The sequence below is a fragment of the Micromonospora sp. ALFpr18c genome, from assembly GCF_008868155.1.
Lineage (GTDB): Bacteria > Actinomycetota > Actinomycetes > Mycobacteriales > Micromonosporaceae > Micromonospora.
In genome coordinates this window covers 1-57,671 of the sequence record NZ_WBKR01000001.1, presented here as the reverse complement: position 1 = coordinate 57,671, position 57,671 = coordinate 1, and the positions used below count along the sequence as shown (strand labels likewise).

Below are 57,671 nucleotides of genomic sequence, written 5' to 3'. Positions count from 1 at the left end.
CTCCCTCTACCACCAGGCCGGCAACCTGGACCGGGCGCGGGTGGCCGAGCTGACCGGTCAGCCCGTACCCGCCGGGCCGCCGGCGCCGCGTCGGCCGGTCGAGCAGTGGCTGGCGAGCTGGGTCGACCGGGAGGCGGACCCGCGCACCGACTTGGACTCGCTGCCCGGGGTGCTGTGGCATCTGAGCGACGCCTGGGCCCGCCGGCACGAGTCGAACGTCGCGCTGGTGCACTACGACGACCTGCTGGCCGATCTGGAGGGCGAGATGCGCCGGCTCGCCGGCCGGTGGGGCCTGGAAGTCCCCGCCGAGCGCTGGCCGGAGCTGGTCGAGGCGGCCACGTTCGGCCGGATGCGGGAGCGCGCCGACCAACTGGCCCCGGACGGCCACGGGGTGCTGCGCGACCGCCGGGCGTTCTTCCGGCGGGGCGGCTCGGGGCAGGGCCGCGACCTGCTCGACGCGTCTGGCCTGGCCCGCTACCAGCGGCGGACGACGGCCCTGGCCGCACCCGACCTGCTCGCCTGGCTGCACCGCTGAGACTGCGCCGCCCGCTGAGGTGGTGCGTGGACGAGCGCACGGCGCCGCTTCGACCGTGGTCGGAACGTCGCCGCGCTCTGGCCGTCTCCCACCACCGCAGCCGTTCGGCGGTACGCCGGCGGGGACCTGGCTCGACCGGCCGCTCGCGCCGGTCAACGTCACGATCCCCGGTCGGTGGGGATCCAAACCTGCCGGGCGTGGCGAATTCCACCATTCGCGAGTCCCGGCGTGGTGGGCCGTCGAACGGGGTATGAGCGCGGCATGGAGCATTTCACGATCGCGACCGTCGCCGAGAAGAGTCCCGACTTCCGGCGGGTGCTGTGGACCGGTGAGCACACCCAGCTGGTCATCATGACCATCCCGCCGGGCGGGGAGATCGGCGAGGAGGTGCACGAGGGGATCGACCAGATCCTGACGTTCGTCAGCGGCACGGGTGAGGCTCGCGTCGCCGGTGAGAAGCGGGATGTCGTCTCGGGCGACCTGGTCGTGGTGCCTTCCGGCACGAAGCACAACTTCGTCAACACCGGCCCCAACCCCCTGGTGCTGTACACCGTGTACGGCCCGCCGGAGCACGCCGACCAGGCCGTCCACCACACCAAGGAGGAGGCCGACGCGGCCGAGGCCGCCGGAGAGGACGAGCCGCCGACCGAGTGACGCTGGTGGCGTCGGCCTGATCGGGGCCGATCCGGGTACCCGCGGCGGATGCGGCGGCAACCGGCGATTTCCGACTACGGGTTCCTTTCGGATTCCCGTTCCGGCGCGCTGGTCGGCGTGGACGGCTCGATCGACTGGTGGTGCCCGGATCGCTTCGACGGCGCGTCCGTGTTCGGTCGGCTGCTCGACCCGCACGCCGGGCACTTCCAGGTGGCCCCGGTCGGCGTCGGCGGGCCGGGGTACCGGGTGGAGCGCGCGTACCGGCCGGACACGCTCGTGTTGCGGACGGTGCACCACACGCCGCACGGCAGTGTGGCGGTGACCGACGCCCTGGCCGCCGAGATCGGTGCCCGCGCCCACGAGCTGGGCAGGAATTCGCCCGCCGTGCTGATCCGGGTGGTCGAGGGGCTGTCCGGGCGGGTCCGGATGGTGTTGGATTTCGCGCCCCGCCCGGAGTACGGCCTGCTCACGCCGTACCTGCACGAGCAGCCGGGCGGCGGGGTGCTGGCCGCCGCCGGCCCCGCGCTGCTGGTGCTGCGTGCCGAGGGCCTGGCGCTGCGGGCCGATCGCGACCGGGTGACCCACGAGTTCGAGGTGTCCGCCGGCCAGGTGGTCGGGATCGACGTGGCGTCCAGCAAGACGTACGGCGACCCGCCGGCCCGGATGGATCCGCTGGCCGCGCTCGCCGAGACGACGCGGGCGTGGGAGGCGTACCGGGAGTCGCACACGTACCCGGGGCGGTATCCGGAACTGGTCCGGCACAGCGCCACGATCCTGACCGGCCTCACGTACGCCCGCAGCGGCGCGGTGGTGGCGGCGCTGACGACCTCGTTGCCGGAGCAGATCGGCGGCGACCGCAACTACGACTACCGCTACTCCTGGCTGCGGGACTTCTCGCTCACCATGCGCGCCCTGTGGGTGGCGGCCTGCCCCGACGAGGCGTCACGTCTGTTCGGCTGGGCGGCCCGCTCGATCGGCCGGTTCGGTGACGAGGCGGTGCCGGTGCTGTTCGGGGTGGAGGGCGAGCGTGATCTGACCGAGCACCACTTCCACCACCTGCGCGGATATCGCGACAGCCGGCCGGTCCGGATCGGCAACGACGCCTGGCGGCAACGGCAGCTCGACGTGCCGGGTGAGGTGATATCGGCGGTGTGGCGGCTGCGCGACTACCTCGGCGCGACGTTCGAGGACGAGTTGCGGGAGATGGTGCTCGGACTGACCGAGCAGGTGGCCGCGACGTGGCACCTGCCGGACCGGGGGATGTGGGAGACCCGGGACGAGGAGCGGCACTACCTGTCGTCCAAGGTGTCCTGCTGGCTGACGATGGACCGGGCGGTGGGGCTCGCCAGCCGGCTCGGTGAGCGGGCCGACCCGCGTCGCTGGGCCGGGGTGCGGGACGAGATCCGCGAGGCCGTGCTGCGCGAGGGGTGGAACGAGCGGATCGGGGCGTTCACCGGAGCGTTCGGGTCGCCGGAGTTGGACGCCTCGGCGCTGGTGCTGCCGGTAGCGCGTTTCCTGCCGGCCTCCGACCCGCGGATGCGGTCGACCATCGCGATGGTGGAGCGGGAGCTGGGCACGGACGACGGACTGGTCCGGCGCTGGGCGACCGACCCGGCCGGCTTTTTGCTGTGTTCGTTCTGGCTGGTGGAGTGCCTGGTGATGGCGGGTGAGCAGCGGCGGGCCGAGGAGCTGTTCGAGCGGGTGGCCGGGTATTCCAACGACGTGGGCGTGTTCAGCGAGCAGATCGACCTGACCACCGGGGCGCAGCTCGGCAACACCCCGCAGGCGCTGTCGCACATCGGGCTGATCAACGCGGCCTGGCGGTTGACCGAACCGCAGAGCTACTGATTCGCCGGCCGTAATCCTGCAACAGACCTGCAAACGGCAAGCATTGACGCTGATGGTTGCGCGGTCCTAGCCTCGGAGTGACGGGAAAGCCCTTTCCCCAGGGCCTTGATTCCGCTTCACCCCGCTTCGGACCGACGGCGACACCTCCGGCTGGTCCAAATCCGGTGGTACCTGGGAGGTCGGCTCGGGAGTGCTCAACCAGTCCAACGCCGGCAGCGAGCTGGCCCGGCAGTTCGCCGGCCAGACCAGCTGGACCAACTATTCGGTGCAGGCCCGGGTCCGGCCGGCGAGCTTCGGCTCGTCCGGCGCCCTCGTCGGGCTCGCCGCCCGGTCCACCAGCAGCACCAAGATGTACCGGCTGGCCCTGCTCGGCTCCGGACGGGCCGAGTTGCAGGCCGTCAACGGCAGCAGCATCACCGCGATCGGCTCGGCGTCACTCGGCGTCAGCACCGGCACCTGGTACACGCTGCGCATCGAGAGCAGCGGCAGCACCATCCGCGGCTTCGTCAACGGCACCCAGATCGCCGCCGGCAGCAACAGCCTGTCGGGCGCCGGCCGGATCGGGCTGGTCACCGCGTACGCCAGCGGCGGCTTCGACGACGTGGTGGTCGACTCGTCCGGTGGTGGCGCCCCGACCACCCCACCGACCAGCACCCCGCCACCGGCCGGCTGGCCGACGCCCACCAGCAGCCAGAAGGTGGACGCCACGATCGCGGTGTCCGGCACGTTCGACGGTGGGCTCAAGCGCTACTACGGCATCGGCGACGGCGGGCAGAGCGAGAGCCAGGACCCGATGTTCGAGCTGGCCGCCGGCACCACCCTGCGCAACGTGATCATCGGCGCACCGGCCGGTGACGGCGTGCACTGCGAGGGCAACTGCACCCTGATCAACGTCTGGTGGGAGGACGTGGGCGAGGACGCGGCCACCTTCCGCGGCGGCACCACGTACACCGTCGACGGTGGCGGCGCCCGCTCCGCCAGCGACAAGGTCTTCCAGCACAACGGCGCGGGCACCGTCTACATCAAGAACTTCCGGGTGGAGAACGCCGGAAAGCTCTACCGGGCCTGCGGCAACTGCTCCACGTCGTACCAGCGGCACGTGGTGATCGACAACGTGGTCGTCCGGAACACCGACGCGATCGCCGGCATCAACACCAACTGGGGTGACACCGCCCGGTTCAGCCGGATCACCATCGTCGGCGACCCGGACCGGGAGACCTCGATCTGCGTCAAGTACAAGGGCGTACCGAAGGGCAGCGAGCCCACCGAGATCGGCGAGGGCGCCGACGGCGTGAACTGCCTGTACTCGCCCTCGGACATCACCTACCAGTAGACCCGGCAGGACGGCACCCCGCGGACCGCCCGGTCCGCGGGGTGCCGACTCCTCACACCATCAGGGGTACGCCGGACACGTCGACCGTGTCCGGATACTTCAGCCCGGCGCCGGTGTTGAGCACCACCACCCGTTCACCGGCCCGGATCCAGCCCCCGGCACGCAGCTGCCGTGCCGCGGTCAGGCAGGCCGCACCCTCCGGGCAGAGCAGCAGCCCCTCCCGGGCGGCGAAGTCCCGCAGGTCGGCCAGGATGTCCGCGTCGTCGACGGCGACCGCCGTGCCGGAGGACTCCCGCAGCGCGGCCAGGATCAGCTCGTCGCCCAGCGGCGCCGGCACGGTGATGCCGAACGCCACGGTGTGTGCGTCCACCCACGGCTGTGCCCGGTCCTCCCCGGCGGCGAACGCCCGCACGATCGGCGCGCAGCCGGTCGACTGCACCGCCACCAACCGGGGCAGCTTGTCGCCGACCCAGCCCAGCTCACGCAGCTCGTGCAGCGCCTTGTGGATGCCGATCAGGCCGACGCCGCCGCCGGTCGGGTAGATGATCACGTCGGGCACCTGCCAGCCGAGCTGCTCGACGATCTCGTACCCCATCGTCTTCTTGCCCTCCAGCCGGTAGGGCTCGCGCAGCGTGCCGGCGTCGAAGATCGCCCCGCCGGACTCCGCGATCAGCTCGGCCACCCGCCGGCCGGCGTCGCTGATCAGCCCGTCGACCAGACGCAGGTCGGCCCCGGCGGCCACGCACTCGCGCCGGCAGATGCTCGGCGCCTCCAGCGGCATGACGATGGTCGCGCCCATTCCGGCGCGCGCCGCGTACGTCGCCCAGGCCGACCCGGCGTTGCCGTTGGTGGGCATCGCGATCCGCTCGACGCCCAGCTCACGGGCCCGGCTCACCCCGACCGCCGCGCCGCGTGCCTTGAACGAGCCGGTCGGGATCAACCCCTCGTCCTTGACCATCAGGTCGGCGATGCCGATCTCGGCGCCGTACGCCGGGGCGCGCAGCAGCGGCGTCCAACCCTCGCCCAGCGTGGTCACGTGCCGCGGGTCGGCGACCGGCAGCAGCTCCCGGTAGCGCCACAGGTCGGCCGGACGCAGTCCGAAGCGCTCCGGGGCGACCGCCTTCGCCACCTCCGGCAGGTCGTAGCGGGCCAGCAGCGGCGAGCCGCACCCGCAGAGGTTGTGCAACTCGTCGGCGGCGTACTCCTTGCCGCAGCGCGGGCAGTCCAGATGGGTCAGGTACACGTCGCTCCTCGCCGTCAGACCGCGTCGATGCTCAACCACCGTCGGCTGCGCCGGCCCGGCTCGTAGACCGAGTCCAGTCGCTTGGCGACCACACCGGGCAGCCCCTGCTCCAGCCCGGTGCGCAGAGCCTCGTCGCCGGCACCGGGAAACCACGGCGGAGTCTGCCAGTGCGTACCGGTCAACGCCAGCCCATCGAGCAGCTCACGGCGTTGCGCGTACGGCACGTCGACGCTGCTCACGCCCTCCAGCCAGAGCAGGTCGACGATCAGGAACGCCGCGCCGGCCGGAACCCGGCCGCCTCCGGCCGGACGGGCCGGGCGCACCCGGCCGGCGCCGTCGATGCGGACCAGCACCCGTCCAGCACCGCCTCGGTGGGCGCGAGCGCCGCGGCCATCGCGCGCAGCCACGGGTACCCGCCGGTGACCTCCTCGTCGGTCTCGGAGAGCAGCCGCAGCCGCCCACCGGAGACGTACGCCATCGCCCGCGCCCCGTCCCACCGCAGCTCGTACCCCCAGTTCGCGCGGTCGCGGGGGAGCCCGGCGGCGGGCGTGGCGTGCATCGGGCGGACCAGGTCGGGCATCGACGTCCACCCGGGCGGCGCGGGATCGGTGCGCCGGACCATCCAGTCCCGGCCGCCGGTCGCGAACAGCGCGTACCGGCCTTCGGTGCGGTCACCGGACAGCGTCGCGATCACCTCGTCGTCGCGCCACTTCTCGCACCGGTAGGTGCCCCGGTCGTGGGAGGCGAGCACACCCTCGTGTTCCAGGCGCAGGTCCCAGTGCAGGCTGCGGGCGTGGTGCTGTTGGATGACGAAACGGGCGGTGTCGCCGCCGGCGCCGGCCGCCGTGGGGCGATCCCGGGGCACGGGCTCGGGCGTACGGGCCGCGTCCCGCCGTCGCCGGTACTCCTCCAGCCGGTCGGTCACATCCGCATTCTCCGGCAAACCGGACCGTACCGCTGGAGGCCGGAGTGTCCGGTTCACTCGGCGGCCGGGGGTGCGGCGGGGTACAACGGACGTCATGGACATCTCCGACCAGCCCAGCGTCCTGCTCCCCGGTGAGGTGCGGATGCCCCTGCTCGGCTTCGGCACCTGGCAGGCCACCGGCCAGGCCGGCTACGACGCCGTACTGGCCGCGCTCGACACCGGCTACCGGCACCTCGACACCGCCACCATGTACGGCAACGAGCGAGAGGTCGGCCGGGCGGTGCGGGAGAGCGGGCTGCGCCGCGAGGACGTCTTCATCACCACGAAGCTCCCGCCGGACCGGGTGGGCCGCGAGCGCCAGACGTTGGAGGCCAGCCTGGAGGCGCTCGGCGTCGACCAGGTGGACCTCTGGCTGATCCACTGGCCGCCGTCCGCCACGGACAGCATCCCGATGTGGCGGGAGCTGCTGGCCGCCCGGGACGAGAACCTGACCCGGGCGGTCGGGGTGAGCAACTACAGCACCCCGGAGATCGACGAGCTGATCCAGTCGACCGAGGAGAACCCGGCGGTCAACCAGATCCGGTGGAGCCCGTCGCTGTACGACCGGCAGCGGCACGCCGAACACCGGGATCGGGGCGTGGTGCTGGAGGGGTACAGCCCGTTCAAGACCAGCGACCTGAGCGATCCGGTGCTGACCCGGATCGCCGGCGCGCACGGCGTGTCCCCGGCGCAGGTGGTGCTGCGCTGGCACATCGACCACGAGATCGTGGTGATCCCGAAGTCGGTGACTCCGGAGCGGATCACCGCCAACTTCGACGTCTTCCACTTCTCGCTGACGGCGGAGGAGATGCGCGACATCGACGCGCTCGGCGAGGTCTGACCCGGCGGTTTCCTTCAGCTTGTGTCTCGGCAGTGAAGGGTATCGACATCGACGCTCATGACGGTATAGCCTGCCCGTCATCACGTACGTCGATACGTGAACCCGCCGTAGCTGGAGGATCGCCATGGCCCGGTCACCACACATCCGTCTGCGCCGCCGCGGGGTGCTCGCCATCCCTGCCCTGGTGGCCGCCGCGCTGACCACCGTCGTCCGACCCACCCCGGCGAACGCCGCCCCGAAGGCCGAGTGCCTGGCCGACCTGCTCGGGGAGTCCTGATGGCCACGATTGGATGGCTCGTGGACGTGCTGCGCGCCGCCGGCGTCCAGGTCGTGGTCGAGGGGGACTGGCTCAACCGGATGCGCCCCGGCTCCTTCGACCCGATCGGGGTGCTCTGGCACCACACCGCCTCGACCTCCAGCGCCAGCAACCCGCACCCCTCGCTCGGCATCTGCATCAACGGCCGCTCCGACCTGCCTGGCCCGCTCTGCCAGGCGCTCGTCGACTACAACGGCGTCTTCCACGTCATCTCCGCCGGCCGCTGCAACCATGCCGGAGTCAGCGGCGGCAGCGGACCGATCCCCTCCGGGGACGGCAACACCCTCATGATCGGGTGGGAGATCGACTACAACGGCGTCAACCAGGAGATGACCGCCGCGCAGTACAACGCGTCGATCGCCGCCACCGCCGCCGTGCTCACCCGGCTCGGCCGGGACAGCAGCTACGCCCGGGGCCACCGGGAGACCAGCACCACCGGCAAGATCGACCCGTCCTTCATCGATCTGAACGTGATGCGCGCCGACGTCGCGGCGAAGATGGCCGGCGGCGGCACCGCGTGGTCGTCCACGGTCGACAACACCACCTCCGGACGGTTCACCGCCAGCGCCAACTGGGGCGTGTCGACGTTCTCCAGCCAGCGCTACGGCGCCGACTACCGGTACGCCGACCCGATCGCCGCGAGCGACCCCGCCTGGTATCGGTTCAACGTCCCGGCGACCGGCAACTACCGCGTCGAGGCGTGGTGGCCGACGAACAGCGGCTACAACAGCGCCACCCCGTACATCGTGGCCACCACCACGGGCAACAAGACGGTGTACGTGGACCAGCGGGTGACCGGCGGGCAGTGGCGCGTCCTCGGCACCTTCACCCTGCCGGCCGGGGACGCCAACCGGGTCGCGGTGAGCCGCTGGAGCAACGCGACGGGCCTGGTCATCGCCGACGCCGTACGCCTCACCCGCGTCTGACCCCCGACGGCGCCCGCCCCGGCTTGATCGACTTGGGTTCCCTGAACTCGGGTATCCCCATCGCGAGGATGCCCCGACTTCAAGGAACCCGAGTAAACCTCCTGAGTGGTGGGGGCGCGACCGAATGGTCACGCCCCCCCGACAGCTCAGGTGCGGGAGCAGGTTGCCCCGTTCAGCGTGAAGCTGGTCGGGGACGAGTACGACCCGCTCAGCGTGCCCTGGTAGCCGAAGCTGGCCGTGCCGCCGGGTGCGATGGACCCGTTGTGACCCACGTTTCGGGCGGTCACCCCGGAGCCGCTCTGGCTCACCGTGGCGTTCCACGCGTTGGTGACCGCCTGCCCGCCGGGCAGGTTGTAGGTCATCGTCCACCCGTTGATCGCGCTGGAGCCGGTGTTGGTGATCTGCACGTCGGCGGTGAAGCCGTTGTTCCACGAGTTCGCCGTGTATTTCACCGCGCAGCTGGCGCCACCGCCCGGCGGCGGCGTGGTCGGCGGCGGCGTGGTCGGGTTGCCGCCACCGTTGACGGTGGCCGAGAACGACGTCACCGCGAGGCCGACGCCACCCTGCCAGGGCTCGAAGCCGGCCTGGATGCTGGTCAGGTACCACGAGTTGGTGATCGCGCCCCGGTTGCGGACGTCGTTGATGAAGTCCAGCACGCTGAAGTTCAGGCTGGAGATCGCCGACGGCGCGACGTAGGAGATGACGTTGTTGGAGCCGTTGCTGCCCCGCCAGACCTCCCACGTCCGGCCGGCCAGGTTGGTGGTGCCGACGACCGAGCCGATGGGCTGGATCGGGCCCTGCCGGTTGAGCCAGATCATGATCTCCATCTGGTTCACCCCGTCCCGCTTGGGTGACGGGTCCAGCCAGATGTCGTACGACGCGTTGTAGGTGGCGCCGCTGACGTACCGGTAGCTGATGCTGCTGGTGGCGCTGCTGATCTGGGACACCTGGATCGGCAGGTTCGTGCCGGGGGAGCAGTTGGTGTAGTGACAACCGAAGAACACCGAGGGGTACGCGGTGGGTGCGCCGTTGGTCGGGCTGCTGCCGTTCAGGGTGGTGATCTCGAAGCCGTTGCTGGTGACGTTGATGCACTGCTGGGCCGTGGTGCCCCAGCGGTTGTTCTGCACGACGTACCGGCCCTGGATCACGGCCGAGCCGTACTGTTCGCAGATCTGGGTGTCGGCGGAGGCGTTGCCGCCGAGGGCGACGGCGACCAGCGAGCTGGCGACCAGCAGCCCGGCGGCGGCCAGGGCCCGAATCTTACGTTTCATGACGCTCCTTGACTGCGGCGCGTGCCCGAGCGCCGGACGGGTCGGGGCATGGGTTCGGGGCAGATGCGGGAGCGCTCCCACGCTCAGCGACACATTTACATGCCTGAAACTGTTGCGCAACCGTACGCGTCAAACTGGTGAATTGTGACGATTCCCACGGCCCCTCCGGTCGGCTCTCGCCGTACGGCCAGCTAAGCGACGCGAGCCGCCGACGAGCGTCGCCGGGCGGGCCGATCGGCCCTGGTGTGCACCGATTGCTCCGAGTAGCGTGTTGCCTCCAACGCGTGCCGCTCCCCCTCCGGAGGCGTACACCACCATGGGTGGCTCCCCCCTGCGCATCCTCGTCGTCGGCGCGGGCATCGCCGGCCTGGCCGTCGCCCGGGCCCTGCGCCTGGCGGGCTTCCGGCCGGACGTCACCGACAAGCTGCCACCGGGGGAGTCCACCGAGGCCGGCCTCTACCTGCCGGGCAACGCCGCCCGCGCGCTGCACCGGCTGGACCTGCACGATCCGGTCCGCCCGCTCGGGCAGGTGATCCGCCGGCAACGGTTCTTCGACGCCGCCGGCGCGCCGCTCTGCGAGGTCGACCTCGACGCCCTGTGGGCCGACGTCGGCGAGTGCCGGGCGCTGCCCCGGGCCGACCTGCACCGCGTACTGCTCAGCGGCGCCGGCGGCGCCGTCCGCCACGGCGCCGAGGTCCGCACCCTGGACCTGCTGCCGGGCGCCGTCGGCGTCACCTTCACCGACGGCACCACCGGTGAGTACGACCTGGTCATCGGCGCCGACGGTCCGCGCTCCTCGGTCCGTGCCCTGGCCGTGCTCGGCGGGCCACCCCGGCCGGTCGGGCAGGTGGTCTACCGGGCCGTGCTGCGCGACGGCCCGCCGGTCACCGAGTGGACCGCGCTGCTCGGGCAGCGCTCCGGGTTCCTCATGGTGCCGATCGGCGGCGGCCGGCTGCACTGCTACGCCGACGAGGCCGGCACTGAGGCGCCCACCGACCCCCTCGCCCGGCTGCGTGAACTCTTCGCCAACTACCGGGGCCCGGTGCCCGAGGTGCTGGCGGGGCTCGACGCGGTGCACGTCGGGATCACCGACGAGGTGGAACTGGGCCGCTGGCATCGGGGGAGGGTGCTGCTCATCGGCGACGCCGCGCACGCCACCGCGCCCACGCTGTCCCAGGGCGCGGCGATGGCGCTGGAGGACGCCGTGGTGCTGGCCGAGTCGCTGCGCGCCGCCACCAGCGTGGACGCGGCCCTGGTGGCGTACGAGAGTCGTCGCCGTCCGCGTACCCGATGGGTGGCCGACCGGACCCGCGACCGCAACCGGACCAGGGACGTGCCGCCGGCGCTGCGCGACCCGCTGCTGCGCGGGCGCGGCGGCCGGATCTTCGGGGAGCACTACCGGCTGCTGCTCGGCCCGCTGTAGGCCCGTAGTAGATCGTGTCACGCCACCCCACGCGGCGCTGCGACCTGCCGGGGACTATCATCCTTGCGGATGACGGCCCGCCGATAACCAGCGTGTGCCGAGCGGGACAACCGAGAACCGGAGGCCACTCGTGACCACCGTCGCACCCAAGCCGGTCGTGACCCGGCCCTGGCCGGTCCGGGAGCCGGTCAAGGGGTCGGCCATCGCGCGGCTGCTGCGTACCACGGACGCGAAGCAAATCGGGATCATGTACATGGTCACCGCGTTCGTGTTCTTCATGATCGGTGGCCTGATGGCCCTGGTCATGCGGGCTGAGCTGGCCCGACCCGGGCTGCAGTTCCTGTCGCCCGAGCAGTACAACCAGCTCTTCACGATGCACGGCACGATCATGTTGCTGTTCTTCGCGACGCCGATCGTGTTCGCCTTCGCGAACTACATCGTGCCGATTCAGATCGGCGCGCCCGACGTCTCCTTCCCCCGACTGAACAGCTTCGCCTACTGGCTGTACCTGTTCGGCGGCACGATGGCGACCGCCGGTTTCATCACCCCGGGTGGCGCCGCTGACTTCGGCTGGTTCGCGTACGCGCCGCTGAGCAGCGTCGAGCACTCGCCCGGCGTCGGCGCCAACATGTGGATCATGGGTCTGGCCATCTCCGGTCTGGGCACCATCCTCGGGGCGGTGAACATGATCACCACGGTGCTCACGCTGCGCGCGCCCGGCATGACCATGTTCCGGATGCCGATCTTCACGTGGAACATCCTGGTCACCAGCCTGCTGGTGATCCTGGTCTTCCCGCTGCTGGCCGCCGCGCTGTTCGCGCTCGCCGCGGACCGCATCCTCGGCGCGCACGTGTACGACCCCGCGACCGGTGGGCCGATGCTCTGGCAGCACCTGTTCTGGTTCTTCGGTCACCCCGAGGTGTACATCGTCGCGCTGCCGTTCTTCGGCATCATCAGCGAGGTCATCCCGGTCTTCTCCCGCAAGCCGATCTTCGGCTACAAGGGTCTGGTCGCCGCGACCGTCGCGATCGCCGCGCTCTCCATGAGCGTCTGGGCACACCACATGTTCGCCACCGGCCAGGTGCTGCTGCCGTTCTTCAGCTTCCTGAGCTACCTGATCGCCGTGCCGACCGGTATGAAGTTCTTCAACTGGATCGGCACCATGTGGCGAGGCCAGATCAGCTTCGAGACGCCGATGCTCTGGGCGGTCGGCTTCCTGGTCACCTTCCTCTTCGGTGGTCTCACTGGTGTGCTGCTGGCCAGCCCGCCGATCGACTTCCACGTGTCCGACTCGTACTTCGTGGTGGCGCACTTCCACTACGTGCTCTTCGGCACGATCGTGTTCGCGGTGTTCGCCGGCATCTACTTCTGGTTCCCGAAGATGTTCGGCCGGATGCTCGACGAGCGCCTGGGCAAGGTGCACTTCTGGCTCACCATGATCGGCTTCCACACCACCTTCCTGGTGCAGCACTGGCTCGGCAACGAGGGCATGCCCCGCCGGTACGCCGACTACCTGCCCAGCGACGGCTTCACCACGCTGAACACGATCTCCACGATCGGCGCGTTCATCACCGGTATCTCCACGCTGCCGTTCATCTACAACTGCTGGAAGTCGTACAAGACCGGCCCGGTGGTCGAGGTGAACGACCCCTGGGGTCACGGCAACTCGCTGGAGTGGGCGACCAGTAGCCCGCCGCCGCTGCGCAACTTCGACCGGATGCCCCGCATCCGCTCGGAGCGGCCGGCGTTCGACGCGAAGTTCCCCGAGCTGGCCGCCGGCCAGAGCGTGGCCGGCCCGCCGGAGGGTGGCGCCAAGCCGCTCACCAGCGAGTCGGACGGTGGAGCCAGCTACCGCGAGGACACCGCCAGCGACGTCGACCGGCACTGACGCTCGGCTGAGCCGTACGACGGGCGCCGCCCCCCGGGACCACCGGGAGCGGCGCCCGTCGCCATGTCCGGCCCGCCCGTCTTCGGCCTGCCTGTTCGGCCTGCCTGTCTTCGGCCTGACTTCGGCCTCGCGGCCCGGCCTCGCTGGCGGCCTGGCTTTGGGGGGCGGCCCGGCCTCGCGGCCTGGCTTTGGGGGGCGGCCCGGCCACGCGGCCTCGCTATGGACGGCGGCCCGGCCACGCGGCCTCGCGATATCCCGGGTTATGGGGCACCGACCAGCGATATACCTGATGCCTGTGAGTCATCAATATGACTCACAGGCATCAGGTTCATCGCGTGCGAGCCGCTGCCGCTGCCGCTGCCGCTGCCGCTGCCGCTGCCGCTGCCGCTGCCGCTGCCGCTGCCGCTGCCGCTGCCGCTGCCGCTGCCGCTGCCGCTGCCGCTGCTGCCGCTGCTGCTGCTGCTGCTGCTGCTGCTGCCGCCGCTGCCGCTGCCGCTGCCGCTGCCGCTGCCGCTGCCGCTGCCGCTGCCGCTGCCGTCGCCGTCGCCGTCGCCGCCGCTGCCGCCGCCGTCGACGCCGACGCCGAGGTCGACGACGGTGCCGGTGCCGATCCGCACCTGGGCCGGCACTCCACCGCTGGGGCGGCGCCGCGTCGGTCGGTTCCCTGCGGTCGGGGCGCCAACGGCGTGCCGCATTCCGGTGTGCGGCTTACCGCACCCTCAGCGGGTTGCCGTGGCCAGGTCCGCCTCGACGGGCGCGGGCAGATCGGCGTCGTTGCGGCGGCGACGGAGCTCGATGGGCAGCACCACGAGGGTGACCAGCGCGCCGAGCGCACCCGTCACCACGAAGCCCCACAGCGGCGCGCTGGCGTCGATCACCACGCCGGCGAGTGGCGCGCCGACCGCGATGCCGACGGTGACCGCTGAGCCGTGCAGGCCCATCGCCTCACCGCGTACCGCGGCCGGGACGAGCCGGCTGACGGCGTCGGAGGAGGACGCGATGGTCGGCGCGCAGAGCGCCCCGGCCGGGAGCAGCGCCAGGCAGAGCAGCCACCAGTGTGCGCCGCCCAGCCCGACCGGGATGGTGCACAGGGCGAGCGCGGCGGTCAACGCCAGCGGAGAGAACGAGCGGTGCACGGCCCCGTAGGCGAAGCCGCCGACCAGCGACGCGACCGCCCAGATGGCCAGCACCGCACCGGTCCAGCTGACCTCACCACTGGCCCGCAGTACGGCGACCACCGCGACGTCGGTGCCGCCGAGCACCAGGGTGGCGGCGGTGCTGAGCGCCAGCACGGCGAGCAGTCGGGGGGTCAGCCACTCGCGGCGGGGCACCCGACGGTGCGGCGCGGCGCTCTCGACCGCCTCCCGGATCGGGGGATCGACCAGCCACAACGCGATCCCGGCGGCGACGATGCCGCCGCCCACCAGATACATGGTGGTCTGGGCGGAGATCGCGGTGACCAGGGCAACGGCCAGCGCCGGGCCGATCATGAAGGACAGCTCGACCGACATCGAGTCCAGCGCGTACGCCGGCCGTCGCTGGTCCTCCGGGACCAGCGCGGCGATCGACTGGCGGACCACCGAGAAGATCGGCAGGGCCAACGAGCCGGCCACGAAGGCGGCCGGCAGCAGCAGGGCGTACGGCAGCGACGGTGCCGTGGTCCAGAACACCGCCTCGGCGACCCCGGTGAGCACCAGGACCGGCCGCAGACCACGCCGATCCACCAGGCGACCGAGCAGCGGGCCACCGATCGCCGCGCCCACCGTGATGGCCGCTCCGACCAGGCCCGCCGCGCCGTAGCCCCGGTCGAGGTCGAGCACCACGTGGAAGGTCAGCGTCACCCCGGTCGCGGTGAGCGGGATGCGGGCGAGGACGGCGACCAGCAGCAGCGACCGCAGGCCGGGCAGGGCGAGCGCTGTCCGGTAAGGCTTCATGTTCACGTCGGTCCGTACCTCCGGCGACATCCTCGACCGGCGGCGGCCCGATGACCAACGAATTACCGCCTCATGCGGCCCTGATCACAGGATCCCCGTGCATCGTCACCCCCGCGCCCTCCATCGCCCGCAGGGCCACATCGGTGGTCTCCGGGGCGACGGCGGCGGTCAGCTCGAGCAGCACGGTGGTCGCGAAGCCCTCCCGGGCGGCGTCCAACGCGGTCGCCCGGACGCAGTGGTCGGTGGCGATGCCGACCAGGTCGACCCGGTCCACGTCGTGCCGACGCAGCCAGTCGGCCAGGCACTCTCCGTCCTCGGCATGCCCCTCGAACCCGGAGTACGCCGCGGCGTGCTCGCCCTTGTGAAAGATCGCCTCGACCCGGCCCGTGTCCAGATCGGGGTGGAACTCCGAGCCGGCGGTGCCGACCACGCAGTGCCGGGGCCACGACTCCACGAAGTCCGGCGGATCACCGAAGTGGGCGCCCGGGTCGACGTGGTAGTCCTTGGTGGCGACCACGTGCGCCCACCGGTCCGGCTCGGCGGCGAGCAGACGGGAGATGCCGCCGGCCACCCCGGCGCCGCCCGCGACGGCCAGCGAGCCGCCCTCGCAGAAGTCGTTCTGCACGTCCACGATGATCAGCGCGTTGGCCATCGGGTCTCCCTCTCAGGTCGGCTCGGCGGTCGGCTCAGCTGGCAGGTACGACGGTGACCGGCACGGCCGGATCGCCGGCGGAGAGCTTCAACCCCTCCCACGGGATGGAGATCAGGCATTCGCGCAGGTGCTCCCGGGACTGGTCGAGGGTCGGCAGGGCCATCGGCTCGCCGTCGACCACGTACGAACGCTGGAGCATCCGGTCGTTGGGCTGCCGGTCCGGCACGCCCTGCGGGACGATGACCTCGTCGGTGGCGGTGCCGGTCGGCTTGTGCCGGCGGACGGCCACCTTCCGGCCACCGATGGTCGCCTTGTGCTCGGAACGCTTCACCACGGGCCGGCCATCGACCTCGACGAGCTTGTAGACCAGCCCGGCCGTCGGTGCCCCGGAGCCGGTGACGACGGCCGTACCGGCGCCGTACATGTCGACCGGTTCGGCGGCCAGCGCGGCGATCGAGTACTCGTCGAGATCACCCGAAACGATGATCTTGGTCTCGGTGGCGCCCAGCGAGTCCAGCAACTCCCGCGACTGCTGGGCGATGACCGCCAGGTCACCCGAGTCGATCCGGACCGCCCGCAACTCCGGACCGGCCACCGCGATCGCGTTGCGGATGCCCTGACTGATGTCGTACGTGTCGACCAGCAGCGTGGTGTCCTTGCCCAGCGTGGCGACCTGCGACGCGAAGGCGGCCCGCTCGTCGTCGTGCAGCAGCGTGAACGCGTGCGCCGCCGTACCCGCCGTGGGGATGCCGTAGCGCGCGCCCGCGGCGAGGTTGGAGGTGAACCGGAACCCGGCCAGGTACGCGGCCCGCGCCGCGGCCACCGCGGACTCCTCGTGCGCCCGACGCGACCCCATCTCGATCAGCGCCCGACCACGCGCCGCGGTCACCATCCGGGCTGCCGCGGCCGCCACCGCGCTGTCGTGGTTGAGCACCGACAGCGCCAGCGTCTCCAGCACCACGCACTCGGCGAAGCCGCCGGAGACGGTGAGGATCGGCGAGCCGGGGAAGAACAGCTCACCCTCGGCGTACCCGTCGATGTCGCCGGTGAAGCGGTAGTCGGCGAGCCAGGCCGCCGCCGTCTCGTCGACCACCCCGGTCCGGCGCAGGAAGTCGATCTCCGCCTCGTCGAACCGGAAGTCACGGATCAGCTCGATCAGCCGGGCCGTGCCGGCGACCACGCCGTAGCGGCGGCCGGACGGCAGTCGACGGGTGAAGACCTCGAAGACGCAGCGGCGGTCGGCGGTGCCGTCCTTCAGTGCCGCGCTGACCATGGTCAGCTCGTAGTGGTCGGTCAGCAGCGCGGGGCGGAGGGTGCTCACCGCCCCAGCCTAAGGTTCAGCCCGCCGCGCCGCCCTCGTGGCCCGGGATCGACCGCAGCGCCGCCCACAGCTCGGCCCGGCCGGTCACGCCCAACTTGGTGTAGATCCGCTGGAGGTGGTTTTCCACCGTGCGTGCCGAGAGGTAGAGCCGCTCGGCGATGGCCCGGCTGGGTGCGCCGTGCGCGGCGAGGCGGGCCACCTCCCACTCCCGGTCGGTGAGCACCGGCACCCCGGCGTACAGCGCCGGCGTACGGACCAGGTCGCAGCGGCCGAGCAGACCCGCCAGGCGCTCCCGGGCGTCGTTCGCCGCGGTCGAGTGCTGCCGGCGCAGCCGCTGCACGGCCTGGGCGGTGGCCTCGGCGGCGTACACGGTCAACTCGAGTGCGGCGTAGTCGTCGGCGACCGCCAGCAGATCCGTGGCGGAGTCGGTCGCCGCGGCCCGGGCGTGCCGGGCCAGCAGTGGCGGCAGCACCCCGTCGACCCGTTCGGACAACTCGGCGAGCCGCTGCGCGACCGTACGCCGGCCGCCGTCGGAGCAGGTGGGTCCGACCGGCATGCTCGCCTGGTCGAGCCGCACCAGATCGTGCAGGACGTGCACCTCGTGCCCGGAGAAGTCGTCCGCGCGCAGCCGGTCCACCAGGTCGCCGAGGTGCTTGACCGCACCCGGCAGGTCGCCGGACGCGGCGAGCGTCGCGCCGCGGGCCTGCTCCAGCCACGGGTAGAGCACCGCCATGCCCGGCGCGTGGGTGCGGTCCGCCTCGGCCATCGCGGCGGCGGCCTGCGCCGCGTCGCCGCGCAGCGCCGCCGACTGGGCCCGCTCGGCCTGCGCCAGTCCGGCGTAGACCCGGCTGGTGGCCAGCACCGCGCAGGCGCCCAACGACGTCCGCATCGCCGCGTCGCTCTGCCCGCGCAGGCGGGCCGCGTACGCCTGGAGGATGGCCAGGTAGCCGGTGCCGAGCCGGAAGTCGCCGGCGCCCGCGAGGTCGGCGAACTCGTCGGCCACGATCGCGTCGATCCCGGCCAGGTCGCCGGTGAGCATGAGCCGGGTGCCCCGGGCCAGCTCCAGGGCCAGTTGCAGGTACGGCATGTCGGTGCGCCAACTGGCCGCGGCGGAGTGCACCTGGGCGATGGCGGCGCCGCTGCGGGTCAGTTGGCCCTGCGCGGCCTGGACGTACGCGATGGTGGAGCGGGCCAGCTCGCGGGCGGCCACGCCGGCCGCCGGCCGGTCCAGTACCCGCTGGCTGAGGCGTACGGCGGCAGTCGTGTCGAGCCGGTGCAGACGCATGATCGCTTCGAAGGCGTGCACCCGGGCCCGGTCGGCGGAGTCGTTGAGCTGCTTGGCGCGACTCGCGATGTCTTCCACCGTGGATTCCTGGCTCAGCCCCCAGTAGCTGACCATCCCCCGGACCGTCAGCCAGCGGCAGAGCCGCCGGTCGTCGCCCGGCTCCGGCGTCACCGCGTCGAGGACGTCGATGGCCTCCTCCGGACGGTCGGCGAACATCAGGATGGTGGCCAGCAGTTCGGCCGCGTCGGAGCCGCCGTCGGCGTTCAGCGCGGCGCGGGCCAGCCGGGTCGCCAGCGGCACGTCGTAGCGGGTGAACGCCTGCACCGCGGCGTCCACCAGCAGGGCCGGGTTCTGTGCGGTGCCCGAGTCCAGGCGCCAGACGGCCACCCGCAGGAGGTCGTCGCGGCGGCGCTTGCCGACCTGCTCCAGCAGCTCCGCGAGGCGGGCCTGGAGTCGGCGGGTGCGGCTGACCGGGCAGCGCCGCCGCAGCACCTCGCCGTAGAGCGGGTGGGCCAGCCGGACGTTGGTGCGCCGGTCGTGCTGCACCACGGTGATCAGGCCGCGTTCCTCGGCCATCTCCACGTCCGCCTGCTCGGCGGCCTGGTTGAGCAGGTGCAGGCCGAGCGGCTCGCCGAAGGCGACCAGTTCACCGACGGCGCGGACGCCGTCGGTGAGCTGCCCGACCCGGGTGTCGATCAGGTCGGTCAGGTTGGGTGCCAGCTCCAGCCGCCCGGTCCACTTCCAGATCCCGTACGTGCGCTTGAGCTCCTCGCTGCCGTTGGCGGCGTGCACCAGCTCGCGCAGCAGCAGCGGGTTGCCGGCCGAGAGGCGGCCGAGCCGGTCGGCGGAGCCGGCGTCGACCGGACCGCCCAGGATCTCCGCCAGCAGGCCGGCGGTCTCCGCCGGCGGCATCGGGGTCAGCTCGACGTGCTCGACCAGGTCGTCGGTCCACAGTGCACGGATTGGCAGGGGGATCTGCTCGCCGTCGCGCAGGGTGCCGACCACGGTGGCGTTCTCCGCGCGGGCGACCAGGTGCACCAGTGCCGCGGACGGCGGGTCGAGCAGGTGCGCGTCGTCGATGGCGAGGACGATCCGTCGGCCGGCGGCCTGCTGTTGCAGCACGTCCAGGGCCCACCGCAGGATGCCGGCGGGGGAGAGGCCCTGCGGCTGCTCGGCGGGGAGGACCTGCACCAGCCCGCCGAACGGCAGCGCGGCGGTGGTGGCACTCGCCGCGATGGACCAGATCGCGTACCGGTCGGTGGGCAGCGTGGCCACGCCCTCGCGCAGCAGCCGGCTCTTGCCGATGCCGGCGCTGCCGCTGAAGAAGAGCCCGCGCCCACCCTCGCCGGTCACCGCCGCCAACAGCCGGTTGAGTTCGTCGTTACGGCCAACGAACCGCCAGGGACTCATTCGCGCAGCATATCCATCGAGCCCTGTCCGCGCCCGCACCGTCACGCACAGAAGTTGAGTAATCTCGCAACTACCGGTGAGTATCCGAAGTGTTCCGCCCGGTGACCAGGGCACACGTACTCTTCCGGCATCCGGGTACCGTCACCGGAATTTCCACGCGACCGGGTTCCCCGGTCACCTGCCATGGGAGGCCACCCGATGAAGCAGGGCCCTCTCCCCTCGGTCGACTCGTCCGACGACATGACCGGCCACACCGACCTACCCAGCTGCGGCCCCCTGCCCACCCGCATCGGCGTGACCGGCCCCGCTCCCAGTGAGCCGCTCGGTGTGATCGCCGTCGGCCCGGCCGGCGCCGAGCGGCGTACCGTGCTCGCCTCCCTGCTCGGGCTCGACCCGCTGATGCTCACCGTCCCGGCGGGCAGTTGGTTGGTGGTCCGGCACGCCAAGGTGCCGACCCGGGCCGCGTTCGTGCCCGGCTACCGGCAGCCCTACTCGTACGGAGCGGACCGGGACGCCGCCGGCCCGGCGCTGGCCCGCCCGCCCCGACGGGTCGAGTTGAGCGTGTCGGAGCCCCTGTTGCGGCACTTCACGCTGATCGACACACCCGACACGGGTGCGCTCGGTGTCGCCGGCGCCCGGGTGCTGCTGGACGCGGTCGGCCGGGCCGGCGCGCTGCTCTTCGTGATCGCGGCGGACCAGGCGTTCACCGCCGCCGAGCTGAACCTGCTCGCCGAGGTCGCCCCGGCAGCGGTCGAGGTCACCTTCGCGGTCACTCCGGGCTCGGCGGGTTGGGGTCCCGCGGCCGACGGCGCGGCGACGACGGAGGACGCGGGGGCGTCCGTCCCGCCCGCCGGTGGACGGCCGGGCGAGGTGACCCCGGTCGAGGTGACCGTGGCGGCGCACCGGGCGGCGCTGCTGGCCGCCGTGCCGGCGTTGGCCGGCGCGCGCTGGTTCCCGGTCGAGGACGCCAACTCCGCGGCCGACCTGCGCCGGGCGCTGGTGGGCTGGTCGGCGGACGAAGGGTTGCACCGCGCGAGCGCCGATCCGCCGGTGCTGCCCGGCCAGCACGACCGGGTGGCCGTCGTGGCCGACCCGGGAGACTGGTCCGAGCGGCTCGACCGGCAGACCCGCTCCTGCTCGCAGCGGATCCGTCAGCACCTCGCACTGGAGTTGGCCAACATCCACCTGCGGGCGGTTCAGGAGATCGTCTTCGGGGTCGGCTGCGCCGGCCTGCCCGATCTCCTGGACCGGGAGATGGCCGCGCTGTCGCTGTTGGCCACCGCGCAGTGCGACCACGCGGTGCGGGGCATCGTGGCGGACGCGACGGCCCGGGTGCTCGGCGCGCCACCGGCCGAGGGCGTACGCCGCCGGATCGCCACCGCCATCCAGTACGGCCTCGCCGATCACCGCAACGGCCGCGATCTGGACCGGGTGCTCCTGATCACCAGCACGGCCGGGGTTGCCAACCTGACCGGCACGGACGCGATCGACGCGCTCGCCAGCTATCCGACGGCGTCCCGCGACGAGGTGCTCCCGCCGGTCGCGGTGGCGCTCTCCGGTGGCTGCTGGCAGCAGTGGCGTACGCCCGGCAACGACGACCACAACGCCGCGCGGGCCTGGTCGCAGCGGGCGTTGCGGGAGGTCGAGCTGGGGTTGTCCCGGGAGGTGTCCCGGCGGTTCGAGGTGATCCGCCTCTCGCTGGGCGCGGTGCTCTCCGATGCAGTCGACCACGGCATCCTGCTCGCCTGACGGCGTGGTCGCCTCCCTCTCCGGGCCCGCATCGCCCCTCGCGTCGGACGACGTCCGGGGCGGCTCGGGCGCGGCCGGAGTGGGCGATCCTCGCTCGCCCGGCGTTCCGGTTCCTCGGTTCCGGGAAACCGGTGGCACGATGGGGGGCATGGCGGCTCCACAGGTTGCACCGGTCGAGACGCCGGACACTGACGACGTGCCGGCGGCCGACCGGCAATGGGTGACGATCGTGTGGGACGACCCGGTCAACCTGATGACGTACGTGACCTGGGTCTTCCAGAAGCTCTTCGGCTACAGCCGGGAGAGGGCCGAGCAGCTCATGCTGGACGTGCACCACAAGGGCCGGGCCGTGGTCTCCACGGGTGCCCGGGAGCGGATGGAGCACGACGCGTCGCAGCTGCACGCGTACGGCCTGTGGGCGACGGTGGATCGCTCGTGAGCATGTTCCGTCGCCAGGCCGGCCGTTACGTCGCCACCTTCGCCGTCGACGAGGTGCGGGTGCTGCGCAAGGTGGCCAACGAGGTGGTCGGCCTGTTGACCGATGGCTTCGACCACACCGATCCGGTGGTCGGTCGGCTCTTTCCCGCCGTCTACCCGAAGGACGCGGCCGACTCCGCCGAGTTCCGCCGCTACACCGAGGGTGACCTGAAGACTGCCAAGATCGATCAGGCGGGTGCGATCCTGGCCGCGCTGCCCGACGACGCCGGTGGCGAGGTGCGGCTGGACGCGGAGGCGGCCGAGGCGTGGCTGCGGGCGTTGAACGACGCCCGGCTCGCGATGGGTGTCCGGCTGGAGATCAAGGACGGCACGGACCTCGGCGAGGAGTTGGACGACGCGGTCACCGAGGATCCGGGTTCCAGTCGGGTGTTCCAGCTGTCGGTCTACGCGTACCTCGGTTATCTGCAGGAGTCGCTGCTCAACGCCTTGATCGACTAGGCGTGACCGGCACCACTTCAGGCGCTGTCCGGCAGGCGTTAGGCTGGTGTACGTGCTGAGCATCGACCGGTCGATCATCGACGCGATCGTCGCCCACGCGCGCCGGGACCACCCCGACGAGGCGTGCGGCGTCGTCGCCGGTGCCGTCGGCAGCGACACCCCGACCCGGCACATCCCGATGGACAATGCCGCGCGGTCGATGACCTTCTACGAGTTCGACTCGATGGAGCAGTTGCGCGTCTGGCGGGACATGGACGACCGCGACGAGGAACCCGTGGTCATCTACCACTCGCACACCGCCACTGAGGCGTACCCGTCGCGGACCGACGTCTCCTTCGCCGGCGAGCCGGGCGCGCACTACCTGCTCGTCTCGACCCGCGAGCCGGACTCGGAGGAGATCCGGTCGTTCCGGATCGTCGACGGGGTGGTGACCGAGGAGCCGGTCCGGATCGTGGAGGCCGGCGTCGACCCGCACGCCGTCCAGTCGTACATGTTCGGGCAGAGCCCGGCGACGGTCGACTACGAGTGTTCCGGTCGCTGACCCGTCAGCGTCCGCACCCGTTTCGTCCCGTCACCGTAGGCACATCCGAGCGAGGAGCACGACATCATGGCCATTGAGGTTCGCATCCCCACCATCCTGCGCAGCTACACCGGCGGCGCCAAGGTCGTCGACGGCGCCGGCGACACCCTGGGCGACCTGCTCGTCGACCTGGACTCCCGGCACGCCGGGCTGCGTGGCCGGCTGGTCACCGAGGCCGGCGCGCTGCACCGCTTCGTCAACGTGTACGTCAACGACGAGGACGTCCGCTTCCTCGGCGCCCTGGACGCCAAGCTCTCCGACGGTGACAGTGTCACCATCCTGCCGGCGGTGGCCGGCGGCGCGTTCGGCTTCGCGGCGGCAGCCGCGATCAGCCAGCACAGCGCGGCGGCAGCCGCGACCAGCTCGCACAGCGCGGCGGCAGCCGCGACCAGCTCGCACAGCGCGGCGGCAGCCGCGACCAGCTCGCACGGCGCGGCGGCAGCCGCGGTCAGCCAGCGCAGCGCCGCAGCTGCGGCCCGCTGAGGGCGGCCGCCATGGCGCGGTACGACAGCCTGCTCGACGCGTGCGGCGGCACGCCGCTGGTCGGTCTGCCCCGGCTCTCGCCGACGGTGCCCGACGGCGCTCCACCGGTGCGGCTGTGGGCCAAGTTGGAGGATCGGAACCCGACCGGCAGCATCAAGGACCGGGCCGCGCTGTTCATGGTCCGCGCCGCCGAGGAGGCCGGTCGGCTCCGCACGGGTGACACCATCCTCGAGCCGACCAGCGGCAACACCGGCATCTCGCTGGCCATGGTGGCGAAGCTGCGCGGCTACCGGCTGGTCTGTGTGATGCCGGAGAACGTCTCGACCGAGCGGGTTCAGCTGCTCCGGATGTACGGTGCCGAGATCATTTTCTCGCCGGCGGTTGGGGGTTCCAACCAGGCTGTCGCCACCGCCAAGCAGATCTCCGCCGAGCATCCGGACTGGGTGATGCTCTACCAGTACGGCAACGAGGCCAACGCCCGGGCGCACTACGAGACGACCGGGCCGGAGCTGCTGCACGACCTGCCCACCATCACGCACTTCGTGGCCGGGCTGGGCACCACGGGCACCCTGATGGGCACCGGCCGTTACCTGCGGGAGAAGGTCGACGGCATCCAGGTCGTGGCCGCCGAGCCGCGCTACGGCGAGGTGGTCTACGGGCTGCGCAACATCGACGAGGGGTACGTGCCGGAGCTGTACGACGCGTCGGTGCTCTCCCGGCGTTTCTCGGTGGGCACCCGGGACGCGGTGCTGCGCACCCGGCAGCTCGTCGAGGTGGAGGGCATCTTCGCCGGGTTCTCCACCGGCGCGATCCTGCATGCCGCGCTCGCGGTGGCGCACGAGGCGGTCCGCGACGGCCGTCGCGCCGACGTGGCGTTCGTGGTCTGCGACGGCGGCTGGAAGTACCTGTCCACCGGCGCGTACGGCGGCACCCTCGCGGACGCCGAGGACGCCCTGGAGGGGCAGCTCTGGGCGTGACCGGAATGGTCGTTGGGTACGGGCCGTCGATGCGCGCGTCGACGGCCCGTAGGCTGCCCGGCGCGCCGTGAGCGGGTGTCACGTTCGTGACAACTTCCAGTGGATGATTCTTGCCGCCAGGCACCCGGGCGTAGGCTGCGCAGCGTGGCGTACGCGTCGGTAGAGATCACGGCTGGAACGATGGCCGACTCGGATGCTACTGACAGTGATGGCGAGACAACCCGATGCGACTGACCGTCCTGGGTTGCGCCGGCAGTTTTCCCGGCCCGGAGTCCCCGTGCTCGGCCTACCTCGTCGAGGCCGACGGCTTCCGGCTCCTGGTCGACTTCGGTTCGGGGTCGATGTCCAGCCTCCAGCGGTACGCGGGGCTGCACGCCCCGGACGCGATCCTGCTGACCCACCTGCACTGTGATCACATCCTCGACGCCGTGACGTACGTGGTGGTCCGCCGGTACGCTCCGCAAGGCCCCTATCCGGCGCTGCCGGTGTACGCGCCCTCCGGCGCACCGGACCGGCTCAGTGCCGCGTACCACGACGACGGCACCATCGACGACGTGTACCAGTTCTACGCGCTCGAGCCGGGCACCTTTCCGATCGGCCCGTTCACGGTCACCGTCGACCGGGTCAACCATCCCGTCGAGACGTACGGGGTGCGCCTGGAGCACAACGGCCGGTCGCTGTGCTACTCGTCGGACACCGCGCCCTGCGACGCGTTGCTGCGGCTGGCCCAGAACGCCGACGTCTTCCTGTGCGAGGCGAGCTTCCTCGACGGGGTGGACAATCCGCCGGATCTGCACCTGACGGGCCGGGAGGCCGGCGAGACGGCGACGAAGGCGATGGTGGGCCGGCTCCTGCTCACCCACCTGGTGGCCGCGTGGGGCAGTGAGGCGCACACGCTGGAGTCGGCCGCCGCCGCGTACACCGGCCCGCTCGAGGTGGTCCGGGCCGGCGCGAGCTACGACATCTGACCCGGGCGCGTCCCGGTCCGTCGTGCGGCCGGCGGTGTTGTGCCGAACTGTTCGCCGGCCGGTCAGCGGACCGTCGTCTGCCGCACCCATGGCACCCGCACGGTGTGGGCATGCGGATCGCCATCGTGACCGAGTCGTTCCCGCCGGATGTGAACGGCGTCGCGCACTCCGTGGTGCGTACGGCGGAGCATCTGCTCGCCCGGGGCCACGAGCCGGTCGTCATCGCACCCTCCCCGCCTGGGGCCGGACGGCAGGACATCGAGCGGATGCCGTACCCGGTGGTGCGCATCCCCAGCGTGCCGTTGCCGCGTTACCAGGGCTTCCGGCTGGGCGTGCCGACCACCACCCGGTTGTCCGGGGCGCTGCTGTCGGCCGCACCGGACGTCGTCCACCTGGCCAGCCCGTTCATCCTCGGTGCGCGGGCGGCCACGCTGGCCAGCCGGCACGGGCTGCCCACCGTGGCGGTGTACCAGACCGACGTCGCCGCGTACGCCCGGGCGTACCGGGTGAGCTGGGGTGAGGCGGCGGCGTGGCGACGGATCCGGGAGATCCACAATTCGGCGCACCGGACCCTCGCCCCGTCCACCCGGGCCGCCGCCGACCTGATCGCCAACGGGGTGCAGCGGATCTGGTTGTGGGGTCGGGGTGTGGACGCCGTCCGGTTCGATCCGGCGAAACGCTGCGCGGCGCTGCGGCAACGGCTGGCGCCCGGCGGTGAGCTGCTGGTCGGCTACGTCGGCCGGCTCGCTCCGGAGAAGCGGGTGGACCTGCTGGCGGCGACATCCCGGCTGCCGGGCGTGCGGGTGGTGGTGGCCGGTGACGGCCCGGCCCGCCGCCAGTTGGCCCGGACGCTGCCCGGGGTGAGCTTTCTGGGCGTGCAGCACGGCGAGGACCTGGCCCGGCTCTACGCCAGCCTGGACGTGTTCGTGCACACCGGGCCGCACGAGACGTTCGGCCAGACCCTCCAGGAGGCGCTGGCCTCCGGGGTGCCGGTGGTGGCGCCGGCCAGCGGCGGTCCGCTCGACCTGGTCGACGAGGGCGTCACCGGGCTGCTGGTGCCGCCGAACGACGGCGACGCGCTGGCCGCGGCGGTGGCCGACCTGGCCGGCGACGCCGGCCGGCGGCGGGCGTACGGCCTGGCCGCCCGGGCCGCGGTCAGCCGGCGCAGCTGGGCCGCCGTCGGCGACGAGCTGATCGGGCACTACCACGCGGTACGGGCCTCGACCGCCACCGTCGGCCTGCCGGCCGCCTCATGACCGGCACGGCCCGCGGACTGCGGATCGTGCGGCTCGCCAACTTCGTGACCGCCCGCTCCGGTGGTCTGCGCACGGCGTTGCGCCACCTCGGCGAGGGGTACCGGGCCGCCGGGCACGATCCGGTGCTGGTGGTGCCCGGCGAACGGGCCGCCGACGAGTCGTACCCGTGGGGGCGGGTGGTCACCTTGCCCGGTCCGGAACTGCCGGGCAGCGGCGGTTACCGGCTGTTGGCCGGCCGCCGCCGGTTGACCCGCCTGCTCGCCGAGCTGGCCCCGGACCGGCTGGAGGTCTCGGACCGGTCGTCGCTGCGCTGGACGGGACGGTGGGCGCGGGCGCACGGGGTGCCGTCGGTGATGGTGTCGCACGAGTCGCTGACCGGGCTGCTCGGCCAGTGGGGCGTTCCGGACGCGCTGCGCTGGGCGACCGCCGACCGGCTCAACCGGGCGACCAGCCATGCGTACGACCGGATCGTCTGCACGACCCGGTGGGCGGCCGAGGAGTTCGACCGGATCGGCGCCGGCAACGTGGACCTGGTGCCGCTCGGGGTGGACCTGGACACGTTCCACCCGGACCGGGCCGAGCCACGGCTGCGTGAACGCTACGCCGACACCACGGAGCTGCTGCTGGTGCACTGTGCCCGGCTGTCCCCGGAGAAGCGGCCGGAGCTGGCCGTGCAGGCCCTCGCCGAGCTGCGGCGCGCGGGCGTACCGGCGGTCCTGGTGATGGCCGGGGACGGCCCACTGCGCGCCGCGCTGGCCCGGCAGGCCGCCGGGCTGCCGGTCACGTTCACCGGCTTCCTGCCCGACCGCGCGGCGGTGGCCGCGCTGCTGGCGAGCGCCGACGTCGTGCTCGCCCCCGGCCCGGTGGAGACCTTCGGCCTGGCCGGGCTGGAGGCGTTGGCCTGCGGCACCCCGGTCGTGGTCAACGCGGCCAGCGCCCTGCCCGAGGTGGTCGGCGCCGCCGGGGTCGCCGCGTACGGCTCGGGGGCGGCGATGGCCGAGGCGGTGAGCCGCCTGGCGGCCCGGCCGCAGGCGCAGCGGCGGCGGGCCGCCCGGGCGCGGGCCGAGGAGTTCGGCTGGCCGGCGGCGGTCGCCGGGTTCCTCCGCGTGCACGACGCGGACGCTGGTCGGGACACCCGGGCGGAGGTGGATCACCGCACCGCATAGGGTGCAGGCATGGCGCGACCTGACGGGCGAGGGCCCTCTCAACTTCGACCGGTGACCCTGACGCGGGGCTGGAGCACCCACCCGGAGGGCTCGGTGCTCGTCGAGTTCGGCGGCACCCGGGTGCTCTGCACGGCGAGCGTCACCGAGGGGGTGCCCCGCTGGCGCAAGGGCTCCGGGCTCGGCTGGGTGACCGCCGAGTACGCCATGCTGCCCCGGGCCACCAACACCCGCTCCGATCGGGAGAGCGTCAAGGGCCGGGTCGGTGGCCGTACCCACGAGATCTCCCGCCTGATCGGCCGCAGCCTGCGGGCCGGCATCGACCTCAAGGCGCTCGGCGAGAACTCGGTGGTGCTCGACTGCGACGTGCTCCAGGCCGACGGCGGCACCCGCACGGCAGCGATCACCGGCGGGTACGTCGCGCTGCACGACGCGGTGGGCTGGCTGGCCGCCCGCAAGGCCCTCGCCGGCAAGCCGGAGAAGGTCATGCACCGGTCGGTGGCGGCGGTCAGCGTCGGCATCATCGCCGGCGAGGCCCGCCTCGACCTCTGCTACGAGGAGGACGTCGCCGCCGAGGTCGACATGAACGTGGTGTGCACCGGCGCGGGTGACTTCGTCGAGGTGCAGGGCACCGGTGAGGCGGGCGTGTTCGCCCGCGACCAGCTCGACAGCCTGCTCGACCTGGCCGTGGCCGGGTGCGCCGAGTTGGCCGAAGCCCAGCGGAAGGCTCTCTCGTGAACAAGGTCCTGCTGGCCACTCGCAACCGCAAGAAGTTGGTCGAACTCCAGCGGATCCTGGACGCCGCGCTCGGCGCGCACCGGATCGCCCTGCTCGGGCTGGACGACGTCGAGCAGTACGCGGAACTGCCGGAGACCGGCCTGACCTTCGGCGAGAACGCGCTGATCAAAGCGCGGGAGGGCTGCCGGCAGAGCGGGCTGCCCACCATCGCCGACGACTCCGGTCTCGCGGTGGACGCGCTCAACGGCATGCCCGGCGTGTTCAGCGCCCGCTGGTCCGGCAAGCACGGCGACGACCAGGCCAACCTCCAACTGGTGCTGGACCAGATCGCCGACGTGCCGGACGAGCAGCGGGCGGCCTCGTTCGTCTGCACGGTCGCTCTCGTGCTGCCCGGCGGCAAGGAACACCTCGTCGACGGCCGGCAGTCCGGGCGGGTGCTGCGCGCCCCGCGCGGTGACGGTGGGTTCGGCTACGACCCGATCTTCCTGGGCGACGGGCAGGACCGGACCAACGCCGAGCTGACCCCGGCCGAGAAGGACGCGATCAGCCACCGGGGCAAGGCGCTGCGCGAGCTGGCGAAGCTGGTCGCCAATGTGCTGCCGCCGGCCGCCTGACGGGCGTGCGGTGCTGCCGCCCGCCGCCTGACCCGCGGCGGGCGACAGCGATCGAGCGGAGGTCAGCCCAGCGGGCCGACCTCCCGTTCGATGGCGGCGCGCAGCTCCGGGCCGGCGAGCACCGCGCGGGCCGCCTCCATGACGGGCGCGAGGAACACGTCCGGGCCGGGCTCGCCGGCCGCGCCACCCAACGCGGCGACCGCGGCCCGACCGGCCGGCGACGGCACCAGCGGGGCACGCAGCTGGAGCCCGCGTACGCCGGCCAGCAGCTCCACCGCGAGCAGGCTGGTCAGATTGTCCAGTACGGTCCGCAGCTTCTTCGCCGCGGCCCAGCCCATCGAGACGTGGTCCTCCTGCATGCCGCTGGTGGGCAGCGAGTCCACCGACGCGGGGGCGGCCAGCCGCCGGTTCTCCGCGACGATCCCGGCGGCCGTGTACTGGGCGATCATCAGCCCGGAGTTCACCCCGGCGTCGGGGGAGAGGAACGCGGGCAGTTCCCGGGAACGGGTCACGTCGAGCAGCCGGTCCACCCGCCGCTCGGCGATCGCGCCGACCTCGGCGGCGGCGATGGCGAGGAAGTCAGCGGCGAAGCCGAGCGGCGCGCCGTGGAAGTTGCCGGTCGACTCGACCCGGCCGTCGGGCAGCACCACCGGGTTGTCCACCACCGAGACCAGCTCCCGGGCCGCGACCGTGCGGACGAAGTCGAGGGTGTCCCGGGCCGCGCCGGCCACCTGCGGGGCACAGCGCATCGAGTACGCGTCCTGCACGGCGTGCGCCAGGTCGTCGCGGTGCGAGTCCATCACGCGGGAGTCCTGCAACAGCCGGTGGATGTTCGCCGCCGAGGCCGCCTGCCCGGGGTGCGGCCGGATCGCGTGCAGCTCGGGCAGGAACGGCCGCTCCGAGCCGAGCATCGCCTCGATGGCGAGCGCGGCGGTCACGTCGGCCATCGCGAACAGGTGCTCCGCGTCGTGGATGGCCAGCAGCAGCATCCCGAGCATGCCGTCGGTGCCGTTGATCAGCGCCAGCCCCTCCTTGGCCGCCAGCTCGATCGGCTTGAGCCCGGCGGCGGCCAGCACGTCAGCCGCGTCGCGTCGCTCACCGGCCGGGCCGAGCCCCCAGCCCTCGCCGAGCAGCACCAGCGCGCAGTGCGCCAGCGGCGCCAGGTCACCGGAGGCACCCAGCGAGCCGTGCTCCGGCACCCACGGGGTGATGTCGTGGTTGAGCAGGTCGACCAGCGCCTCGGCGACGAGCGGGCGGACCCCGGAGCGGCCCAGCGCGAGGGACCGGACGCGCAGCAGCATCATGGCCCGGACGACCTCGCGGGGCATGGGCGCGCCGACCCCGGCGGCGTGCGAGCGGATCAGCGCGTGTTGCAGCTCGGCCCGCCGCTCCGGGGCGACGAAGGTGTTGGCCAGCGCCCCGAATCCGGTCGACACGCCGTACACGGGCCGCCCGGCGGCCTCGATGCCGTCCACGATGGCGCGGCTGGTCGCCATCGCCTCCCGGGTGGCCGGAGCGAGGAGCACCGTGGCGGTGCCGCGCGCCACCGCGAGCACGTCGTCGGCGGAGATTCCGGTGGGCTGGATGGTCACGGTCGTCATTGCGGAGCTCCGTTGCGTATTACCTGGCGGATCAGGGGGACACCGGGCCGGTAGGCCAGGTGCAGGTACGACGGCGCGTCCAGGACGACCAGGTCGGCCCGCGCGCCGGGGGTGAGGACACCGATGTCGTCGCGGCGCAGCGCCCGCGCGCCGCCGGCGGTCGCGGCCCAGACCGCCTCCGCCGGGGTCATCCGCATCTCGCGGACCGCGAGGGCCACGCAGAACGGCATCGACGAGGTGTACGACGAGCCGGGGTTGCAGTCGGTGGCAAGGGCCACGGTGACGCCGGCGTCGAGCAGCCGACGCGCGTCCGGGTAGGGCGAGCGGGTGGAGAACTCGGCGCCGGGCAGCAGGGTCGCGACGGTGGTGGTGTGCGCGCCCGCGAGCGCGTCCACGTCCGCGTCGGACAGGTGGGTGCAGTGGTCGACGCTCGCCGCGCCCAGTTCCACACCGAGCTGGACGCCCGCGCCGGGACCGAGCTGGTTGGCGTGCAGTCGGACGCCCAGCCCGGCAGCCTGCCCGCAGGCCAGGATCGCGCGGGCGTGGTCGACGTCGAAGGCGCCCCGCTCGCAGAACACGTCGATCCACGTCGCGTACGGCGCGGCGGCGGCCAGCATCGGGCCGCAGACCAGCCCGACGTAGTCGTCGGGGCGGTCGGCGTACTCGCTCGGCACCACGTGCGCGCCCAGGAACGTGGTCTCGGTGCTGGTCTCGGCGGCGATCCGCAGTGAGCGGGCCTCGTCGGCGACGGTCAGGCCGTACCCACTCTTGATCTCCATGGTCGTGGTGCCCTGGCGCAGCGCCTCCCCGCGCAGCCGGCGCACGGTGGCCCGCAGCTCGTCGTCGGTGGCGGCCCGGGTCGCGCCGACCGTGGTGCGGATGCCGCCGCCGGTGTAGGGCTGCCCGGCCATTCGCGCGGCGAACTCGGCGGCCCGGTCACCGGCGAAGACCAGGTGAGCGTGGCTGTCCACGAAGCCGGGCAGCACGGCGGCCCCGCCGGCGTCGATCCGCCGGTCCGCGGCCGGCGCGTACGCGGCCGCACCGACCCAGGCCACCCGGCCGTCCTCGACCAGTACGGCCGCGTCCCGGCGGATGCCCAGCGGATCCTCGCCGGGGCCGTTGGTGACCAGCTCCCCGATGTTGTCCACCAGCAGGCTGCCGCTCACGAGGGCGTCACCGCCTCGATGGCCGCCGCCAGCTCGGCCGGCACGTCGACGCTCAGGTGCCGGCCCTCGGCCACCACCATCCGGCCGTCCACCACGACCTGCTCGACGTCCGCGGCGGAGGCCGCGAAGAACGCGCCGACCGGTGGCACCCCGGCGGTACGGGCGCTGTCCAGCCGTACCGTCACCAGGTCGGCGCGGGCGCCGACGGCGATCCGCCCGGCGTCGGCCCACCCCAGCGCGGCGTGCCCGGTGGCGGTTGCCGCGGTCAGCAGGTCGACCGGGGTGAAGTGGCCGCGGCGGCGGGTGCGCAGCCGCTCGTCCAACTCCACCGCCCGGGCCTCCTCGAACAGGTCGATCACGGCGTGGCTGTCGCTGCCCAGGCTCAGCCGGATCCCCGCGTCGGCCATCCGCCGGGCCGGCCCGATGCCGTCAGCCAGGTCCCGTTCGGTGGTCGGGCAGAGACACACCCCGGTCCGGCTGTCGGCGAGCAGCGTCACGTCGCCGCTGGTCGGGTGCGTGGCGTGTACGGCTGTGGTGTCCGGACCGAGCACGCCGTGCTCGGCCAGCAGCGCGGTGGGCGTGCGGCCGTGCACGGCCCGGCACTCGTCGTTCTCGGCGGGCTGTTCGGAGAGGTGCACGTGCAGGGGCGCCTGCCGGTCGCGGGCCCAGTCGGCGACCGTGCCGAGCTGGTCGGCGGGCACCGCGCGTACCGAGTGCACGGCCGCGCCGACCCGCACGTGGGCGTCGGTCGGCTGCAACGCCGACACCCGTTGCGCCCACCGGGCCGCGTCGCCGTCGCCGAAGCGCCGCTGCGGTCCGGCGAGGGGCCGGCCGTCCACTCCGGCGCTCAGGTAGCAGGCGTCGAGCAGGGTGAGCCGGATCCCGGCGTGCGCGGCGGCCTCCACCAGCGCGGCGCCCATCGCGTTCGGGTCGTCGTACGCGCCGCCGTCGGGTCGACGGTGCAGGTAGTGGAACTCGCCGACGCAGGTGATGCCCACGAGCGCCATCTCGGCGTAGACGGCGCGCGCCAGGGCCAGGTAGGTGTCCGGGTCCAGCCGGTCCGCGACGACGTACATCCGGTCCCGCCAGCTGAAGAAGTCACCCCGACCGCCGTGGGTACGCCCGCGCAGCGCCCGGTGGAAGGCGTGCGAGTGCACATTTGACAGGCCGGGCAGGGTGAGGCCGGGCAGCGGCACGGCGTCGGCGTACACGTCCACGCCGGCGCTCGGCCGCCCGGGGGCCGCCAACGCGGTCACACCGGTGATCCGTCCCCCGTCGGTCTCGATCAGCACGTCCGGGGTCGGTTGGGCGAGATCGGGCAACCAGGCGTACTCGGCCAGCCAGCGGGTCGGCGTCACCGGCATGTCAGCTCCTCCAGCGCCCGGGCCAACGCGCGTACCCCGGCCGCGCAGTCGGCGTCGCGCGCCGCCTCGGCGGGGGAGTGCGACACCCCGGTCGGGTTGCGCACGAAGAGCATGGCCGTGGGCAGGTGCGCGGCGAGCACCCCGGCGTCGTGTCCCGCACCGGTGGGCAGCACCGGCGCGTCGAGCAACGTGGCCAACCGCTTGGCCAGCCCGCCGTCGAAGGCGACCAGCGGGGTCACCGACTCCTCGGTGACCGTCACCTCCGTACCGTCGCGGCGGGCCCGCTCGGCCAGCTTGCCGCGCACGGCGTCGACCAGCCCGCTCAGCGTCTCCGGGTCGGCCGCGCGGGCGTCCAGCCAGCCGGTCACCTTCGACGGAATGGCGTTGGTGGCGTTGGGTTCGACGGAGACCCGGCCCACCGTGGCGTGCGCGCCGCGCAGCCGGGCCTCCTTGTTGGCTGCCAGCACCGTGAACGCGTAGGTGAGCATCGGGTCGCGGCGATCGGCCATCCGGGTGGTGCCCGCGTGGTTGCCCTCGCCCACGACGTCGAAGCGCCAGCGGCCGTGCGGCCAGATCGCGCTGGCCACCCCGACCGGCGCGTCCGCGTCGACCAGTGCGCGGCCCTGCTCGACGTGCAGCTCCACGAACGCGCCGAACCGGCCCAGCAGGTCCGGACGGGCGCCCGCCGGCGGCCCGCCCAACGCCTCGGCGAAGCTCACCCCGGCCGCGTCGCGCAGCCCGGCCGCGCGGTCGGCCGCCAGCGCGCCGGTGAGCAGCCGCGACCCCAGGCAGGGTACGCCGAAGCGCGCCCCCTCCTCCTCCACGAACGCGGCCAGCACCAGCGGCCGGTCCGGGGCCACACCGGCGGCACGCAACTCGTCCACGGCCAGGAACGCGCTCACGATGCCGAGCGGCCCGTCGTACGCCCCGCCGTGCGGCACCGAGTCGAAGTGACTGCCGGTCAGCACCGCGTCGGAGCCCTCGGGCTCACCCCAGTGGGCGAAGAGGTTGCCGTTGCCGTCCTCGGTGACCGGCAGGCCCCGCCGCTGCGCCTGCGACCGGAACCAGGCCCGCAGCTCCCGCTCGGGCTCGGTCAGCGCGTAGCGCAGATAACCACCGCTGCCGGCGTCCCGCCCGACCGGCGCGATCTCGTCCCACAGCGCCCGGAAACGGCTCGCCAGGTCGCCGCTCACGCGGCACCTCCTATGTTCGCGACTGCGGGGCTCCGCTGCGCTGCACTCCTCGCGCTCACGCGGCCCCCTCGGCCATCGGGATGCGGACGCCGGTGCGCTCGGCGACCTCGCGGGCGCTGTCGTAGCCGGCGTCGACGTGCCGGATGACGCCCATCGCCGGGTCGTTGGTGAGCACCCGCTCGATCTTCTGCCCGGCCAGGACGGTGCCGTCGGCCACGCAGACCTGCCCGGCGTGGATCGACCGTCCGATGCCGACACCTCCGCCGTGGTGAATGGACACCCAGGAGGCGCCGCTGGCCGTGTTGACCAGCGCGTTGAGCAGCGGCCAGTCGGCGATGGCGTCGGAGCCGTCGGCCATCCCCTCGGTCTCCCGGTACGGGCTGGCCACGCTGCCGGTGTCCAGGTGGTCCCGACCGATGACGACCGGGGCGGAGAGCTCGCCGGAGGCGACCATGTCGTTGAACCGCACGCCCGCCCGGTCCCGCTCGCCCTGGCCGAGCCAGCAGATCCGGGCCGGCAGGCCCTGGAAGGCGACCCGCTCGCCGGCCAGCTTGATCCATCGGGCCAGCGACTCGTTCTCCGGAAACAACTCCAGGATGGCCCGGTCGGTGGCGGCGATGTCCGCCGGGTCGCCGGAGAGCGCGGCCCACCGGAACGGCCCCCTGCCCTCGCAGAACAACGGCCGGATGTACGCCGGCACGAAGCCGGGGAAGTCGAAGGCGCGCTGGTAGCCGCCGAGCTGCGCCTCGCCGCGGATCGAGTTGCCGTAGTCGAAGACCTCGGCGCCGGCATCGAGGAAACCGACCATCGCCTCGACGTGCCGCGCCATCGACGCCCGCGCCCGGTCGGTGAACTCGGCCGGCTTGGCCTTCGCGTAGTCGCGGGCGTCGGCCAGCTCCACCCCCACCGGCAGGTACGCCAGCGGGTCGTGGGCACTGGTCTGGTCGGTCACGATGTCGATCTCGACGCCACGGCTGAGCAGCTCGGGGAAGACCTCGGCGGCGTTGCCGACCACGCCGACGGAGAGCGCGCGCCGGTCCCGCTTGGCGGCGCGGACCCGCTCCACCGCGTCGTCCAACGAGTCGGCGACCTCGTCCAGGTAGCGGTCGTGCACCCGGCGGTCCAGCCGGGTGCGGTCCACGTCGACGATCAGGCAGACGCCACCGTTCATGGTCACCGCGAGTGGCTGCGCGCCGCCCATCCCGCCACAGCCGGCGGTCAGCGTGAGCGTGCCGGCCAGCGTTGCCTGGAACCGCTTCGCGGCGACCGCCGCGAACGTCTCGTAGGTGCCCTGGAGGATGCCCTGCGTGCCGATGTAGATCCAGGAGCCGGCGGTCATCTGCCCGTACATGGTCAGGCCGAGCTGTTCGAGGCGCCGGAACTCCGGCCAGGTCGCCCAGTCACCGACCAGGTTGGAGTTGGCCAGCAGCACCCGGGGCGCCCACTCGTGCGTCCGCAGCACGCCGACCGGCCGGCCCGACTGGACCAGCATCGTCTCGTCCTCGCGCAGATCGGTCAGCGTGCGGACCAACGCGTGGTACGACGGCCAGTCCCGGGCGGCCTTGCCGGTGCCCCCGTAGACGACCAGGTCGTCGGGGCGTTCGGCCACCTCGGGGTCGAGGTTGTTCATGAGCATTCGCAGGGCGGCCTCCTGCGGCCACCCCCGGGCGGTGAGCTGGCTGCCCCGTGCGGCACGGACGGGCTGGGTCATCTCTGGTCTCCTCCGGTCAACCGAGGAACAACTGTCGGCGGGCCGCGGAGGCTTCGAACGCCTCCAGTCGGCGCTGGGTGTCGGCCGGCGCGGCGTCGCAGATCGCCTGCAACAGCACCATGGCCAGGGTCATCGGTGCGGTGTGCAGGTCGAAGACGAGCTGGGCGCCGACCGCGGCGGGCAGCACCACATCGGCGTGCTCGGTGGCCGGGCTCACCGGCGAATCGGTGATCGCCACCACGGTCAGCCCGGCGGCGCGTGCCTCGCGCAGCGCGTCCAGGGTCTCCCGGGGGTAGCGGGGCAGCACGAAGGCGAGCACGGCGGACGCGCCGGCCTCGGCGGCCTGCTCCAGGCGGTCGGTCAGCATGGTGCCGCCGTCGTCGAGGACCCGCACGTCCGGGTGCACCTTGGCGGCGAAGTAGGCGAAGTACGCGGCCAGCGGCGCGGCGGCGCGCAGGCCGAGCACCGGTAGCGGGCGGCTGGCGGCGAGCAGCCGGCCGGTGCTGGCGATCCGGTCCCGGTCGGCGAGCTGGCCGGCCAGTCGGTCCAGGTTGCCCATCTCGGCGCGTACCGCCTGCTGAAGTTCGTTGCCGGCGTCCGTCGGCCGGCCGGCGGCGGCGGTCAGGTCGCGCAGTCGACGGCGCAGCGCCGGGTAGCCGTTGTGGCCGAGCGCGACGGCGAACCGGGTGACCGACGGCTGGCTGACCCCGGCCAGTTCGGCGACCTCGGCCGCCGACAGGTACGCCACGGCCGGGGCGTGCTGCACGAGGCAGTGCGCGATCCGCCGCTGGGTGGGGGTGAGCCGCACTCCGTCGAACAGGTCGAGCACCTGATCGACCGGCGCTCCGGCAGCTCCTTCATTCACACCGCGACTCTATGCATGAAAACTTTCAGAGGCAATGGTCGGACGATCGGACACATCACCGACGATCGGCGATGTGAGATCTACCGATTCGATGATTGTTGCCCTGATTGGTGGCCCCAGCGGTGACGCACCGCGCTGGAGCGGTGATTGTAGGATCCGCACGGCGGTTGGACAGAGGAGTCGCGCATGCAGCCGGAAGGCCCCTACCGGTTCACCCACCCGCTGGGTGGATCTCCGGTCGGCACGGCGTGGGCTGCCATCGACGAACACGGCCGGCTCGTGACCGTCGCGGTGCTGGACGCCACCGTCGCCGGCACCGCCGGTTGGCGCGAAGCCTTCGCCGGCACCGCGAACACCCTCGCCCAGGGCTCCGACGCGATGTCGTTCGCGTACGCCGACTTCTCGGCCACCGCGCCCTGGGTCGCGTATCCCGCCGAAGCGGGTCCCGGCGCCGAGAAACTGTTCCGGGCCCTCGGCGTGGAATACACAGCCGCACCGGCCCTGCCGGTCTCCGCGCCGCCGGTCTCCGCCTCCCCGGTGTCGAGTACGCCGGTCTCCAGCCCGCCGCCGGTGTCCGGCGCGCCCCGATCGGCGGCCGACATGCCGCACGCCCCCTGGGCCGTGCACGCGAACCCGGTGTCCAGTCAGCCGGTGTCCGCGTCCCCGCAGCCGGTCTCGGGCGCGCCCACATCACCGTCCGCCGCGGACACGATGGCGGGCACACCCGTCGACGTTCCCGGGCCACCGATCGCGCAGACCCGTCCGGTGGTGCCGCTGGCCGATCCGTTCGCCGCTCCCGTCCGTCGCATCAAGCTCTCCGAACCCCGCCCGCGGCGTACCGGGCTCTGGGCGGGAGCGGCGGCGCTGGTCCTGGTGGTGCTCGCCGGAGTCGGCGGCGTGGTGATCTGGGGCGGCGGGTCGGACGACCCGGGCAAGCCGCAGACCGGGCCCACCACGAGCATCCTGTCGCCGGCGATCCCGACGACACCACCGCAGTCGCCCGGCATCGAACCGCCCAAGCCGGGCGCGTGGCCGACGCAGTGGCCACGGTTCAACGAGCGGGACACCGTCCGTACCCTGACTGATCTCGATGGCCTGGGCTTCCCGGTGAAGGTCCCGACGACCTGGCAGTGCACGCTCGCCGCCCGTGCCGAGGGGATCGTCAAGTACCAGTGCGGCACCGCCGCGACGGGCAACCAGGCGATCGGCGGCGAAGTGATCGTGCGTGAGTGCCCGCAGCCGTGCACCGACCAGTGGCAGAATGCCATGCGCTCGGTCGAGGAGGCGTGGGGTGCGCAGTGGATCCGCAGCGGCCTGTACGCGAGCTACGCCGAGCAGATCATCGAGGTCGACGGCACGCAGCGACACGGCCTCGTCGTGGTCGCCTACTTCCGCAGCGGGGAAGAAGGAGCCATCAACCGTCAGCTCGTGATCCGGATGACCTCGCCGGTGCCCGAGGCGTACCAGTTGCGACGCTTCGCCAGCTACATCCGCGACGTGGTCGTCTTTTGACCGGGTCGAGCGGAGAGGCGCCGACGAGCCTCGCGCCGTCCACACCGGACGCCGGTCTTCGGCCCCTCGCCGACCAGTCGGTTGCGCTGATCCATGAGTGGTTCGGCGCCACCGGCGGGTCCGAGCAGGTGTTCCTCCAGATGGCCGAGCTCGTGCCGCACGCCGACCGCTTCGTTCTCTGGAAGGACCACGACGCCACGGTGGACCGGGAGATTCGCGAATCCTGGCTGGCGAAGACCCCGTTGCGGCACAGCAAGGCGCTCGCGCTCCCGCTCATGCCGCTCACCTGGCGGACGCTGACCCGCAGGAAGTACGACGTGGTCCTCTCGTCGAGCCACGCGTTCGCGCACACCGTGAAGATCGGCGACCCGGAGCGCACCCGCCACCTGAGCTACGTCCACTCGCCCGCACGCTACGTCTGGAGCCCGGCCCTCGACCAGCGCGGAGCCAACCCGGCGCTCGCGCCGATGCGCGCCGCCCTGCAGGCCGGTGACAAGCGGCTGAGCCGGCACGTGCACGGCTACGCGGCGAACTCGTTGGAGGTGCGGGAGCGCATCCGCCGCTACTGGGGGCGGGACGCCACGGTGATCAACCCGCCGGTGGAGGTGGACTACTTCGCGGCGGCCCCGCCGGCCGTACGCGACCAGGAACGCTCCTACCTGCTCGGCGTCGGCCGCTGGATCCCGTACAAGAACTTCGACCTGATGATCGAGATCGCGGCGGCGGCCCGGTTGCCGTTGGTGATCGCCGGCGGAGGCCCCGAGGAGGAGAATCTGCGCCGACTCGCCGCCCGCGTCGACGTGTCTGTCGAGTTCGAGGTCAAACCGACCACGGAGCGGCTCCGCGAGCTGTACTGGGGCGCGGCCGTGCTGCTCTACCCCGCTCTGGAGGACTTCGGCATGATCCCGGTCGAAGCGCAGGCCTGCGGGACGCCCGTGGTGGGTTGGGCGCGTGGCGGGCTGCTCGAAACCGTGGTGACCGGCGAGACCGGCTTCCTCCTCGACTCGGGCGACCCGGGCGCGTACGTGGACCCGATCCGTCGGGCGTCGCACCTGCCCGCGCAGGCGGCAATGACCAACGCCCAACGGTTCACACGACAGGCATTTCAGGCGAACTTGGCCCGGTGGCTGTCCGAGCAGGCGTCATCGTGACCGCCTCCGTGCCGGATCGTCCCCGAGCGGGCGACGCACCCGTGGCGAACGTGCTGATGCTGGGCACCGCCGAATGGGACTCTCCGATCGCGACGAACCAGCACTACGTCGCGCGAGAGTTAGCCCGGACCGCGAACGTCACGTTCGTCGAGTCACTGGGCCTGCGCCGGCCCACGCTCCGCCGTGACGACGTGGTCCGGATGGCGTCGCGGCTCCGCCGCGCGCTGGGCGGCCGGGAGGTCCCGGCGCAGCGGCCCCGCCCGGCGGGCACACAGATCGTGTCGCCGCTCGTGCTGCCGGTGCACCGCAGGCCCACCTACCCGGTCAACCGTGCCCTGCTCCGCCGTGCCACCGCCGACTGGCTCCGGAGCGCACGCCCCCGCGTGCTCTGGACGTTCACGCCGGTCACCTACGGCCTGGAAGAGGCCGCCGACCTCGTCATCTACCACTGCGTCGACCTGCTGGCGACGTTTCCCGGCGTGGACGCCGTCGCGGTCGCCCGCGGCGAGCGCTCGCTGTCGCCGCGCACCGCCGTCGCCGTCGCCACCAGCACGGCCGTCCAGGCGCATCTCGCCGCCGTCGGCTTCCCCCGCATCGAGCTCCTGCCCAACGTCGCGGACGTGTCGGTGTTCACGGCGGCGAGTAAGCCAGCCGCGCACCGCCGACCCGACGTCCTCTTCTCCGGCAACCTCACCGTCCACAAACTCGACCTGCGGCTCCTCGAGGCGATCGCCACCGCCGTACGCGGCCGGGGCGAGCTGCTGCTGGCCGGGCCGCTTGCCGCCGGTGGGGGCAGCTTCGATGCGGAGCTGCGGCAGTTGGAGGCCCTCGGTGCCCGCCACCTTGGCGTCCTCACCCCGGACCAGCTCGCCGAGGCGGCCGGCACGTGTGCCGTGGGCGTCATCCCGTACGCGATCAACGACTACACCCGGGGTGTCAGCCCGCTCAAGTGCTTCGAGTATCTGTCCTCCGGGCTTGCGGTGCTGAGCAGCCCGCTGCCCGCGGTGGCCGAACTCGCGCGGACCAATCCCCACGTGACGGTGGCCGAGGCGGACGACCTGCCCGCTCACCTGCCCGGCCTGCTGCGACCGGTCACCGACGCCGTCGTCGGCGCCCGGATGGCGAGCGCCGCCGAACACGGGTGGGAGGGGCGCGGGGTACTGCTGCGCGACCTGTTGCTTACCGAATTGACCCACGGGCGGTAGCCGGCCATGCGAATCATCGAGCGTGGGCCGCAGCGCGGTCGCACCCCGCGTCGGGCGGTTGCGGCATGACCCGCGTGCTTGTCGTCACCGTCGAGCCGCCCTGGCCGGCACAGCACGGTGGCCGGATCCGCACCGCCCGGGTCGCCGAGGCGCTGAGCCGCGACGCCGAGGTGCATGTCACCTTTCCCGACCACGGCGATCGGCAGCCGGACGCCCCGGTCACGACCCGTCCGCTGCCCTGGTCGCCACCACCGGCCGTCCGCACCCGGGCGTCGGGCCGGCCCCACCTGGGTGGGCACTACCTGGCGCCGGTCGCCGACTCCCTCACGGCGCTGTGCGACGAGTTCCGGCCCGACGCCGTGTACTGGTCGCACTCCTACCTGGCCGCGTGGGCGCCACCGGCGGCACGGCAAGTGCCGCAGGTCGTCGAATTCGCCAACATCGAGAGCCGCCGGCTCGCGACGATGGTGGGGGCGGCCCACGGGTGGCAGCGCGTCGCTCGCCGCGCCGAGGCCGCCAAGGCCGCCTTCTGGGAGCCCCGGGTGGCCGCGCGTGCTGCCCTCTGCGTGGCGCTGTCCCCGCCGGACCGGAACGTGCTGCGCGGGTGGACCAGCGACGTCGTCCTTGCCCCGAACGGTGTGGACGTGTGGCCGTACCAGCCCTCGCCACCCGACGGGTACGTCCTCGCGTTGGCGTCCTACGACTATGAACCCAACGTGCGGGCCCTGCGGACCTTCGTGCGGGACGGGTGGCCACTCGTCCGCGCCGCACTCCCCGTCGCCCGGCTCGTGGTGGCGGGCCGGCGCAGCGAGGCGTTGGCGCGGGAGTTCGCCGACGTACCCGGGGTTTCGGTCCTCGGCACGCTCGACGATGTGGCCGACGCGTACGCCGGGGCTGCCCTGACCGTCGCTCCCGCCACAACCGGCGGCGGCGCCCAGCTCAAGCTGACCGAGTCGATGTCGCGGGGCCGGTGTGTCGTCATGAGCTCGTTCGCGGCGCAGGGCCTCCCGGCCGCGATACGCGGCGTGGACTCGCACCGGGTGGCCGACAATCCGCACTCCTTCGCCGGCTCGGTGGTCGACGCACTGCGGGACTCGTCCACGCGCCACGTCCGGGAGCTGGCGGGCTGGCGACGGTGCGCGACGCTCGGCTGGCCCGAGACCGTTCGCGAGCTGGTCGACGCCATCTCCATGCTCGTCAGCCGGACGGCCACACCGTGATCCGCCGCGTCCACCTCGTCGAGTCCGGCGGCCGGGGCGGGGTCTTCAACCACTCCGTCGAGGTCGCCGCCGGCCTGGGCGGACTCGGCGTCGACGTGGTCGTGCACACCGCCGACGACTGCGACGCAGCACCGGCTCCGGTGACCCTCTGCCGATGCGTCACCTGGCACCGCACCTCACCCAACCGTCGGGTCCGGCAGGCCCGGACGTCGACGCGCTACCTGCTTCGCACATTGCCGCACCTGCACCAGGTGATCGGCCCGCAGGACGTCGTGCACATCCAGGGCCTGTTCGCGCTAACCCCAGAACTGATCTCCATCGCCCGGCTGCGTCACGCGACGGTCGTCGCGAGCCCGCACAACACCTTCGTCCGTTCGAACGCCCCCGGTGGCGGGCGGGCGCTGCGCAGTGCGCTGCGGGACGCCGACCGGGTCCTCGTCTACTCGGACGCCGACCGGCGACGCCTTCTCGACCGGGGGGTGGCGAACGTCGACCAGGTGCCCCTGACGCAGTGGACGCCGCCCCCGAAACCGGCGCTCGTCGACAGGTGGCGCACCGAGCTGAACCCGAACGGTGGCAAACTCGCCCTGCTGCCCGGCCAGGTCCGGGCCGACAAGAACCCCGAGCTGTTCGTCCGGGCCGTCGCGCAGTTGCCCGACTGGCGGGGCGCGGTGGTCGGGGAGGATCTCGGGCCGGGCCTGCGAGTCGACGCGCTAATCGACCAGACCGGGTCGGCGGTGACGACCGCGTACCGCTACCTGGGCGTCGACGAGTTCACCGCGCTGGTCGCGGCGGCCGACGTCGTCGTCGCGCCGTACGAGGTGGCCAGCCAGTCCGGTGTCCTCGCCGTGGCGGCCCGACTGGGTGTGCCGACCGCGGTTGCACCCTGCGGCGGCCTGATCGAGCTGGCCACCGCCGTCGCCCGGGACACCAGCGTCGCGGCGATCTCGGAGGCCATCGCCCTCGCCGACGAACGCGGCGCGAAGCCTGTCGACACGACGGACGCCGCGGGCCGGGTCCTCGCCGCGTACACCGCAGCCCGGCGGAGCCAGACGCCATGATCGTCACGATGGTCTCAGTGTCGGACACCGCCGGCGGTGCCGAGGCGCACACCGTCGCGCTCGGTCGAGGGCTGCGCGACCGTGGCCACGACGTCGCCCTGTACGGCCGGTGCCCAGGGTGGGCGGAGCACGGTCTCGACCGCAGCGACATCGGCCTCGGGCCGAAGTGGTCCCGCCGGACGATGACCGCCGGGCTGCTGCGGGTGCCCGTCGAGCGGCACCGGACCCAGGCCATCGCCGAATCCTCCATCTACTACATGCAGTTCAAGCGGGAACAGATCGCGCTGACCGCGCCGCTGGCGCGTCGAGCGCCCGTCGTGTGGACGGAACACGGACGGTGGATGGGCGGCCTGGTCGGTCGTCTGCTCCTCGCCGGTTACGCGCGCGCCGCCGAGCACGTCTCCCGGGTGGTCTGCGTCAGCGAAGCCGTCGCCGCCGACCTCGAACCAGTGGTCGGCCGGGACAAGCTGGTCGTGGTGCCGAACGCGATCGACACCCGCCGGTACGCGGCGCCGCCGGCCCGGGCGCGGGCGGCCCTGCGCCAACGGTTGCTCCCGAGTCGTTTCCACGATCGCCGGGTCGCCGTCCTCGCGGCGCGACTGCACGGCGCGAAACGACACGACCGCGCCGTCGCGGCGGCACTGGCCAGCGGAAGCGCCCTGGTCGTCGTCGGTGACGGTCCGGACCGTGAGCGGCTGAAACGGATCGCCGCCGGAAACCCCGACGTGCACTTCACCGGCCACCGCGACGATGTGCCCCACCTCCTAGCGGCCAGCGACTTCTACATCTACTGCGGCGCGGAGACCGACGGCACGCCGACCTGCGTCCTCGAGGCCGCCGCCGGCGGTCTGCCGATCGTGGCGTTCCGCGGCGATCCGGGTACGGAGCTGATTCCGCACTGCGGGGGCATGGTCATCGGGGAGCCGGCCGACCTGACGGCCGACGCGGTGTCGGCGCTGCTGGAGCAGCGGGGAGCCGGTGTCGCCTACGTCGAGCAGCGGCACGGGCGCGACAGGTGGCTCGACGCGTACGAACGGACCTTCGGGGAGTGCCTCCGATGACCTCATCGGGACAGACGACGACCGAGCCGGCCGACCGGGGCTCCGATGCGACGGCTCCCGCACCGGCCGGCTCGGCGGACGCCACCCGGTCGGCGCGCGGGCTCAGCACCGCCACCGCCGTGTCCCTCGGGCTCCGCCTGCTCGGCATGGTCGTGGGCATGGCGACCACCTCCGTGCTCGCTCGGCACCTGAACCCCAGCGGCTACGGCGTCTTCGCCCTCGCGCTCACCCTCGGTACGGCGGCGGCACAGGTCGCCGACATGGGCACCACGATCACGGTGAGTTCCCGGATCGCGCGGGAGAAGGCGGCGGCCGGCGGCATCCTGACGACCGGCCTGCTCATCCGTACGTCGGTGGCGCTGCTCGCGACCGTCGCCCTGCTCGCCGCCGCCGCCGGCGGGCTGTTCGGGGAGTCGAGCGCTGTCGTGAGCGTCATCGCCATCGCGACGCCGTTGTCCGCGGCGTCCGTTCTCACCGCGGGGGCCACCGCCCGGTTCCGTCCCGAGGTGTCGGCGGTCCTCGCCCTCGTCCAGGGCGTCCTATGGCTGGTGGCGGTCGCCTTCGTCGCCCGGACCGGCGGTGACGTCGTTCTGCTCGCGTGGTTCTTCGTCGCCGTCGTGGCGATCCAGACCGGCATCGGGGTCGCGATCAACCGGAGGTTGGTGCCGCTGGGTCGACCGTCCTGGGCGGAGGCGGGCCGGATCTTCGCGCTGAGCTGGCCACTCGCGATCAGCTCGTTGGCGGTCATGGCCTACTACCGACTGGGCTCGGTGATCCTCTTTCACCTGAAGGGGGCGGCGGAGGTGGGCTACTACTCGGCGGCCTACAAGTTCCTCGACGTCGCCCAGCTCGGGCCGGCGATGCTGGTGGCCCCGCTGCTGCCGGTCGTGGCGACGAGTCTGAACATGGACGCACACCGCCGGAACCTGATCTTCAGCTTGGCGACCCGCACCGGCGTCGTGATCGGTGCGGGTACGGCGGTGCTGCTGATCGCGTTGGCACCCGCCCTCGTCACCTACCTCTACGGTGACGACTTCGGCCCGGCGGTCACGCCCCTGCTCCTGCTGGCGGTGGCCTTCGTCGGCGTTACCCTCGGCTACGTCGGCACGACGATCTGCTCCGCGCTGGGCCTGGTACGACCGATCGCGGTGTTGACCGTCTCGGTGGCGGTGGTCAACCTCGCGGCGCAGTTCTGGGCCTGTGCCCGATGGGGCGCCACCGGCGCGGCGGCCGTCGCCGCGGCGACCGAGTTCGTCATCGGCGCCACCACGTGCCTGCTGGCCGCACGCGCGATGACGTCACGGCTGCCCGTCCGGGAGATGGCGAGCGTCCTCGCCGTGGGCGCCGCCACGGTTCTCGTGCTGTGGCTGGTCCGGCTGCCGTGGCAGGTCGAGGGAGCGCTGGCCGCCGGCATGTTCGGTGTGTCGGTGCTGGGCACCCGGGCGATCACCCTGGCGGACCTCAGGCGGGTCCTGTCCCGCAAAGCCCTCTGAGGCCCTGCTCGCGCCCGTCACCAGGTCTTCCCGGTCCGGAGGTGCTGCCAGGTCAGCCCGGTGCACTCGACCGGCCCGGTGCCGCAGGACAGCGCGGCGTTCGTGTTGGTCGCCCGGCTGCCGTCCACCCGCACCAGTTCGCTGACGTCGACGGCCAGCTCCAGCGCGTACGAGACAAGCGATCCTCCGGCGGCGACCGCCGCTCCCCGTGCGCCCTGCGCGGATCGCAGCCCGTCGCCGCGGAGCACTGCCGCACCCGAGTTGCGCACCCGTGCCACCCCACCCGTCGTGTCGTCGATTGTCACGTTCGACACCGTCAGCTCCGTGGTGGTGTTGAGGTCGACCAGCCAGGGCGTCCCCTCCGTCCGCGTCTGGGTGACGGCCAGCCGCGGCAGGACGTGAGTGGCCGCCGGGGCGGTGAGCAGGGCCCCGCCCCGGCCGGCGATCTGCACGCCAGACACGCTTGCCCGTCGTACCGCCGCGTGGGTCGCCCATCCGGGCATCTCCACCAGGTAACTGTCGCCGCTCGCGGTCAGGCTGACCGCGCGTACGGTCAGCTCGTCCACCACTCCTGCGATCTGGGCGACGGCGGTGCCGGCGGACGTGCCCGCGACGGTCACCCCGCTCACCAGCAGCTGACCGATCGTCGCCGTCTGGGCCACCAGCAGCAGAGGCGCGGCGTCGAGCTGTTCGGCGACCACGTCCTCGACGGTGAGACCGCCGAAGGTGGCCGGCCGGAAGGGTGCGACCCGCACCAGCGGCTCATTCCCGCGGCGCCCCTGGACCCGCAACCCACGTAGCTGTACGCGGCCCACCGCCGAGCCGTTGATGTGCACCATGCCGCCCCGACCGGGCAGCGTGCCGGCCGCGACCTGCTCGACGATCAGATCGTCGACGCGGCCGCCGGTGGTACGCCAGTCGGCGGTGTCGTCACCGATCCAGATGACGTTGTTGCCGGCGAGGCCCGTGACGCCCCGGATGGTCGTGCGCAACGCGGCGGTCTCCGGCGACCCCCCGAGCACCTTGACCAGGGCCGCGAGCGAGGCCACGCTGACGTCCTCGATGACCGTGTCGGTCACCGGTCCGGACACGTCGTCGTACGCCTGCCAGTCGCGGGGGGTGATGGCGACGGTGTCGTCACCCGTCGAGCCGCGGATACCCGAGATCCTGGTCCGCGCGGCGGGCCCCTGGATGTGTACGCCGTCGGAGTGCACCGCGAAACTGATCTCCGTGACGGTGGCGTCGATGACGTCGCCCAGGGAGATTGCGTACTTGTCGCTGGCGGTCCGTACCGTCAGCCTCTTGAGCGTCAGGCCGTCAACCCGGCGCCACCGCAGGGTGTGCAGATCGGGGCCCGTGCCCCCGACCCCGCTCGCGCGGGCCCAGGTTCCGCCGATGACGGTGATGTCCCGGTCCCGGCCGCCCTCAATCACCGCCGCGTTGATGAGCAGGTTGCAGGCGCTGCCGGCCGCCAGGGTGACCGTGCAACCGGACATGATCAGCGTCGTGCCGGTGGGCACCACGAGGGGCGCGCTGACCCGGTAGTGCGCGTTGTCGGCACCGCGTACCAGGCCGCCCGCCCCGCTGCGGAGGGCGGCGTTGAGCACGTCGGTGTCATCGCTCCCGGACGGGGGCGGCAGCAGCACGATGCCCTTCGAGGGCGGGGCGTCACCGGCGAGGACCATGCCGCTGGCGGCGGCGAGGAAGATGCGGCGGGTGATCATCTGCGGCTCCGGGGGTGATCCCGGATGACCATACCGGGTGGCGACCGCCGACTACGCGTACGCCATGTCAACCGTGCGACCGAAACGATAAGCATCGTACTGATGGCCCGGCAATCGGCCGACCGGCGATCCCCGTTCACCCCGCTGGCCGGGGTTGTCGGGGCGAGCTTCCGGCGACGCTCGTGCGCGCCCCTGCTGATACTGTGAGCCGCGTCGGCCGATGTGCCGTGCTGCTCGACCCGCCACATTGTACGGTCGCTCTGGTCACCGGGCTGGCCCTGGCTTTGGTCGCCGGCAGCCGGTTCGGCGTTGTTGTCAGCAGGGTTCGATGTCAGCGAAGGCCGGCCGGACCCGATCTCGGGGCAAAGGCAGCGATGGGTTCCAGAGGAACTGTGACTGATTCCGACACGGACGACGCGGGCATCCGTCCTCCCGAACAGTCCCCCGAACGGGGCACGACCGACAATCCCGATTCCGGGATCCACCTGACGCGTGTCCTGAACTGGGTGCTCGATCCCCGCCCGCCCGTCACCGCCGGCGCCCGCCTGATCTGGTGGGCGTCCTGGGCGTTCGCTGCGTTGTCGGCCTTCTACATCGCCTGGACCGTGCCGTCGTTCCTCGGCGTCGTCTTCGCGGTCGCGCTTCCGCTGCTCGTGCACCGGCTCCCCGTGACCGGGATCGTGCTCGTCGCGGTGCTCGCTCAGGAGATCAAGCCGAACGGGCGCTTCGGCGAGCTGACCACGCTGGGCTACCCGGCGTTCATCAGCCCTGGCAAGGCCCCGATCATCCTGCCACTCGCGGTGACGGCGGTTCTCGCGGCCGCCGCGCGGTGGTGGCCGCAGGCCCGCCCACCGCTCCGGTCGGTCGGCGTCGCGCTGCTCGGGCCGGCCGTTGGCCTCGTCGTGCTGGCTGTCGGCAGCGGCCTGTTCCACGGGCAGTCGGTCTTCTCCGCCGTCAATCAGAACGCCCGCCCGTTCGTTCTGCTGGTGTTGGGCCTCCTCATCGGCATGAGCCTGCGGTGGCTGCGGGCCGACCAGCGATTTGGCAGAGCGACGGTCTGGGCCGCGCTGATCGGCCTGCTGGTCGCGGCGGCCGTCGCCATTCCGCTCGGTGAGGCCGCCGACGACCGGCTCAGCGCCTACTTCATCTACTACGACTCGGCGCTGCCGGCGATCGCGGCGGCGGTGTTCATCGGCGTACTCGGGGACAACGGATGGCGCTGGGACTGGCGGCACATGCTCCTGGCGGCCGGCATGCCACTGCTGATCCTGATCAGCTTCCGCCGGAGTGTCTGGGTCGCGGCGCTGGTCGCACTCGTCGTCGTTCTTGTCCTCACCTGGCAGCGGTGGCAGCGGGTGTTCCGTCAGTTCGGGTTCGCTGCCCTGGTCGTGGCGGTTGTCGTGCTGGCCGCGCCAGGTTTCGCCGCGGATCTCGGCCTGCGCAGCGCGGGCAGCTTCGACCTCGCCAGCGGTGGGCCGAGCGCCAGTGCCAGGCCGAGCCCGAGCGGCCAGCCGAGCCCGAGTGCCAGACCGACCGTGACCGGGACCTCGGGCGCGAGCGTCGTGCAGGGCGGCGTGCCAACCGCGACCGGCAAGCCAACCGCGACCGGCAAGCCGCGTCCGGCCGGCGGTGCGGGTGACAGCCCACGCCCGAACGGTGGTGCGAGCGCGAGTGGCAGTCCGAGCCGGTCCGCCTCCGTGGCACCGGGCCGGCCGGTGCGGACCCCGCCGGCTCAGGAGAGCGCGAAGCACCAGGCCGAGTCCACGAGTGGGCACCTCAACGACCTCCGCCTCGGGTGGGACTACGTCCGGGCGAACGTCTGGACCGGCGTCGGCCCTCTCGCACCCCAGCTTCCGGGTCTGGCCGCCAACAACTCCGAGCGGGTGTACGTCCACAACGAGCTGCTGCAGGACTGGCTCCGGTACGGTCCGCTGGCGCCGCTGCTCGTCATCCTTTTCCTCGCGGCCGCGGCGCTGGCGGCGTTGAAGGCCGTCCGCGATCCCGAGAGCGACGTGGTCGTCCGGTCGGCGGCAGCGCTCTGCCTGATCGCGCCGCTGTGCCTGATGACCGCGCCGTTCCTGTCGGAGACGAGTCGGTGGCCGCTGGTGCTGGGCATCGCGGCGGGCATCGTCGTCCCGGTCTTCCTCGGCCGGGGGCGGCGCGAGGGGCAACCGGGTGAGTGACACCTCGCCCCGCGCGCTGCGGTTCGCCCTGTGGGCCCAGCGTCAGGCCCACGTCGTGCCAGCGCCGCTGCGCCGATTGGGTGGACGCACCCTGCGCCGGTTCGCCAACCCGGGCGAGCAGACGTCGCGCCCCGGCGAGGACTGGTCGGTGCCGCTCGTGCCGGGCAGAGGCGCGGGCGACCTGGAGGCAATCCTGCCGATGGCCGCCCAACCGCCTCCGTCGGTCCCGCCGCGCGCCGTCGAGATCGGCGGTGCCCGGCGGGTACGATGCGCCATCGCCACCGGGGTGCTCGACGTCGGCGGCGCGGAGGAGGTGGCCGCGTTCCTGGCCCGGCGGCTCCCGGCGCACAGTGTCGACACCGCGGTTATCTACACCGGCACGCGGCTGCCCGGGCAGGACGGTGCGGGCGGCCGGCTGGCCCGTGCCCTCGCCGACGAGGGTGTCGCTACCCACCTGGTGACGCCCGGCGACGCCGCCGGTTGGATACGCTCCTGGCGCCCCGACGTGATCAGCGGGCACAACGCGGACGACTGGCTGCTCGACGTGGCCACCGAGGTCGGCGTCCCGTGGGTGGAGACGCTGCACGACATGCACCGCTTCTACCACCCCGATTCGTGGGCGCCGGAGGGCCGGCGGGCGCAGCGGATCGCCGTGCAGGTCGCGGTGAGCGACCTTGTCCGTCAGCAGTACCTCGTGCGCAACCCGGGCTACCCCGGAGACCGCCTGATCACCGTGCCGAACGGCGTCGACGGCTCCCGCGTCCTGCGGGTGGACCGGGCGCGAGCCCGCGCCGCGCTGGGGCTGACCGACGAGTTCCTCTTCGTCTCGCTGGCCCGATACTGCTTGCAGAAGAACACGTTCGGCCTGGTGACGGCCTTCGCCGACGTGGCCGCCAAGCATCCGAAAGCCCACCTGCTGGTGGCCGGCCGGGCCAACGACGACCTGCTGTACTACGAGCAGACCCGGCAGGCCGCCGCGTCGGTGCCGAGCGCCGACCGTATCCACCTGCGGGGGCACTGCGCGAACCCGTTGGCGCTGCTGGCGGCGGCGGACGCCTTCGTCCTCGACTCCTTCTTCGAGGGCTGGTCACTGGCGTCGATGGAGGCGCTGGCGGCCGGGGTGCCCGTGGTGCTGACCGACGTCGGTGGTGCCCGGGAGCAGTTGGCGAACGGCCGACGCGGGCACCTGGTCGCCAACCCGGCCGGGAACGCCGAACTCGTCGACTGGCAGGTGATCAACGATCTGCGGTACCGGCCGCAGGGCAATCGCGCCGACCTGGTCGCCGCGATGTCGTCGATGATTCGCGAACGCGCGGCGTGGGCCGCCGGCCGTGAGCGACTGCGGGAGGAGGCGATCGGCCTGTTCTCCCCGGACGAGTCGTTGGCCGGGCACGCGCGGGTGCTGCGTGCCGTGGCGCTCGGCGGGCAGTTGCCCACCGAGGGCCGGCGGGCCGACGACTCCTGAGACCACCTGGCGGCCGACGTGTGACGGCACGGACGGCCGGCCCAGGTGGGGCTACCCTCGGTGGTCGCTGGTCATCGGCCACCGCCGCGAAGGACCTCGGCGACGGTACGCAGCACGACCTTGATGTCGAGCCAAAGCGACCAGTTCTCGATGTAGTAGTTGTCGAACCTCGCCCGGTCCGAGATAGGGGTGTCGCCGCGCAGGCCACTGACCTGTGCGAGCCCGGTGAGGCCGACGGGCACCCGGTGGCGCATCGCGTAGGTGGGGTACTCGATCGAAAACTTCTCCACGAAGTGTGGCCGTTCCGGCCGGGGGCCGACCACGCTCATCTCGCCGCGCAGAATGTTCCAGAGCTGGGGCAGTTCGTCGAGCGACGTGCGGCGCATGAACCGGCCGACCGGACCGACCCGCTGGTCGTGCGCGATTGACCAGGTCGTCTGCGACTCGCTCTCGTCGGCCGGCCGCATCGAACGGAACTTGATGACCTTGAATGGCGTGCCGTATCGGCCGATCCGCTCCTGGTGGAAGAAGATGCCCCGCCCGCCGTCGAGGAACGTCGCAATCGCGCAGAGCAGCAGCACCGGGCTGAGGACAAGTAACGCCACCGCCGCGAAGACCACATCGGATGCTCGTTTGACGGCCCATCGTGGACCGGAGAGTCTGGTGTCGCCGATCTTCACGATCGGTATCGCGCCGATGTGATCGGGATATCCGCCCAGGGACCGGGAGCCCCACAGACGCGGCACCGCCCAGAGGTCGGAGCGGGAATTGACCGCCCGCAACAGGATGTCCATCAGTGCCGACTCGGAACAGTCCGGGTCGGCGATGACCAGGACGTCGCATTCCAGCATCTCGGTGAGCTTTTCGAGATCGTCGAGAGTGCCGATCAACGGAACCGACCCGACGCCCTCGTCCGTGGAGACGTCGACACAACCGACGAACCGCAGACCGTACTGCGGGTAGCGCCGCAGCAGCCGGGCGAGCTCCAGCCCCACCGGGCCGCTGCCGATGATGATGGTGTTGTGCTCCACCCACCGGCGCTTGCGGGCGACGATGGTGGACGCCCTGCTGAAGGCCCGGCCGACAATGACCAGGCCGGCGGAGAGCGCGACGCCGCGCATGAACCCGCCCACGTAGTGCACCGAATCGTGGCGCTCGGCCGCGATGATGGCGACCACCGCGGCGGAGGCCAACAACCGTCCGCAGATGCTCGGCAGCTCGTCCAGGATGCCGACGTGCCGCCGGGCCCGGTAGAGCCCGCCCGAGGCGAAGATGGCCACGGTGAGCGCCGCGTTGGCCAGCGTCCCCCGCCAGTAGTTCTGGCTCAGCAGCAGGGGAACGAGCAGCGCGACGACGTCGATGGGCGCCGTCAACATCCAGGCCCGCAGCCAGCGCGTCCGCTTCGAGGCGCGGGACCCGGCGTACGGCAGGACCGTTGTCGTGTCCATACCGGGGCGGACGGTCGCTGTCTCCGACACCCTCTTGGGGGCGACGACAGGGCTCGCCGTAGCTGCCCTCTCGTCGCCGTCCGCGGCCTGCTGCGCACCCGCCTGCGGTGGCGGCTCGCCGAACTCCGTCCGTATCGCACCCGGATAACTCATGACCGGTTGGCTCGACATGGTGATCCTCCCCCGTGAGCCCCTCCGGCGTAATTCATAGCCAGGGGGCGATCGCAGGTTACGACCGCGTCAGTTGCACCACCAGAGCCGGCACGGCATTCCTGTCTCCTACTTTGCGGCGGATGCGATGTCGGCCACCGAATCGCGGCGAACCGCGTCGAAGACGCGCTGCGCCTTGCCCTTGTCCGCGATCACGACGCTTTCACTGCCGATTTGGCCCGTCCCCTTGGTTGGGCAGGTGTAGAACGCGAGGTTGCCGCCCCGGAGATGACGAAGCTCCATCGAAAGGTCGACAAGGGACAGCGAACGGTCGACGGCCACCGAGTCAGCCGTGGCCTTGACGAACGAGTTCAGCTTGGCGGGATTCGCGAGCACGCCACCGGAGGCGGCCTTGTCCAGAATGGCCTTGATGACCTGCTGCTGATGCTTGATCCGGGTGAAGTCGCCGTTGGCGAAGGCGTAGCGCTCACGGGCAAAGTCCAAGGCGGCCGCCCCGTCCATCGTCTGCCGGCCCTTGGTGAATTCGCGGCGGCCGTTGGGGTTGAGCGAGTGGGTCGAGGTGAAGCTTTGCTCCACGTCGATGTCCACACCACCCAGCGCGTCGACGATCTCCTTGAAGCCGGAGAAGTCGACCATCGCCACGTGGTCGACGCGGACGTTTGTGAACTCCTCCACCGTCTGGACCATCAGCGGGACGCCACCCCACGCGTACGCCGCATTGATCTTGGCGTCGGTGCCGCCGCGCCCCTCCTTCGACCTGGGCACGTGCACCCAGGTGTCGCGGGGGATCGAGATCAGCTGAGCGCTCGACCGGTCCTTCGGAAGGTGGGCCAGGATAATGGTGTCCGATCGGGAGCCCGAGGTGTTCTGCGTGTCGCGGGAGTCGCTGCCGAGGATCATGATGTTCATGGCGCCGGTCACCACGGGCTGGGGGCGCGACTCCTCGGGAACGCCGCCGAACGCGTCCACCCGCTCGATGTCGGAGTTGATGGAGCGGAAGTAGAGGCCGCTCGCGACCACGCCGCCGCCGGCGAGCACCGCCAGCACCACGAGGGTGATCAGGACGATCCGTTTCCACCGGCGCCGGGGCCGGGGTGATGGTGAGGTGATCTGCTCGCCACCAGCTGGCTGCCCAGGGTCGACCGGCCCGGTGTTCGTCGGAGGGTTGAGTTCTGCGGTCTGGTCTGCACGCGCCATGACGGCGATGCTACTGATTCGCGTTCCGGCTCGCGCACCCTCGTCCGGCCAGGATCGCCCGCCGATGGTGGGAGGACCGTCGGCCGGCGATCGGTGACATTCCGCGGGTGGCTCGACGAGATCGAGTCCGACCAGGAGCTGCGCCAGCACATCGAGCGGGCTACCGCAGGCGCCGTACGGCGTGGGCTGGCCGACAGGCAGTCCACTACGCCCGACGGATCCGTTGGTCCGCGGAGGTCCGTGATGGTCCGCGCCACCCGCCCGGCGCACGCCGTGGAACCGAAGCTCGCGCCCGGTGCGATCCTTCTCGCCGACAACGTCACCACCACCAAAGTGCTCGCGGAGCACGCCGAGCGCATCGGCGTGGCATGGTAGCCGGGTGCGGCTGACCTCGATCCACACGTACCCGGTCAAGGGTTGTCACCGGCTCGACCACGACGGCGCGTTCGTGCAGCCGTGGGGCCTGGCCGGCGACCGACGCTGGATGGTGGTGGACGCCGACGGCGTCGGCGTCACCCAGCGGGAGACGACCCGGCTGGTCGGCCTGCGCGCCACCGTGCGCCCGGGGGCCCTGACGCTGCGCGCCGACGGGCGGCCCGACCTCGACGTGCCCGAACCGGTCGGCGGCGACCCGGTCCTGGTGCGCACCTTCCGCAGCCGCAAGCTGCCGGTCCCCGCCGTGGCGGCGGGTGCGGCGGCCGACGCCTGGCTCGGCGCGTTGCTCGGCCGGCCGGTCCGGCTGGTCTGGCTGGCCCGGCCGACCCGCCACCTGGCCGCCGAGGGCCGCGAGTACGACACCGGCGACCAGGTCAGCTTCGCCGACGCCTACCCACTGCTGCTGACGAACGCCGCCTCCCTCGACGCGCTCAACGGCTGGCTGGCCGAGGCGGGGGAGGAACCGGTGCCGATGACCCGGTTCCGGCCCAACCTGGTCGTCGACGGCGCGCCGGCCTGGGCCGAGGACGGCTGGGCCGGCCGGTCGCTGCGCGTCGGTGACCTGCGGATGCGCGCCGCCGGGCCGTGCGACCGCTGCGTGGTGACCACCACCGACCAGGAGACCGGGGTACGCGCCAGGGAGCCGCTGCGCACCCTGGGGCGCTACCGCAACATCCGGCAGAGCCTCCTCTTCGGACTGAACGTGGTCCCGATCGACAGTGGACCGGTGACGGTCGGCGACCAGGTCGTCATCGAGCCCTGACCGGCCGGGTCCGGTCGCCGCCATCGCGAGTCGCGCGGTCCGGCCACACCGGCCGCCGGTCCGCTGCGGGAACGCTCCGGTCACCGTCCGTCGATGCTGTCTTAGCTTTGGCTTAGCCCGCTTGTCCGGGCACTTGCGGGTCCGGCACCATCGCCGTCGTGACGGACGGAAGCGCTCCCGCGGTCGTCGACATCGACATCGACCTGGACCGGGCTCCCGACGACCCGCCCGCGTCCTCGTCCGGCCCGCTGCCCTGGCTGGTCGCCACCGGCGTCACCGTCCTCGCGGCGGCACTCGGGCTCACCCTGGCGCTGCGCTCCGGCTCCACCCCGGCCTGCGCCGCCGGTCGTACGCTCGCCGCGCCACCCACCGGCACCACCACGCACAGCGGCAAGGCAACCTTCTACGACTCCAACGGCGCCGGCGGCAACTGCTCGAACCCCGCCGCACCCGCCAACCGGCTCTATGTCGCGCTCGGCCCGACCGAGTACGCGGCCGGCGCCGCCTGCGGCGGATTCCTCGACGTGACCGGACCGAAGGGCACCGTCCGAGTCCTCATCATGGACCAGTGCCCGGAGTGCGCGCCCGGGCATCTCGACCTGTCCCGGGAGGCGTTCGCCCGGATCGCCAACCCGGTGCAGGGCCTCGTCCCGGTCACCTACCGCGCGGTGGTCAACCCGCCGCTGCCCGGCCCCCTCACCTTCCGGATCAAGGAGGGCGCGTCGCAGTGGTGGTTCGCCGTCCGGATCGGCAACCACGGCAACCCGTTGCGGACCGTGGAGGTCCGCCAGGGTGACAGCGGTCCGTGGCGTTCGACCGCCCGGCAGGACTACAACTACTGGCTGATCCCCTCCGGCGCCGGGGCCGGCCCGTTCCGCGTCCGGGTCACTGACGTGTACGGAAACCAGGTCACCGTCGCCGGCATCCGGATGGCCCCCGGCCAGATCCAGACCAGCGCGGTCCGGATGTACGGGTCGGGCGCGTCGACCAGTTCGCGGAAGTCCCCCTCGGCCCGGCCGTCCGCCACCCGGCCGGGCGGTACGCCGACACCGGCCCGCCCGGTCGAGGTCGCGAGGGCGAGCGCGCCGCCCGCCGAAACGCCGTCGACCCGTCCGGCCGGGGCCACCGCCCGCTGGTGCGGCTGACCGCTCAGCGGGCTGTCTGGCCGGTCAGCCCGTCGGCCGTCAGGTCGAGCCACATCAGGATCTCGTCCCGGTCGTCACCGGGCGCCACCCGCAGCGCGCCCGGGAGTCGGCCGATCTCCCGGTACCCGAGGCGGCGGTAGAACCCGTCCAGCCCCAGCCCGTCGCGCACCGTCACGTGCAACGCCTCGTGGCCCATCTCCGCACCCAGCCGGGCGGCCTCGCGCATCAACGCCGCGCCGTACCCGGTGCCCTGGGTGTCCGGGTGGACCATCACCCGCTTCAGCACACACCAGTGCGCCTTCAGCGGGAAACGGTTGTCGGAGAAGATCAGCACGGCGACCAGCCGGTCGCCCACGTACCCGACCAGCAGCCGGTCCGGCCCCTCGGCGATGCCCGCGAAGGTCGGGTCGGCGATCGTGCGGACGTCGGCGGCGGTGACCGGCGGCACGAAACCCACCGCCCCGCCAGCATTGCTGACGTCCGTCCAGAGGTCGACGATCGCGCCGCGCAGGTGGGGCGTCAGGTCGGGGTCGAGGACGAAGCGCAGACTCACGGCGCCCATCCTGACCCGGTGACCGGGCTCCCGACCTCAGATCGTGACGTGCCTGACAACCGCCGATCGGGCGCGTGGTGCTCGTTGATGTGTGCGGGAGAGGGGATTCGAACCCCTACGCCCTTTCGGACAATAGGACCTAAACCTATCGCGGCTGCCGTTACGCCACTCCCGCCAACTCGCTGAGTCTAGAGCGTCCGGCCCCGACGGTGTCGAGCCCGGCCTCCGTCAGCTCGACGGTCAGTCCAGGCCGAGGTCGCGGCGGAGCTTGGCGACGTGCCCGGTGGCCTTGACGTTGTAGAGCGCCCGTTCGATCTTGCCGTCGGCGTCGATGACGAAGGTCGAGCGGATCACGCCGGTCACGGTCTTGCCGTAGAGCTGCTTCTCGCCGTACGCGCCGTACGCGGTGAGCACCGACCGGTCCACGTCCGACACCAGCGGGAAGGTGATCGCGTCGCGGTCGCGGAACTTCGCCAGCTTCTCCGGCTTGTCCGGGGAGATGCCGACGATCTCGTACCCGGCCGCCTGGAGGGAGGCGAGCGAGTCGCGGAAGTCGCAGGCCTGCTTGGTGCAGCCGGGGGTCATCGCGGCGGGGTAGGCGTACAGGACGACCTTGCGGCCACGCAGGTCGGCGAGGGCGAGCTGGTCGCCGGTGTCGGTGGGCAGGGTCCACTCG

At 72.5% G+C, this 57,671-nt stretch carries 49 protein-coding genes, 1 tRNA gene and 3 pseudogenes (1 of these 53 running past the window's edge); 33 read left to right on the top strand and 20 right to left on the bottom strand.

Annotated features, from left to right (window positions below; genetic code table 11):
* The 5 genes and pseudogenes from F8271_RS00250 to F8271_RS34040 form a co-directional block, all read left to right on the top strand.
* Positions 1-535, top strand: the 3' portion of a protein-coding gene (locus tag F8271_RS00250) for a sulfotransferase domain-containing protein (RefSeq protein ID WP_151487561.1). The gene continues 353 nt to the left of window position 1, outside the view; the window shows 535 of its 888 coding nt (coding positions 354-888); its start codon lies off the left edge, out of view; its stop codon occupies positions 533-535.
* 261 nt (positions 536-796) lie between these two features.
* Complete coding sequence (locus F8271_RS00245; protein WP_151487560.1) at positions 797-1,189, top strand: cupin domain-containing protein; 393 nt, start codon at positions 797-799, stop codon at positions 1,187-1,189.
* Between the two features lie 48 nt (positions 1,190-1,237).
* Positions 1,238-3,037: a glycoside hydrolase family 15 protein gene (locus F8271_RS00240; protein ID WP_151487559.1), complete on the top strand. Its 1,800-nt coding sequence runs from the start codon at positions 1,238-1,240 to the stop codon at positions 3,035-3,037.
* 145 nt (positions 3,038-3,182) lie between these two features.
* A pseudogene (locus F8271_RS34045) lies at positions 3,183-3,572 on the top strand (LamG-like jellyroll fold domain-containing protein); the annotation flags it as partial.
* A gap of 66 nt (positions 3,573-3,638) precedes the next feature.
* Positions 3,639-4,370, top strand: a complete 732-nt coding sequence (locus tag F8271_RS34040) for a pectate lyase (protein WP_370461834.1) — start codon at positions 3,639-3,641, stop codon at positions 4,368-4,370.
* 52 nt (positions 4,371-4,422) lie between these two features.
* On the opposite strand, the gene F8271_RS00230 is transcribed toward F8271_RS34040, so the two are convergent.
* Positions 4,423-5,613 (bottom strand): threonine synthase, encoded by a 1,191-nt coding sequence (locus tag F8271_RS00230; protein ID WP_151487558.1) that lies wholly within the window; start codon positions 5,611-5,613, stop codon positions 4,423-4,425.
* A 14-nt stretch (positions 5,614-5,627) separates the two neighbouring features.
* A pseudogene (locus F8271_RS00225) lies at positions 5,628-6,538 on the bottom strand (ATP-dependent DNA ligase).
* 94 nt (positions 6,539-6,632) lie between these two features.
* Here F8271_RS00225 and F8271_RS00220 point away from each other — a divergent pair.
* The 3 genes from F8271_RS00220 to F8271_RS00215 all read left to right on the top strand — a co-directional run bounded on the left by F8271_RS00220 (position 6,633) and on the right by F8271_RS00215 (position 8,660).
* Complete coding sequence (locus F8271_RS00220) at positions 6,633-7,418, top strand: aldo/keto reductase (protein WP_151487557.1); 786 nt, start codon at positions 6,633-6,635, stop codon at positions 7,416-7,418.
* 124 nt (positions 7,419-7,542) lie between these two features.
* The gene (locus F8271_RS32075) at positions 7,543-7,695 is read left to right on the top strand and encodes a hypothetical protein (protein ID WP_192580069.1); all 153 of its coding nucleotides are present in this window, start codon (positions 7,543-7,545) and stop codon (positions 7,693-7,695) included.
* Entirely contained in the window at positions 7,695-8,660 is a 966-nt protein-coding gene (locus F8271_RS00215; protein WP_151487556.1) for an N-acetylmuramoyl-L-alanine amidase, read from the top strand. Before F8271_RS32075 ends, F8271_RS00215 begins: the two co-directional genes overlap by 1 nt.
* Positions 8,661-8,806: 146 nt before the next feature.
* On the opposite strand, the gene F8271_RS00210 is transcribed toward F8271_RS00215, so the two are convergent.
* A complete protein-coding gene (locus tag F8271_RS00210; protein WP_151487555.1) occupies positions 8,807-9,931 on the bottom strand; it encodes a cellulose binding domain-containing protein in 1,125 nt (374 codons plus the stop codon).
* A 316-nt stretch (positions 9,932-10,247) separates the two neighbouring features.
* Here F8271_RS00210 and F8271_RS00205 point away from each other — a divergent pair, with 316 nt between their 5' ends.
* Both F8271_RS00205 and ctaD read left to right on the top strand, forming a co-directional pair.
* On the top strand, positions 10,248-11,354 hold the full coding sequence (locus F8271_RS00205; RefSeq protein ID WP_151487554.1) for an FAD-dependent monooxygenase: 1,107 nt from the start codon (positions 10,248-10,250) through the stop codon (positions 11,352-11,354).
* Positions 11,355-11,484: 130 nt separating this feature from the next.
* On the top strand, positions 11,485-13,242 hold the full coding sequence (ctaD, locus tag F8271_RS00200) for a cytochrome c oxidase subunit I (protein WP_151487553.1): 1,758 nt from the start codon (positions 11,485-11,487) through the stop codon (positions 13,240-13,242).
* Between the two features lie 260 nt (positions 13,243-13,502).
* On the opposite strand, the gene F8271_RS32070 is transcribed toward ctaD, so the two are convergent.
* The 5 genes from F8271_RS32070 to F8271_RS00175 form a co-directional block, all read right to left on the bottom strand.
* Positions 13,503-13,859 carry a hypothetical protein gene (locus F8271_RS32070; RefSeq protein WP_192580068.1) on the bottom strand — a complete coding sequence of 119 codons (357 nt, stop codon included), beginning with the start codon at positions 13,857-13,859 and terminating at the stop codon, positions 13,503-13,505.
* A gap of 102 nt (positions 13,860-13,961) precedes the next feature.
* Positions 13,962-15,206 (bottom strand): MFS transporter, encoded by a 1,245-nt coding sequence (locus F8271_RS00190; protein WP_151487552.1) that lies wholly within the window; start codon positions 15,204-15,206, stop codon positions 13,962-13,964.
* A 40-nt stretch (positions 15,207-15,246) separates the two neighbouring features.
* Positions 15,247-15,828 carry an isochorismatase family protein gene (locus F8271_RS00185; RefSeq protein WP_151487551.1) on the bottom strand — a complete coding sequence of 194 codons (582 nt, stop codon included), beginning with the start codon at positions 15,826-15,828 and terminating at the stop codon, positions 15,247-15,249.
* A 34-nt stretch (positions 15,829-15,862) separates the two neighbouring features.
* Positions 15,863-17,149 carry a nicotinate phosphoribosyltransferase gene (locus F8271_RS00180; RefSeq protein WP_151487550.1) on the bottom strand — a complete coding sequence of 429 codons (1,287 nt, stop codon included), beginning with the start codon at positions 17,147-17,149 and terminating at the stop codon, positions 15,863-15,865.
* Between the two features lie 16 nt (positions 17,150-17,165).
* Positions 17,166-19,844, bottom strand: a complete 2,679-nt coding sequence (locus tag F8271_RS00175; RefSeq protein WP_151487549.1) for a LuxR C-terminal-related transcriptional regulator — start codon at positions 19,842-19,844, stop codon at positions 17,166-17,168.
* 198 nt (positions 19,845-20,042) lie between these two features.
* On the opposite strand from F8271_RS00175, the gene F8271_RS00170 reads away from it, so the two are divergent.
* The 11 genes and pseudogenes from F8271_RS00170 (at position 20,043) to rdgB (ending at position 29,308) form a co-directional block, all read left to right on the top strand.
* Positions 20,043-21,593 carry a hypothetical protein gene (locus F8271_RS00170; protein WP_151487548.1) on the top strand — a complete coding sequence of 517 codons (1,551 nt, stop codon included), beginning with the start codon at positions 20,043-20,045 and terminating at the stop codon, positions 21,591-21,593.
* A 148-nt stretch (positions 21,594-21,741) separates the two neighbouring features.
* Positions 21,742-22,032 (top strand): ATP-dependent Clp protease adapter ClpS, encoded by a 291-nt coding sequence (clpS, locus tag F8271_RS00165; protein WP_151487547.1) that lies wholly within the window; start codon positions 21,742-21,744, stop codon positions 22,030-22,032.
* A gap of 2 nt (positions 22,033-22,034) precedes the next feature.
* Complete coding sequence (locus F8271_RS00160) at positions 22,035-22,529, top strand: DUF2017 domain-containing protein (protein ID WP_192580082.1); 495 nt, start codon at positions 22,035-22,037, stop codon at positions 22,527-22,529.
* Between the two features lie 52 nt (positions 22,530-22,581).
* Positions 22,582-23,070, top strand: a complete 489-nt coding sequence (locus tag F8271_RS00155; protein WP_151487545.1) for a Mov34/MPN/PAD-1 family protein — start codon at positions 22,582-22,584, stop codon at positions 23,068-23,070.
* 66 nt (positions 23,071-23,136) lie between these two features.
* Positions 23,137-23,436: pseudogene (locus F8271_RS00150) on the top strand (MoaD/ThiS family protein); the annotation flags it as partial.
* 167 nt (positions 23,437-23,603) lie between these two features.
* Entirely contained in the window at positions 23,604-24,569 is a 966-nt protein-coding gene (locus F8271_RS00145; protein WP_151487544.1) for a PLP-dependent cysteine synthase family protein, read from the top strand.
* A 224-nt stretch (positions 24,570-24,793) separates the two neighbouring features.
* Entirely contained in the window at positions 24,794-25,537 is a 744-nt protein-coding gene (locus F8271_RS00140) for an MBL fold metallo-hydrolase (protein ID WP_151487543.1), read from the top strand.
* Positions 25,538-25,647: 110 nt separating this feature from the next.
* The gene (locus F8271_RS00135; RefSeq protein WP_151487542.1) at positions 25,648-26,793 is read left to right on the top strand and encodes a glycosyltransferase family 1 protein; all 1,146 of its coding nucleotides are present in this window, start codon (positions 25,648-25,650) and stop codon (positions 26,791-26,793) included.
* On the top strand, positions 26,790-27,959 hold the full coding sequence (locus tag F8271_RS00130; RefSeq protein WP_151487541.1) for a glycosyltransferase: 1,170 nt from the start codon (positions 26,790-26,792) through the stop codon (positions 27,957-27,959). The genes F8271_RS00135 and F8271_RS00130 overlap by 4 nt, the downstream gene beginning before the upstream one ends.
* Positions 27,960-27,968: 9 nt before the next feature.
* Positions 27,969-28,694 (top strand): ribonuclease PH, encoded by a 726-nt coding sequence (gene rph, locus F8271_RS00125; RefSeq protein ID WP_151487540.1) that lies wholly within the window; start codon positions 27,969-27,971, stop codon positions 28,692-28,694.
* Positions 28,691-29,308, top strand: coding sequence for an RdgB/HAM1 family non-canonical purine NTP pyrophosphatase (rdgB, locus tag F8271_RS00120; RefSeq protein ID WP_151487539.1), 618 nt, complete (start codon positions 28,691-28,693; stop codon positions 29,306-29,308). Before rph ends, rdgB begins: the two co-directional genes overlap by 4 nt.
* Before the next feature lie 62 nt (positions 29,309-29,370).
* On the opposite strand, the gene hutH is transcribed toward rdgB, so the two are convergent.
* From hutH to F8271_RS00090, 6 genes are read right to left on the bottom strand one after another with little or no spacing between them, the layout of a single operon-like run.
* Positions 29,371-30,909 (bottom strand): histidine ammonia-lyase, encoded by a 1,539-nt coding sequence (hutH, locus tag F8271_RS00115; protein ID WP_151487538.1) that lies wholly within the window; start codon positions 30,907-30,909, stop codon positions 29,371-29,373.
* On the bottom strand, positions 30,906-32,075 hold the full coding sequence (gene hutI / locus F8271_RS00110; RefSeq protein WP_151487537.1) for an imidazolonepropionase: 1,170 nt from the start codon (positions 32,073-32,075) through the stop codon (positions 30,906-30,908). Before hutI ends, hutH begins: the two co-directional genes overlap by 4 nt.
* The gene (locus tag F8271_RS00105; RefSeq protein ID WP_151487536.1) at positions 32,072-33,439 is read right to left on the bottom strand and encodes a formimidoylglutamate deiminase; all 1,368 of its coding nucleotides are present in this window, start codon (positions 33,437-33,439) and stop codon (positions 32,072-32,074) included. The genes hutI and F8271_RS00105 overlap by 4 nt, the downstream gene beginning before the upstream one ends.
* Positions 33,430-34,632 carry an allantoate amidohydrolase gene (locus tag F8271_RS00100; RefSeq protein WP_151487535.1) on the bottom strand — a complete coding sequence of 401 codons (1,203 nt, stop codon included), beginning with the start codon at positions 34,630-34,632 and terminating at the stop codon, positions 33,430-33,432. The genes F8271_RS00105 and F8271_RS00100 overlap by 10 nt, the downstream gene beginning before the upstream one ends.
* Positions 34,633-34,687: 55 nt before the next feature.
* Positions 34,688-36,343: a urocanate hydratase gene (gene hutU, locus F8271_RS00095; RefSeq protein WP_151487534.1), complete on the bottom strand. Its 1,656-nt coding sequence runs from the start codon at positions 36,341-36,343 to the stop codon at positions 34,688-34,690.
* A 16-nt stretch (positions 36,344-36,359) separates the two neighbouring features.
* Positions 36,360-37,208, bottom strand: a complete 849-nt coding sequence (locus F8271_RS00090) for a MurR/RpiR family transcriptional regulator (RefSeq protein ID WP_151487533.1) — start codon at positions 37,206-37,208, stop codon at positions 36,360-36,362.
* A gap of 186 nt (positions 37,209-37,394) precedes the next feature.
* Between F8271_RS00090 and F8271_RS00085 the strand changes: the two genes are divergently transcribed.
* The 7 genes from F8271_RS00085 (at position 37,395) to F8271_RS00055 (ending at position 45,911) form a co-directional block, all read left to right on the top strand.
* Positions 37,395-38,720 carry a hypothetical protein gene (locus tag F8271_RS00085; RefSeq protein WP_151487532.1) on the top strand — a complete coding sequence of 442 codons (1,326 nt, stop codon included), beginning with the start codon at positions 37,395-37,397 and terminating at the stop codon, positions 38,718-38,720.
* A gap of 140 nt (positions 38,721-38,860) precedes the next feature.
* Complete coding sequence (locus F8271_RS00080; protein ID WP_225854070.1) at positions 38,861-39,871, top strand: glycosyltransferase; 1,011 nt, start codon at positions 38,861-38,863, stop codon at positions 39,869-39,871.
* Complete coding sequence (locus tag F8271_RS00075) at positions 39,868-41,076, top strand: glycosyltransferase (RefSeq protein ID WP_151487530.1); 1,209 nt, start codon at positions 39,868-39,870, stop codon at positions 41,074-41,076. The genes F8271_RS00080 and F8271_RS00075 overlap by 4 nt, the downstream gene beginning before the upstream one ends.
* Before the next feature lie 65 nt (positions 41,077-41,141).
* Positions 41,142-42,296, top strand: a complete 1,155-nt coding sequence (locus F8271_RS00070; protein WP_151487529.1) for a glycosyltransferase — start codon at positions 41,142-41,144, stop codon at positions 42,294-42,296.
* The gene (locus F8271_RS00065; protein WP_192580067.1) at positions 42,293-43,357 is read left to right on the top strand and encodes a glycosyltransferase; all 1,065 of its coding nucleotides are present in this window, start codon (positions 42,293-42,295) and stop codon (positions 43,355-43,357) included. The genes F8271_RS00070 and F8271_RS00065 overlap by 4 nt, the downstream gene beginning before the upstream one ends.
* 8 nt (positions 43,358-43,365) lie before the next feature.
* Complete coding sequence (locus F8271_RS00060) at positions 43,366-44,418, top strand: glycosyltransferase family 4 protein (RefSeq protein ID WP_192580066.1); 1,053 nt, start codon at positions 43,366-43,368, stop codon at positions 44,416-44,418.
* Positions 44,415-45,911 (top strand): flippase, encoded by a 1,497-nt coding sequence (locus tag F8271_RS00055; protein ID WP_151487526.1) that lies wholly within the window; start codon positions 44,415-44,417, stop codon positions 45,909-45,911. Before F8271_RS00060 ends, F8271_RS00055 begins: the two co-directional genes overlap by 4 nt.
* A gap of 17 nt (positions 45,912-45,928) precedes the next feature.
* Here F8271_RS00055 and F8271_RS00050 read toward each other — a convergent pair whose 3' ends face one another.
* Positions 45,929-47,635, bottom strand: a complete 1,707-nt coding sequence (locus F8271_RS00050; protein ID WP_151487525.1) for a hypothetical protein — start codon at positions 47,633-47,635, stop codon at positions 45,929-45,931.
* Between the two features lie 506 nt (positions 47,636-48,141).
* On the opposite strand from F8271_RS00050, the gene F8271_RS00045 reads away from it, so the two are divergent.
* On the top strand, positions 48,142-49,818 hold the full coding sequence (locus tag F8271_RS00045; protein WP_192580065.1) for an O-antigen ligase family protein: 1,677 nt from the start codon (positions 48,142-48,144) through the stop codon (positions 49,816-49,818).
* Positions 49,811-51,283: a glycosyltransferase gene (locus F8271_RS00040; RefSeq protein ID WP_151487523.1), complete on the top strand. Its 1,473-nt coding sequence runs from the start codon at positions 49,811-49,813 to the stop codon at positions 51,281-51,283. The genes F8271_RS00045 and F8271_RS00040 overlap by 8 nt, the downstream gene beginning before the upstream one ends.
* Before the next feature lie 71 nt (positions 51,284-51,354).
* Here F8271_RS00040 and F8271_RS00035 read toward each other — a convergent pair whose 3' ends face one another.
* Together F8271_RS00035 and F8271_RS00030 are read right to left on the bottom strand one after the other, a co-directional pair.
* Positions 51,355-52,659, bottom strand: coding sequence for a sugar transferase (locus F8271_RS00035; RefSeq protein ID WP_151487642.1), 1,305 nt, complete (start codon positions 52,657-52,659; stop codon positions 51,355-51,357).
* Between the two features lie 351 nt (positions 52,660-53,010).
* The gene (locus tag F8271_RS00030; RefSeq protein ID WP_151487641.1) at positions 53,011-54,099 is read right to left on the bottom strand and encodes an LCP family protein; all 1,089 of its coding nucleotides are present in this window, start codon (positions 54,097-54,099) and stop codon (positions 53,011-53,013) included.
* 243 nt (positions 54,100-54,342) lie between these two features.
* On the opposite strand from F8271_RS00030, the gene F8271_RS33740 reads away from it, so the two are divergent.
* The 3 genes from F8271_RS33740 to F8271_RS00020 all read left to right on the top strand — a co-directional run bounded on the left by F8271_RS33740 (position 54,343) and on the right by F8271_RS00020 (position 56,442).
* A complete protein-coding gene (locus tag F8271_RS33740; RefSeq protein ID WP_255473613.1) occupies positions 54,343-54,474 on the top strand; it encodes a hypothetical protein in 132 nt (43 codons plus the stop codon).
* Positions 54,475-54,478: 4 nt separating this feature from the next.
* The gene (locus F8271_RS00025) at positions 54,479-55,297 is read left to right on the top strand and encodes an MOSC domain-containing protein (RefSeq protein ID WP_151487522.1); all 819 of its coding nucleotides are present in this window, start codon (positions 54,479-54,481) and stop codon (positions 55,295-55,297) included.
* 158 nt (positions 55,298-55,455) lie between these two features.
* The gene (locus tag F8271_RS00020; protein WP_151487521.1) at positions 55,456-56,442 is read left to right on the top strand and encodes an expansin EXLX1 family cellulose-binding protein; all 987 of its coding nucleotides are present in this window, start codon (positions 55,456-55,458) and stop codon (positions 56,440-56,442) included.
* A gap of 4 nt (positions 56,443-56,446) precedes the next feature.
* Here F8271_RS00020 and F8271_RS00015 read toward each other — a convergent pair whose 3' ends face one another.
* The 3 genes from F8271_RS00015 to bcp all read right to left on the bottom strand — a co-directional run.
* Entirely contained in the window at positions 56,447-57,004 is a 558-nt protein-coding gene (locus tag F8271_RS00015) for a GNAT family N-acetyltransferase (RefSeq protein ID WP_151487520.1), read from the bottom strand.
* Between the two features lie 83 nt (positions 57,005-57,087).
* Positions 57,088-57,170 (bottom strand) — tRNA-Leu (locus tag F8271_RS00010).
* Between the two features lie 65 nt (positions 57,171-57,235).
* A partial coding sequence (gene bcp / locus F8271_RS00005; RefSeq protein ID WP_151487519.1) for a thioredoxin-dependent thiol peroxidase occupies positions 57,236-57,671 on the bottom strand: 436 nt, incomplete at its 5' end.

Excerpts from the sequence above, each read along its gene's own strand:
- F8271_RS00030 (WP_151487641.1), bottom strand. The coding sequence starts at position 54,099 with ATGGCGCGTGCAGACCAGACCGCAGAACTCAACCCTCCGACGAACACC.
- F8271_RS00070 (WP_151487529.1), top strand. The coding sequence starts at position 41,142 with ATGACCCGCGTGCTTGTCGTCACCGTCGAGCCGCCCTGGCCGGCACAG.
- F8271_RS00015 (WP_151487520.1), bottom strand. The coding sequence starts at position 57,004 with ATGGGCGCCGTGAGTCTGCGCTTCGTCCTCGACCCCGACCTGACGCCC.
- F8271_RS00055 (WP_151487526.1), top strand. The coding sequence starts at position 44,415 with ATGACCTCATCGGGACAGACGACGACCGAGCCGGCCGACCGGGGCTCC.
- F8271_RS00175 (WP_151487549.1), bottom strand. The coding sequence starts at position 19,844 with ATGAGTCCCTGGCGGTTCGTTGGCCGTAACGACGAACTCAACCGGCTG.
- rph (WP_151487540.1), top strand. The coding sequence starts at position 27,969 with ATGGCGCGACCTGACGGGCGAGGGCCCTCTCAACTTCGACCGGTGACC.
- F8271_RS00135 (WP_151487542.1), top strand. The coding sequence starts at position 25,648 with ATGCGGATCGCCATCGTGACCGAGTCGTTCCCGCCGGATGTGAACGGC.
- F8271_RS00140 (WP_151487543.1), top strand. The coding sequence starts at position 24,794 with ATGCGACTGACCGTCCTGGGTTGCGCCGGCAGTTTTCCCGGCCCGGAG.
- hutU (WP_151487534.1), bottom strand. The coding sequence starts at position 36,343 with ATGACCCAGCCCGTCCGTGCCGCACGGGGCAGCCAGCTCACCGCCCGG.
- F8271_RS32075 (WP_192580069.1), top strand. The coding sequence starts at position 7,543 with ATGGCCCGGTCACCACACATCCGTCTGCGCCGCCGCGGGGTGCTCGCC.
- F8271_RS00220 (WP_151487557.1), top strand. The coding sequence starts at position 6,633 with ATGGACATCTCCGACCAGCCCAGCGTCCTGCTCCCCGGTGAGGTGCGG.
- F8271_RS00130 (WP_151487541.1), top strand. The coding sequence starts at position 26,790 with ATGACCGGCACGGCCCGCGGACTGCGGATCGTGCGGCTCGCCAACTTC.
- F8271_RS00190 (WP_151487552.1), bottom strand. The coding sequence starts at position 15,206 with ATGTCGCCGGAGGTACGGACCGACGTGAACATGAAGCCTTACCGGACA.
- F8271_RS00205 (WP_151487554.1), top strand. The coding sequence starts at position 10,248 with ATGGGTGGCTCCCCCCTGCGCATCCTCGTCGTCGGCGCGGGCATCGCC.
- F8271_RS00085 (WP_151487532.1), top strand. The coding sequence starts at position 37,395 with ATGCAGCCGGAAGGCCCCTACCGGTTCACCCACCCGCTGGGTGGATCT.
- F8271_RS00050 (WP_151487525.1), bottom strand. The coding sequence starts at position 47,635 with ATGATCACCCGCCGCATCTTCCTCGCCGCCGCCAGCGGCATGGTCCTC.
- F8271_RS00160 (WP_192580082.1), top strand. The coding sequence starts at position 22,035 with ATGTTCCGTCGCCAGGCCGGCCGTTACGTCGCCACCTTCGCCGTCGAC.
- F8271_RS00060 (WP_192580066.1), top strand. The coding sequence starts at position 43,366 with ATGGTCTCAGTGTCGGACACCGCCGGCGGTGCCGAGGCGCACACCGTC.
- F8271_RS00080 (WP_225854070.1), top strand. The coding sequence starts at position 38,861 with ATGGCCGAGCTCGTGCCGCACGCCGACCGCTTCGTTCTCTGGAAGGAC.
- F8271_RS00145 (WP_151487544.1), top strand. The coding sequence starts at position 23,604 with ATGGCGCGGTACGACAGCCTGCTCGACGCGTGCGGCGGCACGCCGCTG.
- F8271_RS00245 (WP_151487560.1), top strand. The coding sequence starts at position 797 with ATGGAGCATTTCACGATCGCGACCGTCGCCGAGAAGAGTCCCGACTTC.
- F8271_RS00240 (WP_151487559.1), top strand. The coding sequence starts at position 1,238 with ATGCGGCGGCAACCGGCGATTTCCGACTACGGGTTCCTTTCGGATTCC.
- F8271_RS33740 (WP_255473613.1), top strand. The coding sequence starts at position 54,343 with ATGGTCCGCGCCACCCGCCCGGCGCACGCCGTGGAACCGAAGCTCGCG.
- F8271_RS00170 (WP_151487548.1), top strand. The coding sequence starts at position 20,043 with ATGAAGCAGGGCCCTCTCCCCTCGGTCGACTCGTCCGACGACATGACC.
- hutH (WP_151487538.1), bottom strand. The coding sequence starts at position 30,909 with ATGACGACCGTGACCATCCAGCCCACCGGAATCTCCGCCGACGACGTG.
- F8271_RS00105 (WP_151487536.1), bottom strand. The coding sequence starts at position 33,439 with ATGCCGGTGACGCCGACCCGCTGGCTGGCCGAGTACGCCTGGTTGCCC.
- F8271_RS00210 (WP_151487555.1), bottom strand. The coding sequence starts at position 9,931 with ATGAAACGTAAGATTCGGGCCCTGGCCGCCGCCGGGCTGCTGGTCGCC.
- F8271_RS00035 (WP_151487642.1), bottom strand. The coding sequence starts at position 52,659 with ATGTTGACGGCGCCCATCGACGTCGTCGCGCTGCTCGTTCCCCTGCTG.
- F8271_RS00215 (WP_151487556.1), top strand. The coding sequence starts at position 7,695 with ATGGCCACGATTGGATGGCTCGTGGACGTGCTGCGCGCCGCCGGCGTC.
- clpS (WP_151487547.1), top strand. The coding sequence starts at position 21,742 with ATGGCGGCTCCACAGGTTGCACCGGTCGAGACGCCGGACACTGACGAC.
- F8271_RS00185 (WP_151487551.1), bottom strand. The coding sequence starts at position 15,828 with ATGGCCAACGCGCTGATCATCGTGGACGTGCAGAACGACTTCTGCGAG.